Source organism: Marinobacter salarius, assembly GCF_032922745.1.
In the GTDB taxonomy this organism is placed as follows: Bacteria; Pseudomonadota; Gammaproteobacteria; order Pseudomonadales; family Oleiphilaceae; genus Marinobacter.
Window position 1 is genome coordinate 4188094 of sequence record NZ_CP136693.1, and the last position, 57671, is coordinate 4245764.

The following is a 57671-nucleotide window of genomic DNA, read 5'->3' on the forward strand; positions in this document are numbered from 1 at the left end:
TACGATGAACTGTTGTTGCTGGTGCACGGTATCAGCAACCGGCAACGCCAGTTGCCGGATCATTCCCATACCATTAACCGTGAGCTGCCCTCCCAATCAACACGCGTACCCAAGGTGCTGGCGGTGGACGATAACGATGCCAACCTGAAGCTGGTAATGACCCTGCTCAACGACTGCGGCGTTATGGCTGAAGGCGCGACCAGCGGCTTTGAAGCACTGAGCAAGGCCCGCCAACACTCGTTCGACCTGGTATTCATGGATCTTCAGATGCCCGGAATGGACGGAGTGGAAACCACGGAGAGGCTACGAGGCCTGGATGGCACCAACCATCGCACTCCAATCATTGCGCTGACGGCCCATGCCCTCGCAGAAGAGCAAGATCGGCTGATCCAGCAGGGGTTTGATGGTTACCTAGCCAAACCCATCAGCAATAGTCAACTGATCGACATTATTCACGACTACACCGGCTATACCTGTCACCCCGGCTCCGCCGGTGAACACCTGCCGGTACCAGAGGTACGCGATACACGTCGTTCGGTTCGCCCGTCGACCAGGAATAAACAAGCTGACTGTGTCAGCGTGGCCGAAAGCATACAGTTGGCTGCCGGAAAAGCAGATCTGGCCGAGGAGCTGTTCAGCATGCTCGTTGAACAAATCCATGCCGATATCGACCAAGTACCGGAACTCTGGAACAGCGGCAACATGAGCGAGCTTCTGGAATGCGTCCACAAACTGCATGGCGCCACGCGCTACTGCGGCGTGCCGGAGCTGCGCGCTGCCGCGAACCAATTGGAAACCGCCTTGAAGTGCTCAGCGCCGGATATGGAGTATCAGAAAGAGCAGTTGCTTGCGGCCATGGAACGCTTGCAGACGTGGAGTGAACAGACCGACTGGCAGCAGCTGTTCCGGCAGCAGAACCCACAGCAGGCAACCGTGGACTGAACGACAATCAGCGCGTTAGGCTCGCGCGCTTTCGAGGAGAGCCTTCATATCCCTTACGGCCTCTTTGAGCCCGGTATACACCGCCCTGGCAATGATGGCATGGCCAATGTTGAGTTCGTTGATACCGGCAATGGCGGCAACGCGTTCAGTATTGTGGTAGTGCAGCCCGTGGCCGGCATTGACCACTAGCCCTTTCCTGCGGGCGTATGCCACCGCCTCCTGCAAGGTGTTAAAAGCCGCTTCAACAATCTTCGGGTCAGTCGCTTCCGCGTACTCCCCCGTGTGCAGTTCCACCACCGGCGCTCCGCAACGGACCGCCGCATCGATCTGTGTCACATCCGGGTCGATAAACAGGGAGACCTCGGCACCGATTTTTGCCAATCGGTCACAGGCTTTGGCCACGCGCGCCTCCTGGCCGTCCACATCCAGACCGCCTTCAGTTGTCAACTCTTCGCGCTTCTCGGGCACCAGGCACACACATTCGGGGCGCACTTGCTCGGCAAACGCCAGCATGGCGTCAGTGACTGCCATTTCCAGGTTCATCTTGGTGGTGAGGATTTCCTTCAGCAGCAGCACATCGCGATCCTGAATGTGTCTGCGATCCTCGCGGGGATGAATGGTGATACCATCGGCGCCCGCCTCTTCCGCCAGAATCGCCGCCTGTACCGGGTCTGGATATCGGGTCCCTCTGGCCTGACGCAAGGTAGCAACATGGTCAATATTTACACCCAGCAAGACTCTGGGCTTCATTGAGCTAGAGGTCATTACGATCTCCTCGATGATGACTGAACAGGCTTCTGCTATGGAGCACCTTGCCCTGCAACAGGTAGTCTACAAGTACCCGTGTTACTCGTTTGGCGACGCGCCGGCACTCAGCAGATTCGAGGTCGCCATCGGCCAGCGCCAACAGCGTACCGCCCGGCAGATTCTGGAGCCTGACACCTGGCGAGGGCTCGGCCAGAATCCCCTGCTCCGGATCATAGCAATAAAGCCCCCCGGCCTCGACCGGCTGCCCGGTATCGGTCGCCTGGTCCCAGACGAAGTCATACCCGAGCTCCGCAGCCAGGGATTGCTCGAAACGTCGCAGAACCGGTTCCACATCCCCGGCTTCCGATAACTCGGCGATGACATCAATATAGGCGGCAAACAGTCGGTGGTGAGGGTCGGCCATCGGCAGCAAACGCTGCAATAGCTCATTGACGTAAAGGCCGCTGTACAGGGAGAGAGTGCGCTTCAGGGAGGGGCCGCTGCGAACGTCCGCCTGAGTCAGAGTCTTCAGGTCGCTGCGCCCGGTCCAGTTCAGCAGCAGAGGCTGAAAAGGCTGCAACTGAGCTTTGAGCGGGCTCTTTGCGCTGTTGCCTCCACGGGCAATCACAGTTACCCGGCCTGCGTTAAGGGAAAACACATCCACCATCAGACTGGTTTCGCGCCAGGGCCGGCGGTGGAGAACATACGCGGGCTCCTGTTGCATTGGCCCCGTCATAGCTGCCTCAGAAGTCGTTCATACCCAGGCTTTTCAATGCCCGGTCGCTGTCCGCCCAACCCCGCTTGACCTTGACCCAGAGCCTTAGCATGACTTTACTGTCGAACAGACGCTCCATATCCGTTCTGGCCTCCTGGCCGATGCGCCGCAGGCGCTCGCCCTTGTCGCCAATAATGATCTTCTTCTGGCCCTCACGCTCCACCAGTATTAGCGCAGAAATGTGCAGGGTCTTACCATCCTTGCGAAACTCTTCGATCTCGACCGCCACGGAGTACGGCAGCTCTGCCCCCAATTGCCGGGTAATCTTCTCCCGTACCATTTCGGAGGCCATAAAGCGTTCGCTGCGATCCGTGACCTGGTCATCCGGGTAAAAGTGCACACTTTCAGGCAGGAACCGACTGACCGCAGCCTCCAGCGGCTCCAGATTCATCCCCTTCAGCGCCGACAACGGAATGATCTCGGCAAACTCTCGCTTCCGGGATAGCATATCGAGGTGCGGCAACAGGGCCTCGCGATTTTCAATGCGGTCAACCTTGTTCACTGCCAGAATCACCGGGCATTTCAGGCTACTGAGCTTTTCCAGAACCATTTCGTCCGCCGTCGTCCACGCCATCTGGTCGACGACAAACACCGCAACATCGACGTCCTTGAGGGCCGATGTCGCCGCCTTGTTCATATACCGGTTGATAGCGCGGGGTTCTTCCTCGTGCATCCCCGGCGTATCCACGTAAATTGCCTGAACCGGGCCATCGGTCTTGATACCCAGTACCTGATGACGTGTTGTCTGGGGTTTGCGGGACGTAATACTGAGTTTCTGGCCAAGAATGTGGTTCAGCAATGTGGACTTGCCCACATTGGGCCGGCCGACGATCGCCACGAAACCACAACGGCTATCCGGATTTTCCGGACGGGTCACATCATTCATCAGTCATTCTCCACACCCAGTTGCTTAAGGGCATTGCGGGCGGCCTGCTGCTCGGCAATTCGACGGCTATTACCCGTGCCGGTCGTTTTGCGGTCCAGCGATGGCAGGGCACAGGAAACATGGAACGTCTGGGCGTGGGCTTCACCGTCCACGGAAATGACGTCATAGCGAGGCAGCGGAAACTGCCGTGACTGCAGGTACTCCTGAAGCCGGGTTTTGGGATCTTTCTGGGTATCCTGCAGATCCAGCTTCTGAAGACGCACCTCAAACCAGCGCAAAACCTGTTCTCGACAGGTGTGAAAGTCACTGTCCAGGTATATGGCACCGATGATGGACTCAACAGCGTCGGCAAGGATGGATTCTCGACGGAAACCACCACTCTTCATTTCACCGGAACCCAGCCTGAGGTACTTGCCCAACTCGAATTCACGGCCAATTTCCGCCAGGGTCACACCTTTGACCATACGGGCCCGCAGACGGCTCAACTGACCTTCCCGGGCTTTTTCAAAATGCAGGTACAGGTATTCAGCAATGACCATGTTAACGATGGAATCACCCAGGAACTCCAGGCGCTCATTGTTCTGGTTGCCAAAACTCCTATGGGTCAGCGCCAGCAAAAGCCGCTCAGGCGTCTGGAACTGGTAGCCGATGCGTCGCTGTAACTGCTCGAGATCCGGTTGTGAACTCACTTGCCCTTCATCTCATACTCATGTTGAAAGTGGATAACAGTATCCACATTACGGAACAGGTTATTGCGGACTTCGTAATCCACATTGATGATAACCAGATCCCCGTCTTTCTGAACGGTGATATTCTTTTCATCAAATCCGCGAACATTGTTCACGCTAAGGCGCTTGTTTATCAGATTTCTCACCTGCGCAGGGCCCATGGTGGAAAGATCCTCTGTCCCTTCCAGGCTCTCAAGCGCTTCCTGAATGGTAATGTCGTCAAGATACGCTGGCCCCAACTTGATGGCCAACGTCAGCAAGCCGCCGAAAAAAAGCGCCATAATCATGATAACAAGCGCCGATGCACCCGACTGCCTGTGCATGGAGGAAAGACTGTTCTTCTTCATGTTCGATACACCCCTGAATAACAACGCACTTATTCCAAACCGCCCACACGGTCAAAGGATGGCAGACTGGTGAGCGATTGCCAGTGCATCCAGATCGCGAACGCCTTGCCAACGACCATTTCATCCGGAACAAAGCCCCAATAGCGGCTGTCATTACTGTTGTCCCGATTATCACCCATCACGAAATACTCGCCTTCCGGCACTACCCACTCGCCTTCTCCAGAGCGCCCCGTGCGCCCCAGGGTCAGGAAGATGTCGTGCTCAACGTCGCCCAGGTATTCACGTCTGAGTTCCACCGGTGGCAGCCGGGCAACAAAGCGTGTGTCCACTTTATCGCCGTTGATAAACAGCTCACGATCCTGGTATCGGATACGGTCGCCCGGCAGCCCGACCACCCGTTTGATGTAATTGGTGCTGCCGTCGTCCGGATAGCGGAATACCATTACGTCACCGCGCTGGGGATCATCCACCGACAGGATCTTGGTGCCCGCGACCGGCAGGCGAAGCCCGTAGGCGTATTTGTTAACGAGGATGAAGTCTCCAACTTCAAGGGTGGGTAGCATGGAGCCTGACGGAATCTGGAAGGGTTCCACCAGAAACGAACGCAACACCAGCACCACCGCCAGCACCGGAAAAAACGAACGGCTGAGATCGACGAGGTAGGGCTCCTTCGGCTCTTCCTCCGCCGTAACCTCCCCGCTAGCGCCTTCTGCGACCGCGAGCCTGCGCTTACGCAGGAATACAACATCCAACAGCCAGATCAGCCCCGTTGCAAACGTCAGAACAACCAGAACCAGGGGGAAATCAATATCCATTCAGGTGCCTTTTAGTTATCCACTTTCAATACGGCAAGGAATGCTTCCTGAGGCACCTCAACATTGCCCAGTTGCTTCATGCGCTTCTTACCTTCTTTCTGCTTCTGTAGCAGTTTCTTCTTCCGGCTGACGTCGCCACCGTAACACTTGGCGGTGACGTTCTTGCGAAGCGCCTTGACGGTCACCCGCGCTACCACCTGATTCCCGATCGCCGCCTGAATCGCGATATCGAACATCTGGCGTGGGATCAGCTCTTTCATCTTGTCAATCAGGGCGCGCCCTCGGTAGTGGGACTGGTCCTTATGGACAATCAGCGCCAATGCGTCCACGCGCTCGCCATTGATCAGCACGTCCAGGCGTACCAGGTTGGCCGCCTGGAACCGCACAAACTGATAGTCCAGTGATGCGAACCCACGGCTGGCGGACTTGATCCGGTCGAAAAAGTCCAGCACCACCTCGGCCATCGGTAACTCGTAAGTCACCTGAACCTGGGTGGACATAAAGTGCATGTTTTTCTGAATGCCCCGTTTTTCTTCACACAGGGCGATCACGTTGCCCAGATGCTCCTGGGGCACCAGAATGCTGGCCTCCACGATTGGCTCGCGCATTTCCTCGATGGATCCAATATCCGGAAGACTGGACGGGTTGTCCACCGACAGGGTCTCACCCTGTTTGGTAACGACTTCATAGATAACCGTCGGGGCGGTGGTAATCAGGTCGATGTCGTATTCCCGCTCCAGCCGCTCCTGGACAATCTCCATGTGGAGCATACCCAGGAAGCCACAGCGGAAACCGAACCCGAGGGCGTCTGAACTCTCCGGCTCGAAGAACAACGAGGCGTCGTTCAGGGTCAGCTTCTCAAGGGCATCCCGGAAATCGTTGTAATCATCGGAACTGACGGGGAACAGGCCCGCATAGACCTGAGGCTTGACCTTTTTGAATCCGGGTAGCATCGGAATGTCTTCCGAGCCTTTCTGCTGAACAATGGTGTCACCCACCGGGGCACCATGAATGTCCTTGATGCCGGCCACCACGAAGCCAACATCCCCGGATTCCAGAATATCCGTGTCTTTGGGTTTTGGATTGAAAATACCGACCTTGTCAGCATTCCAGGCCTTGCCCGTCGACTTCATAACGATCTTGTCACCCTTCTTGAGGGTGCCTTCGGTCACCCTGACCAACGACACAACCCCCAGGTAGTTGTCGAACCAGGAGTCGATAATCAAGGCCTGCAAGGGCGCGTTTCGGTCACCCTTGGGTGGCGGAATTTTCCTGATCAAGTCCTCCAGGACGTCCTCGACACCCATACCGCTCTTGGCGCTACAGCGCACAGCGTCCGTAGCCTCGATACCAATGATGTCCTCGATCTCCTGGGCCACGCGCTCCGGCTCGGCCTGAGGAAGATCCATCTTGTTAAGCACCGGCACCACTTCCAGCCCCTGTTCGATAGCGGTGTAACAGTTAGCGACGGACTGGGCCTCAACCCCCTGGCCGGCATCCACGACCAACAAAGCACCTTCACAGGCGTACAGAGAACGCGACACCTCGTAGGAAAAATCGACGTGCCCAGGTGTATCGATGAAATTCAGCTTGTATTCAATGCCGTCCCGAGCCTTGTAGTTCAGAGTCACACTCTGGGCCTTAATGGTAATACCACGCTCACGCTCAAGATCCATGGAATCAAGGACCTGCTCAGCCATTTCGCGTTCTGTCAGGCCACCGCAGATCTGGATAAAGCGGTCTGCCAGAGTGGATTTACCATGGTCAATATGGGCGATAATCGAAAAATTTCGGATTCGGCTCAGTTCAGTCACAGACAATGAATACTCGCAAAAGACGAAGGATTGAGCCCGGAAGGGCCGTTGCCGGAGTCCGGCGACGGCGTGATTTTACCGGTTACCGGCCGTTATTGCCATGATCAGGAGATCAGCGGCCGCTCATATTGCCTAATAAGGAAACCGATAAGCGCATCTTCGTCCAACGGGTAACTGAACAGGTTACCCTGGCATTGGGCGCAACCAGCGCTTTTGAGGAAGCTGAGCTGCTGCGGCGTTTCCACGCCCTCGGCAACAACGGTCAGGTGCAATTTTCTGGCCAGAGCAACCACCGCTGAGGCGACATCAGTCGCACTGACGTTGTAAGGGATGTCGCGAATGAAGCGATGATCAATCTTGATGACATCAAGCGGCAACTGCTGGAGCGCCACCAGAGAACAGGAACCAGTGCCAAAGTCATCCAGGATCAGGCAGACCCCCATGTCGTGCAGAGACACCAGGAGTTCCCTGAGCATGCGTGGGTCTTCATTCAGCAGTTCCGCCGGCATTTCAAGCTCAAGCCGCTCTGGCGATACTCCCGTTTCGGTAATGACCTTGCGCATCATATCCAGAAACCCGGAATCCGTCAGTTGGCGAACGGACAGGTTGACCGCCATTTTCAGTGACTCAAATCCGGCCCGCTCAAGAGCCTGAACCTGGATACACGCCTGCCTCAGCGCCAGTTCACCCAGGCGTATAATCAGCCCCGTTTCCTCGGCCAGAGTAATGAATTGCTGCGCGCTGACCAGCCCCTTCTCAGGGTGATGCCAGCGCAGGAAAGCCTCGACGCCAATCACCCGCTCGCTTTCGAGGTCCACCTTGGGCTGGTAATGCAGCACAAACCGATCGCCTTCCAGCGCCGTTGCCAGCTCTTCCTGCTGAAGCAGGCGCCTGGCGGCCTTGATGTTCATGGCCGGGGTAAAGAATTGGTAGGTGTTGCGCCCCAACTCCTTGGCCCGGTACATGGCCAGGTCGGCATACTTCATCAGCGTACCGGGGTCCTCACTGTCATGGGGAATCATGGTAATACCGATGCTGACGGTAACGCCCACTTCGTGATCGTTGAGGCGAACCCGCTGGCACAGCCTCCGCAGAATGGCGTCGGCAACCTTCCCAGCATCATCAGGACCACTGATCCGCGACAACAGCACCACAAACTCATCGCCACCCAATCGGGCTACCGAATCCTCCTCGCGCACGCAACCGGCCAACCATTGGGAAACCTTCTTCAGCAGCTCGTCACCACTATCGTGGCCCAGGGTATCGTTGATACGTTTGAAACCGTCGAGATCCAGGAACATCAGGGCGGCCGGCTCTTCACTGCGACGACTCCTGCGGACCACGTGGTTAAGCCGGTCACGGAATAGCTGGCGATTGGCAAGTCCGGTCAGCGGATCGTAGAACGCCAGGCGATGCAGTTCCGTCTGCGCGGCTTTCAACTGGGTCAGGTCACGGAGGCTCAACACCACCCCATTCACGCCGGGCACCGTCAGCATGGCGGTGAACGTGCCTTCCATATCCCGCCACTGGCCTTGCGAATCGCGTATACGGCCACGGATAACCGCCATCTGCTTCCCAGGCGATTTGACCGCTTCATCAAACCCTGATTTTAACTGCGGCCAATCCTCGGCATGCACCAGGGACTCTAACTCCAGGCCATACACCTTGTCGGGGTCGAAGCCCAAAATGTCGTGACTGGACGGACTGGCGTAACGCGGCGTGCCATCGCGATCCAGCACAAGAGTCACGTTCGCGGCACCTTCGGTAATAGCGCGGTAGCGACCGGCACCAATCTGCGCCATGATGCGGCCACGAATCATGGTCAGCACAAACAGGAACATCAGCAGACTGATCACAACGCCGGAACCAAGAACGATAGGCGGTCGCGGATCAGACGCCAGATAGTCAAACGCCGGAGTGGAACGGGTCTGCAACAGCCAGTCACGCCCACCGTGGGTGATGGTCTGGCTCATTTCAAAGCTGAAATCCTCACCCAGGGAGCCCAGGTTTGACCCATACATCTGGGTATCCCGCGACACCACCCCGCTGTCGTATATCTTCACATCCAGGAACGGCGAAATCAGGCCAACAATGCCATCAAGCAGAGTGTTCATCCGAAAGGCACTGAACACATAGCCAGCAAGCATCATCTGCCGCTCAACTTGGCTTTCAGGCACTTCCCCACCCTGATAAACCGGGTAGTACATCAGGAAGCCGGCCTGATCTTCCGCCACTTCTTCCTGCACCAGCACGACTTTACCCGTCACTTTTGGTTTGGCATGGTCCCGTGCCCGCGCCATGGCGTGCCGGTGCACCGGATCACTGAAGGCATCGTAACCAAGTGCCTTGCGATTCCGCTCGGTTCCGGGCTCCAGATACACCATGGGGTAGTAATCCGGCCCGGTGCCAAGAGGCGTCACGAGGTAATTGAGGACACCGTCCTTCCTGACCGATGCGATATGATCTGCCATCTGGCGGACACCAATCCTCTGCACGTAGCCGATGCCCTGGATCCCCGGGTAATACCGGTTGATATCCACGTTGTCGACATACTCCCCCCAGTCATCCCTATCCACCTCGCCGGCAACAGCAAACAGGCCCGCACTGCCCGCCAATACCTGTTCATAGTTCAGCAGGCGCTCTTCAATGGCGGTTCGCAACTGTAGTGACTGTGTTTTGAAACGGGCTTCGGTACGGTCTTCGACCAGGCGAATGGACACTTGCCATAACAGGGCGGTGACAGCGAGAGAGGCGATCAGTACTAACCAAGCGGCCCACGAATAGCGTAGCTGGAGCAGTTTCCGGAGGGGGAGTTCCTTTCTGTTCATCATTTTTGTGGAGGTCCGATCCGTGGCCAGTAATCTGATTATTTTGGCCAGTATAACAAAAGCCCCACTGGCTGTCGTTTAAACGACCTCCAGCGGGGCTCTCGATTTTGTACCGTTTTGTGTCCGCCGATCCGGCCGGCGGATCAACTGTCAGGGCTTCATCACCAGATAAGTGGCCCGCCCCTGGCGAACAACCCTCACGGATACGGCACTGTCGTCTGGCAAGGATGACACCGCTTCACGGAAATCCTCCACGGATGTGACCTTGCGGCGGTTAAGTTCGGTGATCACGTCCCGTGGACGGATACCCGCATCAAGCGCCGGACCGCGGGCAACGTCTGTTACAAGCACTCCTCCGGATACCCCCAGTGATTCCTGGAGTTCAGCTGGCAAGGGCTCAACCGTCATCCCCAAGGGCGCCGCGGACGGACTGTTGTTGCCGGAAGCCGGAGCAGATGCTTGCTCTGAACCCTCTTCCGGCAGTTTGCCGATTTCAACATCCAGTGTAATTTGCCGGCCTTCCCTCATAACTTCCATGGTGGCCGTCTCACCGACCGGAGTGCGACCGACCATCGGCGGCAAATCTGAAGATAGGGTGACGTCTTCGCCCGAGTATTCGAGCACAATATCACCCGCCTGCAATCCCGCTTTCTCGGCCGGGGAGCCTACCATCACCTCTGCAACAAGGGCACCACGAGGACGCTTCAGACCGAACGACTCCGCCAGGTCACGATTGACTTCCTGTATCAGTACACCCAGCCAACCGCGGGACACCGATCCATTGTCTCTGATCTGCCGGAATACGTTCATGGCATCGTCAATGGGGATAGCGAAGGACACCCCCATGAATCCACCCGAGCGGGTGTAGATCTGGGAGTTAATACCCACAACCTCGCCGTCCAGGTTAAACAGCGGCCCGCCGGAGTTACCCGGGTTGATAGCAACGTCGGTCTGGATAAACGGAACGTAGTTTTCCGATGGCAGTGAGCGGCCCAGTGCACTGACAATGCCAGCTGTTACCGTGTAATCAAAGCCAAAGGGCGAACCGATGGCCAGGACCCACTCACCCACTTTCAGATCTTTGGAGCGCCCGACCCGAACCACCGGCAAGTCGTCGCCACCTTCAATTTTGAGCACCGCCATGTCGGAACGTGGATCGGTGCCAACCAGTTTGGCGGGCAACTCACGACGATCATTCAGACGCACAATGATCTCATCAGCGCCTTCCACCACGTGGTTATTGGTCAACACATAGCCATCGCTGGAAACGATAAACCCGGACCCCATGGACTGACGTGGGGCTGAACCACCTGGGCTTCCGCCAAAGGGTGACTGAGGACCGCGGAAGAAATCCTGGAAAAACTCCGGCAACTGCTCAAGCTGTCGATCATTAAAAGGGAGGTCGTGAGAGCGGCCACTACCCGCCGACTTGGGCTCAGTCGTCGTGCTGATATTGACCACAGCATTCGAGTTTTCTTCGACCAACTCGGTAAAATCAGGGAGATTCTGAGCCGAGGCAGACTGGGCCAGTGACAATGGAACAAGAAGACACAAGAGATACCAGACGAACACGATGGAACCTTGGCGTTGAGGCCGGCACTGCGTGTCTTGATCGTTCTTTACTTCAGGCATTAAAGACCCCCTGTTCAGCGGACGTTGTATACTCAATGTGCGGTCAAAGCCAATAATTTCAACAGAAGCTGTCGGAACATCACTCGGGGGAAGCAACTGACGCCTGCCTGACATCCACCAGCGTCGGCTCCCAGGTTTTCGTTGTACGTGACTGCCCACGACGGGCAGCCAGGAAGCCCAGGGCAAGCCCCGTTGCAGCACCCATCATAGCGACGGCTTCATTGGCCGCATGACCTACCGACAACTGATGCCCCAATACAGCCCCCGCCACCATTGACACCAGTGGCACCGCATAAACCAGCAGGGAAGCACCCAGTAGCGCGGCCTCATCAATGGCCACCGTCACCTCGTCACCCACCCTGGCGCCAAGGCTGTTGGCCACCAGAACCTGATTGGCCCTGCCGCCTGAGACACTGGCCAGTAAGCGCTGACCACAACCATGGCGAGCCGAACAACTTTCGCAGGCACTTGTGCGAATCGTCTGTACCCACACCCTGTCGCCGGCAACACCAACTACCCTGCCAGTTTCAGTAATCACTTCTGCCCTCCGCCAAACGCCAGGGTATCGTCAACCTTCACCGACTCGGCCACCTTACGGGCGGTCGTCGGCGGAATCTCCCCGACGACGGTCACGAAAAAGGCAACGTCATCGACGTTGATCTGTTTCATATACACCGTCGTGGCACCAATTCGCGAAGCGCCTGTGGGCATCGCCATCTTCCGTGCTGGCTCCACAAACACCGAAAAGGCCGCCAGCCCGTCCGAGAACGCCACGGCTTGCCCTTTACCCGACCGCGGTGAAGCCGCGGGAACAAAGCCGTCCGGGCGCCACTCAAGCGTCCAGCCATCCATCCGCGCTGCGGGAGACGACGTCTGTTCAGGGTCTAGTTTCCGCTTGATGGCTTCCCCTTCTGTTCTTACGATAAATTCGCTATCTGGAAGGGAGTCCGTTATTTCAAGGCTGGTAAACTGAAAATGCTCAAGCACCTCACCGCCGACGGAACGCACATGACTTTTCACCAACAGCCCGGTGGATTTTTCCAGCCACAACTGGTGACTGTATCGAAGATCATCCCTCGCCCTGAGTCCGAGCTTGACCACATCGTAACCAGCAATACGATCATCTCCCACCAGCTCCGGCTGATACCATTGACTGACCGGCATCAACTGGTGGGAAAAAGCCTCAGCAAAAGGGCCCGACGGAATGACCTGATCCAACTGAATGCGCCCGTGGTCAGGAAGCACACAGATGACCCGCATCCCCTTTCGAACGATCTCACCACTGGCTCCGTCCTGCAGAACCAACCGCTCTTCCACCATACCATCCCGATACCGGTGCGCAATCTGCATAGAACTGACCTGATCGCCCCGGGCATACACAAAGACGCCGCGATAGGACGTCATATTCAGGGAGGGACCAAGGCGGTCGAGCCAATATTCGGCGCGCTCCTCATTGTTCCCGGCATTCTCCGTAGCATTGGCAGACACCTGCCACATCAGCCCGGCGAAAAAGGCTAACATGACCACCCTATGCCCGATTGCACCGGGGAATCGACTCCGGATTGCCGTTACGATTCTGCCCATTAGCGGTTCAACTCCAGCCAGTATCCCAAGAACATGAAGCGTCAATACTCTGGCCCGGACGCGCTAACAACCCGCGCATAACCAACCGAGCCCCGGCCGGCTCCTACACTGTTATGTTGGGCGTGCTCAAGAAGGTAGCGGCTGAGGTGCTCCCATTGCTCCTCATCAAGGCCTTGCAACGCCACCTCCGGGACCGGCTCGGCAGCCGCCCCCCTCGGATCCTGTTCTTCCGCAACGCCCGCTGTTGCAATCGTTCCACCATCTTCGGCGGACTCCCAACCAGCACCGGCGCCAAAACCAATCACCGCCGCCAGCGTGACCATGGCAAATGCTGGCCAGTGCCAGCTTTTATCCCGGCGGGACATAGATCCAGCGGTCGCCGCATGCGGTAGAGTACCACTGCCGTCCAGAGCGTCCCTGACCCCGGCGCTGACATCCACATCCTCCGGTGCCACACCGCCCTGATGCATCAGATCCCGCACCTGCTGCCAACGTTGCCACTGCGAACGAACCTGATCCTGCTCAGCATGCGACAGCAGTCTGCGAACCGACAATTCATCTGCCTCGTCATCCATCATTGCAGACAGCGTTTCTTTGAGACGATCATCCATAGGATGCAACCTCATTACGTCCGGGAATCATTTAATAAGGGGCCCAGGTGGCGATCGACCGCATCCCGTGCCCTGAATATTCGTGACCTTACCGTGCCGATGGGGCACTCGAGAATACCGGCGATGTCTTCGTAGCTCAGCCCATCATACTCCCTGAGCAAAAACGCAGATCGGAGCTCCTCCGGCAGGTTTGATATCGCCTCTCTGAGCGCGCTTTGCAACTGGTCTCGTTGCAACAGCTTCTCTGGAGACGCATTGTCCCTGAGCCTTGAACCGTCGTCATAGTTCTCAGCTTCACCCGCATCGGCACTGCCCTGCGGACGACGACCCCGGGACTCCAGGAAATTCTTGGCCGTGTTCACGGCGATCCGGTACAACCAGGTGTAGAACGCGCTGTCTCCCCGAAAACGGTCAATCGCCCGGTACGCCTTGACGAAGGTTTCCTGGGTAAGGTCCATCACCTCCTGGCTGTCGTAGACATAACGACTGATAATCGACGCCACCCGGGACTGATATTTGACGACCAGAAGATCAAAGGCAGGCCGGTCACCATGACGGACCTTTCTTACCAGTTGAAGGTCTGTCTGGCTTTCGCTGTTTTCTTCCTTGTGTCTTTCTGTATCCGCATTCATGGACGGGGTGCCGGGGTTGCCATAGCGTTCGACCATCTGGCCCACTTGTCTGCTATTCAATGGAATCATGCTGCTGCCCGGCATCCGATGAGTCTACAATGCCCCCACTTACTTGGGAGCACCCCGTCAGGCCAAATAGACAGCGAGCGCAAAGTTTAGTTCAATACACATCCACATTATGGCCCGTGATTACGACCCGATGCCACAGTCCTACGAATTCGATGTCCTGATTGTCGGCAGCGGTGCTGCCGGCCTCACTGTTGCCCTGAATTTGCCCGAGCACTTGCGGATCGCCGTAATCAGCAAGGCCGATATCAGCAGCGGTGCAACTCTCTGGGCCCAGGGCGGCATCGCAGCCGTGCTGGATGACGACGACTCCCTTGAGAATCACGTTAGCGATACTCTCAACGCAGGGGGCGGTCTCTGCCATGAGGATGCCGTCCGGTTTACCGTCGAGCATGGCCGCGAAAGTATCAACTGGCTGATCGACAGCGGTGTTACCTTTACCCGCGATGACCAGTCCCAGTACCACCTGACACGGGAGGGCGGGCATAGCCACCGTCGCATTATCCACGCGGCCGATGCCACCGGCCACGCCGTTTCCACCACTCTGACGTCCCAGGCCCAGGCGCGACCCAACATTACCCTGATGTCCCGTCGGGTTGCCGTGGACCTGATCACCAATCGCAAGCTGGCGTTGCCCGGAAACGCGTGCGTAGGCGCCTACATACTGAATCTGGAAGACAACCATGTCGAATTGTTCCGGGCCCGCTTCACCATCCTCGCCACCGGCGGCGCCAGCAAGGCGTATCGCTACACCACCAACCCGGACGGAGCTTCGGGCGACGGTATAGCCATGGCCTGGCGCGCCGGCTGCCGGGTCGGCAATATGGAGTTCAACCAGTTCCACCCCACGTGCCTGTACCACCCACATGCCAAGTCGTTCCTGATTACCGAGGCGGTAAGGGGCGAAGGCGGTGTGCTGAAGCTTCCGGACGGCTCCCGCTTTATGGATCGCTTCGATGAGAGGGGCGAACTCGCGCCCCGGGATATCGTTGCCCGCGCCATCGACCACGAAATGAAACGGCTGGGCGCTGATCATCTATACCTGGACATCAGCCATAAACCGGCCGAGTTCATCAGGCAGCATTTTCCAACCATTCGCGAAAAATGCCTGGCGTTCGGGATTGATATCACCAAAGAACCGATCCCGGTGGTACCCGCCGCGCACTACACCTGTGGCGGCATACTCAGTGACGAGCGCGCCCGCACCGACATCAACCAGCTTTATGTTGTCGGCGAGGCAGCCTTTACCGGTCTTCATGGCGCCAATCGCATGGCTAGTAACTCCCTGCTTGAATGCCTGGTCTACGGCCGTGCCGCCGCTGCGGACATAGCGCGACGAGAATCGGATATTCCTGCACCGCCACAAGCACCGGACTGGGACGAAAGCCAGGTAAGGGATTCCGACGAAGACGTGGTAATCTCCCACAACTGGGACGAATTGCGGCATTTCATGTGGGACTATGTCGGCATCGTTCGTACCACCAAACGCCTGCAGAGAGCCAAGCACCGGATCGATCTGCTGGAACGGGAAATTGGCGAGTTCTACAGCAACTACCGGGTCTCGAACGACCTGCTTGAGCTGCGCAACCTGGTGACCGTGGCGGACCTGATTATCTGTTCCGCGTTGCAGCGCCGGGAAAGTCGCGGCCTGCACTACACACTGGATTTCCCCGGACTACTCCATGAGGCAAGGGATACCGTACTGGTTCCCACCACTTACCGGCGGTCGTCTCCCTGAAGGAAATGGCTCGGTCCACTCCAATGCCCACTGGTTAACTGAGAGAATCAATGTCTGACAACACCGAATTCAATCGCCTCTACTGGCACAGCCGCCGCGGCATGCTTGAACTGGACGTTTTGCTGATCCCGTTCCTTGAAAACGCCTATCGAGACCTGCCCGCTGAAGGCCAGGCACGATACCAGAAACTGATCAACTGCGAGGACACCGATATGTTCGAGTGGTTCATGCAGCGTAGCCGCCCAGAAGACCCCGACCTGCAACGCATCGTTGACCTCATACTGAACCGTGTCCAGCCGGATTGAACTGACACTTATTCCATCCCACGCTGTCGGGCTACTGTGCGCCCTGCCCTGGCTGGCGCTGACCCTGTTCCTGGTCGCCGTGGCCAGTGAGTTTGGTTCACTCATTCTGACGCTGGTTGTTCCCTCACTCGTGGGCGCGGCTTTCCAGTACCGGCGAACCGGCTTACTGGCCGGTCCGGCAGCCGTAACCGGACTCAGGGTCGAGAGCGAGCAACTATACGCGCGCCTTCGCTCGGGCCAGGACCGCGCCGTTATGGTTGCGGGCGAAAGTCGTTTGGGTGCCCACTTTGCGATCTTGAAACTGCGGTACTCCGGCACCATATCCTGTACATATCCTGTTGTCCTGGTTGCTGTTACGCCGCGGTTTCGCAACATCCCGCCCGACGCGTTCCGCCGTTTGCGGGTGTGGCTTCGTCTTGGCCCGGCCTCTGGCGGCAAGGCATCGGGCCGCCAGACACAGGAAATCCACTAATTCTGGAGTGCTCCATGTCAGACACCGAAAGTCCGTTGGCCAGCCACCCGCTTCCCCAACCCTGTTGCGTTTCCGTCTCTGACCGGATCATTGTTCGAATATCCGGGCCCGGCACTGACAAGTTCTTGCAGGGTCAATTCAGCCAACAGATTGAAGATGTCACCCAGGTGCATTCGCCAAGAGCGGCAGCCTGTACGCCCAAGGGGCGCACCTATTGCCTGACCCGGTTGGTGAGGGATGGTGATGACATATTGATGGAGCTGCCAGCGGATCTCTCCGACGGCACGGTGACTCATTTGCGCAAGTACCTGATGCTGTTCCGTGGTACGTCAATGGAGGTAGAGTCGGACGCTCGGATCGTCGGGCTTCTGGGCGATGCCGCAGTAGAAAAACTGCTACCAGAAAACACCAGTGCACTTGCAGTCGCAGGCGATTCCGTGAAAATCAGCGGAGGCCACCTGATACGCACGATGGACACCGCCGAAGGCATGGCCCGCTATGAGCTATGGCAAACGGGTGACCTGGACACGTCGCTGCAACAAGCTCTGGAGGAGATTCCTGCAGCCCCCCTCGCCGATTGGCAGGCTTCCGAAATTGCCGCCGGCGTAGCATCGCTCACGGCCGCCACTACGGAGAGCTTCGTGCCGCAAATGCTGAACTGGCAGCATGTTGGAGGCATCCACTTCAAGAAAGGCTGCTACACCGGGCAGGAAGTGATCGCGCGCATGCACTTCCTGGGGCAACTCAAGAAAAGCCTTTTCCGGTACACATGTGAGGGTGCCGGAACCCTGCCTGCCCCCGGTGAGTCGCTGCTGGACGGAGACCGGTCAGTGGGAAATGTCGTGAATTCTGTTGGTTTCTCTGACGGACACTCGGAGATTCTGGCCGTTGTGCGCCACGATGCGGCGGAGAAATCATTGGTACCCGAGAGCGCCTCCGACGCGGCGCTGTCATTGCGCCCTTTGCCGTATTCTGTTCCGGAGCGTGAAAAAACCGACACGCCTGATACATAAGTTGACAGGAAGAATCTCGATAATTTGCTATAAAGTACGTCATATACATGAGCATATTAGCCTTTCCGGACCTTCCTTCCGGCCAGGTGACACTTCACAGGCGGATTCGAACTGACCATGTCCAACATTGTAGAGACCATAATAACCGACCTGACCAACGCCATTGAAAACGACAAACTGGTACTTCCGACGCTTCCGGAAGTTGCGCTTCAGGTACGTGACATTGCAGAGAATGAGGACTCGGCCATTCTTGATCTGGTGAAGGTCATCAGCAACGACACGGCCCTGTCAGCGCGTATTATTCGAGTCTGCAACAGCCCGCTATTTCGCGGCAGCCGGGCGATTGAGAACTTGAATATGGCGGTCAGTCGCCTGGGCATGGCTTATACCAGTAACCTGGCAATGGGTCTTGCCATGGAGCAGATGTTCCAGGCCACCTCGGACATGATCGACAAGCGCCTGCGTGCCACCTGGCAGAAGAGCACTGAAGTGGCGGGGGTGTGCCATGTACTGGCCCAGCATTACACCAACCTCAAAGCAGACCAGGCCACCCTTGCCGGGTTGGTTCACCTTATCGGGGTGTTGCCAATCCTGCGCTATGTTGAGGATCAGGATATCCAGATCAGCAGCATCATGCTGGACAATGTGATTGATGAGATTCATCCGCGTATCGGGGCGATGATTCTGCAGAAGTGGGATTTCCCGAAGGAACTTCAGAATGTGCCTTTGGAATACGCGAACCTGCATCGTGAGGTGCCGGCGGCGGATTATGCGGATCTGGTGATGATTGCCAATCTGCAGTTGATTGCCGGGACGGACCATCCCTGGACGGAGGTGGACTGGAAGACGATTTCGGCGTTTGATCGTCTTGGGTTGGATCCTGAGGTGGATATGAGCGAGGAAGAGGATCTGAACGCGCAGATGGAAGCTGCTATGGCGCTCCTCCAATAATCTTTGGGGGCTGGCCAGAGGTGGGAGTATTTTTCTTCGGGAAAAGAACTCGCTTCGCTCAGACACCTTTTCCTGTCAGAGAAAATACTCCCACCTCCGGCCGATCATAGTTGTTGCGGGTCGCCCTTTGCGCTCCGCGCTATTCCCTCGACTGGCTTTTTCCGTATTGTTCCAGCAGCTCCGATTTGTTTGGCAAAGACCAATCAACGGTCGGCAGGCCCTTCTGCTGTAACCACTCGTTCGCTCGGGAAAAATGCTTGCAGCCGAAGAAGCCGCGGTAGGCGCTTAACGGCGATGGATGTGGCCCGTCCAATACCAAATGCTTGTTTCGGTCAATGTGCTGACCTTTTTTCTTGGCGTAGCTTCCCCAGAGTAGAAACACCACCCCCTCACGTTCCCGGTTGATGGTTTCGATGACACGGTCGGTGAAGGCTTCCCAGCCTTTGCCCTGGTGGGCGCCGGCCTGGCTTTGGACGACGGTGAGGACGCTGTTGAGAAGGAGCACGCCCTGCTCCGCCCAGGGTTGCAGGCAGCCGTGGTCTGGGGGCTGAATGCCGAGGTCGGCGTGAATTTCCTTGAAGATGTTGACCAGCGACGGCGGCGTGGCCACGTGCGGGCGCACGGAGAAGCACAGGCCGTGGGCCTGGCCGGGACCGTGGTAGGGGTCCTGGCCGAGGATAACCACGCGCACCTTATCCAGCGGCGTGCTGTTCAGGGCGTTGAAGCAATGCTGGCTGGCGGGGAACAGGGTTTTCCCGGCCTGTTCCTCCGCCGCCAGGAATTCGGCCAGCTGCTTCATGTAGGGCTGACGGAATTCGTCACCAAGGTGCTCCGTCCAACCTCGACCCGATTTTAGCTGGCTTGCCAGTATCTCCACCGGCTGCATGTTCAGCCCTCGTCTTTCTTCGTTTCAGCCTTGTGCTCCGGGCGCATGGCCGGGAACAGGATGACGTCGCGAATGGACGCGGAATCCGTCAGCAGCATGGCCAGACGGTCGATGCCGATGCCTTCGCCTGCAGTTGGTGGCAGGCCGTATTCCAGCGCCATGACGTAGTCTTCATCGTAGAACATGGCTTCGTCATCGCCGGCGTCTTTCTCGGCCACCTGATCCTGGAAGCGCTCGGCCTGGTCTTCGGCGTCGTTAAGCTCGGAGAATCCGTTGGCGATCTCGCGGCCACCCACGAAGAACTCGAAACGCTCGGTGACGAACGTGTCGTTGTCCTTGCAGCGGGCCAGCGGTGACACTTCTTTCGGGTAATCGGTAATGAACGTCGGCTGCATCAGGCGATGTTCAGCGGTCGCTTCAAAGATTTCAATCTGCACCTTGCCCAGTCCCCAGCCTTCTTTAAGGTGAATGCCCAGATCCTTCGCCAGCTGGCGGGCACTGGTTTCATCGGCCAGTTGTTCGGCTTTGATATCAGGATTGTATCGCAGGATGGCGTCCACCACGGTCAGGCGCTCGAAAGGCTTGCCGAAGTCATACTCAATGGTTTCTTCCTCGCCATCGGACAGGGTACGGGTGTTCACGACTGTGGTGGTACCGAGTACTTTCTGAGCAATGGTGCGCAGCATGTCTTCGGTAAGGTCCATCAGGTCATTGTAATCGGCATAGGCCTGATAGAACTCCACCATGGTGAATTCCGGGTTATGGCGGGTGGAAAGCCCTTCATTTCGGAAGTTGCGGTTGATTTCGAATACCCGCTCGAAACCACCGACCACCAGGCGCTTGAGAAACAGCTCTGGAGCAATACGCAGGTACATGTCGATACCCAGGGCGTTGTGGTGGGTCACAAACGGGCGCGCCGTGGCACCACCAGGAATCACCTGCAGCATTGGGGTTTCGACTTCCATGAAGTCCCGGTCAGTGAAGTACTGACGCATGACGCTGATAATCTTCGAGCGCGCATAGAACACGCGGCGACTGTCTTCGTTCACCATCAGGTCAACATAACGGTGACGATACCGGGCTTCGGTGTCGGTCAGCCCCTTGTGCTTCTCCGGTAATGGGCGCAGCGACTTGGTCAACAACGTGTACTCATCCATGCTCACATAGAGGTCGCCCTTGCCCGACTTGCACAGAATACCGCGCACACCCACGATATCGCCCAGGTCCCAGTGCTTGGTGTCTTTCTGGACGTCCTTTGAGGCATAGATCTGAATGCGGCCCGTCATGTCCTGAACCACTTTGAACGCTTTGCGATCAAGCATCATGCGGCCGGCAACAGCCACCTGAATGCCCATCTCAGCCAGCTCTTCCTTGCTCTTATCGCCATATTTGGCCAAAAGCTCGGCCGCGGTGGCATCGCGACGGAAGTTGTTGGGAAAGGCATTGCCCTGATCACGCATCTCCGCCAGCTTGGCGCGGCGCTCGGCAATCAGCTTGTTGTCCTCTGGCTGTGCATTCGGGGTGTGTTCAGTCATGTTGGCTCGCAAAATCGGGAATTGTCCGGGTTAGCATGGCGAAGGCGCTGTTTACAGCGCCATCTTAAGGCTGGCTTCGATGAACTTGTCGATGTCACCGTCCAGCACCGACTGGGTATTGCTGGTTTCCACCTTGGTGCGCAAGTCCTTGATACGGCTGTCGTCCAGCACGTAGGAGCGAATCTGGCTGCCCCAACCAATATCCGCCTTGGCATCTTCCGCCTTCTGTTTCTCGGCGTTACGCTCCTGCATCTCACGCTCAAACAGCTTGGCCTTCAGCTGTTTCATGGCCTGGTCTTTGTTCTGATGCTGGCTTCGGCCAGCCTGACAGGCCACGACAATCCCGGTGGGATTATGAGTCAGACGCACAGCAGATTCGGTCCGGTTTACGTGCTGACCACCCGCACCCGAGGCACGGTAGACATCGACACGGAGGTCCGCCGGATTGATTTCAATCTCGAAACTGTCGTCCACTTCCGGTGAGACAAATACGGATGAGAACGACGTGTGACGGCGGTTGCCGGAATCAAACGGCGATTTTCGCACCAGACGATGCACACCGGTTTCCGTGCGCAACCAGCCAAACGCATAATCGCCCTGGATGTGAATGGTCGCACTCTTGATGCCGGCCACATCGCCTTCCTGCAATTCGACGATCTCGGCCTTGAAACCACGGCGCTCAGCCCAACGCAGGTACATGCGCAACAGCATATTGCCCCAGTCCTGGGCCTCAGTACCGCCGGAGCCGGCCTGAATGTCCAGATAGGCGTTGTTGGCATCCATCTCGCCGGAGAACATGCGGCGGAATTCGAGCTTCTCGAGCTCTTTGTCAAGCCCGGCCAGATCGGCTTCGATCTCCGCAGCCGTGCCCTCGTCCTCTTCCTCGTCCGCAATTTCGAGCAGACCCTCGGCGTCTTCAAGGCCGGAGGTGAGGTTGTCGATGGTACGAACAATCAATTCAAGATCGGAGCGTTCCTTGCCCAGCGCCTGCGCCCGTTCGGGGTCTTCCCATACGGAAGGCACTTCCAGCTCACGCTCAACTTCAGTCAGTCTTTCACTACGCTGATCGTAGTCAAAGATACCCCCTGAGCGCTTCAGTGCGCTCACGAAGGTCTTTTATCTTCGTAACAATGGGATTGATTTCCATGAAATCCTTACTCTCGCTCGGAAAATGAATGCGATCAAAATCAGACGCGAGATTCTACCGGAAATCTGTTTTTAAATCAGCCGGTGGGTTTTTGACTGGGTGCCTGCATTGGTCGATGAGGCCCTTCCAGGATACGCGGTGAATACGTCCCTGTACGCTCGACAAAAACATCCATGTTTTTGACGATCCTGGAAGGGCCTCACCGACCAATGCCCAAATCACGAGTTATCGCCACAAAGGTATAATTACGGCGCTATCTCCCAGGTTCAATCGGCATAGGGGTGGGTACTCTTTTCTGCCGGGAAAAGGTGTCCGAGCGAAGCGAGTTCTTTTCCCAGAAGAAAAGAGTACCCACCCCTGTGCCAGACTCTTAGACTCTCAGACCAGCGGCTCCAAATAATCCACCAGAAGCTGCAAATTGGTACGCCCACGAAAGGTATTCGCATCAGGCTTATAAACCACCCGCGCACCAGTCCTGGTGTAGTCAGGCACTTCCGGCCCGGTGTTGAAGGCGATGCCATCGATGATGGCGCCGCCCTCTTCTGGTTGGAGTACCAGCTTCAGGTGGTTCTCGCCGACAATGCGCTGGCTGACCACACGGAAGTTGCCGTCAAACAGGGGCTCCGGGAAATGCTGCCCCCAGGGACCGGCACGCTTTAACAGGGTGGCGGTTTCCAGGTGAAGCTCGTCCGGGCTCAGGGGGCCATCGGTGGTGATGGCCGCTTCCAGGTCTTCCGCCCGCAGGGTATCGCGGACCGCCCGGTCGAACGCGTCACTGAACGCATCCAGGTCACCGCGGGACAGGGTCATGCCTGCCGCCATGGCATGACCGCCGAATTTTTTCATCATCCCCGGGTGTCTGGCATCAACCACGGCGAGCACGTCGCGGATATGCAGGCCCGGGATGGAACGGGCGGAACCCTTGATGTCTTCGCCGTTGTCGTCCGGCGCAAACGCAATCGTCGGGCGGTGGGTCTGCTCACGAATACGGGCTGCCAGTATGCCAATCACACCCTGGTGCCAGTCGGTGTCGAACAGGGCCAGGCCCCACGGCAGGCCCTCAATGTCCAGCGACATGGACGCCAACAGGTCCTGGGCCTGGGTTTTCATGTCTTTTTCGATAGTGCGACGTTCGCGGTTGAAGGTATCCAGTTCGCGGGCGAGGCGCTGGGCTTCGTCACGGCTGTCTGCCAGCAGGCAGGCAATGCCCACACTCATATCGTCCAGGCGACCGGCAGCGTTCAGTCTGGGACCAACCACAAAACCAAGGTCCGTGGAGCTGATTTCGCTGTGGTCGCGGCCGGCCACTTCCAGCAGCGCCAGAATACCGGGGCGAGCCTCTCCCTGGCGAATGCGACGCAGGCCCTGCTCCACGAAAATGCGGTTATTGTGGTCCAGAGGAACAACGTCAGCCACCGTACCGAGCGCCACCAGGTCCAGGAGACTACCAAGATTCGGCTGTGGCTCGGGCAGCAAACCCTGCTCCCGGAGATGCTTACGCAGGGCTGTTAGCACATAGAACATCACACCCACGCCCGCCGCGTTCTTGCTCAGGAACGGGCAGCCGGGCTGGTTGGGGTTCACGATGGCATCCGCATCGGGCAGGGTTTCGCCAGCCAGGTGATGGTCGGTCACGACGACTCTAATGCCCAGTTCCCGGGCAGCCCCGACCCCTTCCACAGCGGAAATACCGTTGTCCACGGTCACCAGCAGGTCCGGCAGTGAATCCTCATCTCTCAGTCGGTGGATAATGCCGGGCGTCAAACCGTAACCGTCGGAAAACCGGCTGGGTACACGGAAATCGATATCGTGCAGCCCCAACATACCCAATCCGAGCATGGCAACCGCCGTGCTGGTGGCGCCGTCGGCGTCGAAATCCCCCAGTACCAGTACCCGTTGCTGGCTAGTGATCGCTTCCGTCAGAAGGGCAACGGCTCGGTCAACGCCCCTCAGGTCCATGGGGGACGCCAGGTGTTTCAGTGTGTAGTTGAGTTGGTCATCGGACGTCACACCACGGGCAGCGTAGAGACGGCGAAGCAGTGAGGGCAGATTCTGGCCCCAGTCCGGAGTGGTATCCGAACCAGGGCGACGAAGGATCTTTTTGGGTGTCATACCGCTCAGGTATTTTTCCAGTGCTTGGCGATAAAGTCCTGCACCGCGGGCAGATCATTATCCAGCACGGTGTATTGCTCTTCCCGCTCGAACAGGTCCGACATATGCACCGGCAGGGACGGCTCGGCCTTAACACCTGAGCGCAACACCGCATCCGGGAACTTGGCCGGATGCGCAGTACCCAGGGTAATCATCGGTACCGCCGGGTCACGACGGCAGTTGCGGGCCGCGCGCACGCCGATGGCGGTATGGGGGTCGAGCAGGTACTCGTTCCGATCAAACACTTCACGAATGGTGTCCGTGGTGCCCTCGTCATCCACCGCGTCACTGTCAAACAGTTTCCGGGCATGCTTCCAGCGGTACTCTTCGATGCTGACAGGGCCCTTGGTGGCATTCTCCAGCAGGTCCTTTACCGCAGCGCCGTCGCGACCGTGCAGGTCGAACAACAGGCGCTCGAAATTGCTGGACACCATGATGTCCATGCTTGGCGACAGGGTATGCTCAAGCTGGAGCTGCTCGTAGCGGTTGCCGCTCATAAAGCGATGCAGGATGTCGTTACGGTTGGTGGCAATCACCAACTGGGAAATTGGCAGTCCCATTTTCTTGGCAAGATAGCCCGCGAAAATGTCGCCGAAGTTACCCGTGGGTACCGAGAACGCCATGCTCCGATCCGGCCCGCCGAGCGCCAGGGATGCATGAAAGTAGTATACGATCTGGGCCATGATGCGGGCCCAGTTAATGGAATTCACCGCCGCAAGCTGCGTTTGACCACCGAGGAATGACTGATCACCAAAACTCGCCTTCACCATGCGCTGGCAGTCATCAAAGTTGCCGCGCACTGCGATGTTGTGGATATTGTCGCCCTTCACGGTGGTCATCTGGCGACGCTGCACCTCGGACACCCGTTCATGGGGATGCAGGATGAAAATGTCGACGTGTTCGCACCGACGGCACCCCTCGATAGCAGCGGAACCAGTATCACCGGACGTTGCCCCCATGATCACCACGTGCTGTTTGCGTTTCTCCAGTACATAGTCCAACAGGCGCCCCAACAGTTGCAGGGCAAAATCCTTGAACGCCAGGGTAGGACCGCGGAACAGCTCCATGACCCACTCATTGGTGTCCAATTGAACCAGCGGTGCCACCGCCTTATGAGCAAAGACCTCTCCGTAGGTGTCGTCCAGCATCTGGCGGAAATCCTCCGCTGGAATCGCGTCGTCGACGAAGGGGTGCATCACCTTGAAAGCGAGCTCGCTGTAGGAAAGCCCTCGCCAGTTGCGGATTTCCTCAAGGCTGAAGTGAGGCAGCGATTCCGGGACATACAGGCCACCGTCAGTGGCCAGGCCTGTCAGCAGGACGTCTTCAAAGCCCAGGGCGGGAGCTTCGCCCCGTGTACTGATGTATCTCACCTTGCGTTCCTGTCAGTTAAAGTTTTCGGCGCGGATACGGACGACTTTTCCGTCGATATCGCTCAGGGCTTCCAGCTCTTCAATGGCGCGGTTGATCTGTCGCTCCTGAACCGTATGGGTCAGGATGATCACCGGGATTCGGCCATCTTTCAGCTCCGATTCTTTCTGCATAATGGACTCGATGTTGATGCCGTGCTCACTGAGGATGGAGGCAACTTTCGCCAGCACACCCGGACGGTCCAGTGCCTGTATACGCAGGTAATAGGCCGACTGGACATCTTCCATCGGCAACACTGGCAGATCTTCCATTGCCGCAGGCTCGAAGCCGAGGTAAGGAACCCGCTGGTTGCTCTTGGCGGCCACGGAGCGGGCGGCGTCGATGATATCGGCGATGACCGCCGATGCTGTGGCTTCGTCGCCGGCGCCTGGGCCGTAATACATGGTCTGGCCAACGGCATCGCCATCAACCAGAACCGCATTCAGTACACCATCAACCTGAGCAATCAGGTGGCTGCGTGGAACCAGGGTGGGATGCACCCTCAGCTCTATGCCTTCATCCCGACGGCGCGCAATCCCCAGGTGCTTGATGCGGTAGCCAAGGATCTCCGCATGAGCGATGTCATAGGGGGTTATTTCCGAAATCCCCTCGGTGTAGGCCTTTTCAAATTGCAGCGGCACACCAAAGCCTGCAGAGGCGAGGATCGTCAACTTGTGGGCGGCGTCGATACCTTCCACGTCGAAGGTCGGGTCCGCCTCGGCATACCCCAGGTCCTGGGCTTCTTTTAGCACTTCCGCGAACTCACGACCGGCCCGCATTTCGGTGAGAATATAGTTACCGGTGCCGTTGATGATGCCGGCAATCCAGTCGACCCGGTTAGCCGCCATACCTTCGCGAACAGCTTTGATGACGGGAATGCCACCGGCAACGCCAGCCTCGTAGGAAACGATCACATTCTGCTTGGCCGCCGCCTCAAAGATTTCGTTGCCATGAACGGCAATCAACGCCTTGTTGGCCGTAACCACGTGCTTGCCATTCTTGATAGCAGCCAGCACCAGCTCCCTTGCGGTGTCGTAGCCACCAATCAGTTCGACCACAACATCCACGGACGGGTCGTTCACCACGTCAAAAATGTCGGTACTGAACGGGATATCCCCCAGATCAAACTCATTGCGCGGGGTGCGTGTCGCCACCCGGGCAATACGGAGATTGAAACCCGTCCTGCCCGTGATCAGGCTGGCATTCCGGGTCAGTACGTTGAACGTACCACCACCGACTGTTCCCAGTCCGCAGATTCCGACATTGACGTCTTTCAAGCTTTCACCTCTGTTCCCGATGGGTTGCTGTGGGGCGCGATAGTATAACGGTTAACGGGCGCCCGAATAAGCCCCGCCTGATGAACAGGCAAAGGAGACATTCCGTAGCCTATCAGAGCAGCCCCAGGCCTTCAGCCAGTTTTTCCGACGGCACGTAACCACGCACCATATTACCGTCTTCCAATACAATCGCCGGGGTGCCCGTCACACCAACGCGACTACCCAGCTCGAATTGCTCCCTGACCGGGTTCTCACAACTTTGCTCATCCACGGAACGACCCTGTTTGGCCGCGTTCATGGCAGCCTGCGGATCGTCGGAACACCAGACGGAAATGTACTTGCGAAAAGAGGGCGTATTGGGGCCGGAGCGGGGGAAGCCATAGTAATTGACAGTAATGCCCAGTTCGTTCAGCCGCGGAACCTCATCATGCAGCTTGCGACAATAAGGGCAATCGATATCGGTGAACACTGCAATAGAAGCCTTTTCGGTGCCCTTGGCCGGAAAACTGATTAGCCCCTTATCACCAAACTCATCCATGGTTTGAGCGCGCTGGGACGCCCGGCCCTGTTCAGAGATGTTGGCAATACCATTAGCGGTCACCTTCAGCAGGTCGCCGGTCAGGAGGTACTGGCCATCGGCCGTGGTGAAAATGGCATCGCCGTTATTACTGTATACCTCGTACAAACCCTCAGCCTCCGACTTGCGGACATCGGATATCTTCAGCCCCGGAATCGCTGCGGTGAGTTTGTCGGCAATCGCATCCTCGACCTCGCCCGCATGAGCGGTGTGAGCGCCGGCCGCCAGCGCAGTGAGCACCAGAGGCAGCAGGGGTTTAAACACGTTCTTGATCAGCATATTGGTTTCCAGTTTTCCAGAATCACGAAGGTATATAGCCTGTCAGACGGCGAATCCCGCCGAGTTTGTGCGACACTACTGCCCGTAAAAAGTTCAGTGTACCAAGCGCCATGGCCGCCGACTAACCCGGGACGTTACGACACCCTAACCTCGCGGATGATGAGCCTGATGCAGCGATTGCAATCGCTGACGTGCCACATGGGTGTATATCTGGGTTGTCGACAAGTCCGAATGCCCAAGCAGCATCTGGACCACGCGCAAGTCCGCACCATGATTCAACAGATGCGTGGCAAAGGCATGCCGAAGAGTATGGGGTGACAGATGCTTGTGAACCCCAGCCCGGAGCGCGTAATGCTTTATCCGGTGCCAGAAGGTCTGCCGAGTCATCGCGGCCGGGCGATTACCCGGAAACAGGGCATTACTGGCCCGCCCCCTGAGAAGTTCGCCCCGCCCTTCCCTCATGTAACGCACCAGCCAATCAACCGCTTCCTCGCCAAGCGGAACCAGGCGTTCTTTGTTGCCCTTGCCAACAATCCTGATCACCCCCTGGCGCAGGTTCACCTCATCCACCGTTAAAGCCACAAGCTCCGAAACCCGCAAACCGCAGCCGTACAGGATTTCCATCATCGCCTTGTCGCGAAGCTCGATAGGCACCTCGGGGTCAGGCTCCATCAACAGATTCTCCACATCCTCCTCCGACAGGGAATCTGGCAATCGTCGGGGAAGGCGGGGACTGTCTATTCGTAGCGTGGGGTCTTCTGCAATTACGCCTTCCCGCAAAAGGTAGCGAAAAAAACGACGCAAACCGGAAAGGCGACGCGCAGCCGTGGAGGTTTTGAAACCATCAGACAACCCACGGGATATCCAGCCCAGCAAATCGGTACGGCGCACCTCAGTCAGCAGGGGCTTTTCCGGCTGCTCCTGCAGCCAGGCCGCCAACCGCTCAAGATCACTCCGGTAGGCCTGACGGGTTTTTTCGCCCAACCCATCTTCAAGCCAGATAGCATCGGTGAAGCGCACAATGACCGCTTCATCCTGCGACCGAAGCTCAACTTTGGAGGTGGGTTTCCGGGGCATAGCAGCCTACTCGAAACGAAACGGACACGGGAGATTCCGGTAACCGGACACGAAAAAGGCAGCCTTGGGCTGCCTTTTCCTGACGAACTGTAACCAGCAACCCGTGCTGATCAGCCCAGCTTTTCCTTGATACGAGCAGCCTTACCGGACAGCTCACGCAGGTAGTAAAGCTTGGCCTGGCGAACATCACCACGACGCTTCACGCTGATGCTGTCGATCAGTTTGGAGAAGGTCTGGAAGGTGCGCTCAACACCCACACCGTAAGAAACTTTCCGTACAGTGAAGGAAGAGTTCATGCCACGGTTGCGCTTGCCAATCACGACGCCCTCGAACGCCTGAAGACGCTCGCGGTTGCCCTCGGTAACGCGAACCTGAATAACCACGGTATCACCCGGCGCAAAGGCAGGGATTTCCTTGGTCATCTGCTCTGATTCAATCTGACTGATGATGTTGTTCTTGCCGCTCATCGTATGTGCTCCTGATACCCAATCTTTTAATGCCCTGATGATTCAGAGGCACCCGGTTCGTTCAAAATCTCTTCCAGCAGCTCACGCTCTTCGTCCGTAAATACCCGCTTTTCCAGCAGGTCGGGGCGTCGCTCCCGGGTTCGCCTCAACGACTGTTTCAGCCGCCAACGCCGGATCTGATCATGGTGACCGCCTAACAAAACATCCGGCACAGCCTGACCTTCGTAAACCTCCGGCCGGGTGTAGTGCGGACAATCCAGCAAACCGTCAGCAAAGGAATCCTGCTCTGCCGACTGCGCATGACCCAGCGCTCCGGGGATGAGGCGTGTAACCGCATCAATGACAGCCATGGCCGCCAACTCGCCACCGGACAGTACAAAGTCTCCCAGTGACACCTCCCGATCGACTTCCGCCGATATCAGGCGCTCATCAACACCCTCATACCGCCCAGCAACGAGGATAAGATTCTCTTCCGCTGCCAGCGATTCAACCACGCCCTGATTCATCGGTTCTCCCTGAGGAGACAGATAAACCACGCAAGCGCGTCCGGGAGCAGACTCTCTCGCCGCATGAATGGCATCCCGCAATGGCTGAATTTTCATCAGCATACCGGGGCCGCCACCGTAGGGCCGGTCGTTCTACTGTACGATGACGATCATGAGTGAATTCCCGAGGATTCCAGGCCGTGAACGTCAACAGACCATCACGAACGGCCCTTCCGGTAATCCCGTAATCCGTCACCGCAGCGTACATTTCCGGGAACAGACTGACTGCACCAATCCACACCCGTCAGAACTCCGGATCCCAATCGGCCACCAAACGCGACCCGGCCAGATCCACACTCCGGATTACCTGGTCCGGAAGATAGGGAATCAGCCGCTCGCGCTGGTCAATGGAGGCGTCGGTTGCCCGCACCACCAGGACGTCGTTGGAGCCTGTTTCTATCAGATGATGCACCTTACCCAGGCACTCATCTTCTGTCGTGAAAACGTCGAGGCCTTCCAGTTGATGCCAGTAGTACTCCCCTTCGGGAAGCTGCGGCAATTCCTCGGTAGACACGATAACGTCGGCACCACAGTAACTGTGGGCCACTTCACGATCATCAATACCTTTTAACCTGACGACGATCCCCTGGCCTTGCCGGCGACCTTCCTCAAGCTTGGCCGGGATACGCTTGCCGTTGTGGACCAAGGTCCAGTCGCGGTAGTTCAGTATTCCGTCCTTGGGGTCAGTGTAGGAGTAGACTTTAAGCCACCCCTTGACCCCAAACACCGAGGTAATCTGACCAATCACAGTTTCCTGCGAGTGTTGAGCCATACCCTAACCCCGGTGGTGAAACGTTCTTTCAATTACTCTGCCGCAGCGCCTTTCAGCAGCTGTGCAACGCGCTCGCTGGTCTGGGCGCCTTGACCCAGCCAATGATCGACGCGATCACGATCAATACGCAGACGCTCTTCCTGGCCACGGGCAACCGGGTTGAAGAAACCGACGCGCTCGATAAAACGACCGTCGCGGGATTTGCGGCTGTCTGTCACTGTCAGATGGTAGAACGGGCGCTTCTTGGAGCCGCCACGAGCCAAACGGATTATTACCATTTCGACCAATATCCTGTTCTGTTGTACGAACTTTGTACGATTCACACCCGCCAAACAAAGGCTGGCGCGAAGACCCATACTCGAAAGGGGCGCTATTCTATGCTAAATGAACGCCAAAGAAAACAGGGAATACATCCCGGTTTCTACATACGCCCACGCGGGGGCATACCACCGCCTGCGCCACCCGGCGGCATCATACCGCCAAGACCACGCATCATGTTAGCCATTCCGCCTTTCTTGCCGAATTTCTTCATCATTTTCTGCATTTGCTTGTGCTGCTTAAGCAGACGATTCACATCCTGGATTTGCGTACCGGACCCCGTCGCAATGCGGCGTTTGCGGGAGTTGTTAATCACATCCGGGTAGCGGCGCTCCTTCGCCGTCATTGAGCAGATAATGGCCTCCATCTGCCCCATAGACTTGTCATTGACCTGTTGCTGGGCCATCTGCGCCATCTGACCCATGCCGGGCAGCTTATCCATCAGACCGCCGATGCCGCCCATGCTTTTCATCTGCTGAAGCTGGTCACGGAAGTCTTCAAGATCAAAGCTCTTACCTTTCTTGATCTTCTTTGTCAGTTTCTGGGCTTTCTTCTGATCAATCTTGCGCTCGGCTTCCTCTATAAGGGAGAGCACATCCCCCATACCCAGAATCCGGGACGCCACCCTGTCAGGATGGAACGGCTCCAGGGCATCGGACTTCTCACCCACACCCAGGAACTTGATCGGCTTGCCGGTGATGTGACGCACCGACAACGCGGCGCCGCCACGGGCGTCGCCATCGGTCTTGGTCAGGACAACGCCCGTCAGCGGCAGCGCATCGTTAAAGGCCTTGGCTGTGTTGGCTGCGTCCTGACCTGTCATGGCGTCGACCACAAACAGGGTTTCAACCGGGTTGACGGCTTTATGGAGCCGACCAATCTCGCCCATCATCTGTTCATCAACGTGCAGGCGGCCGGCCGTGTCCAGAATCACAACATCGATATGCTTCTTGCGGGCTGCATCCATGGCGCCATTGGCGATATCAACAGGATCCTGGTCCTCAGAACTGGGAAAGAACTCCACACCCACTTCACCAGCCAGTGTTTCCAGCTGACGAATGGCCGCCGGGCGATACACGTCAGCGCTCACCACCAGAACGGACTTTTTCTGCCTCTCCTTAAGAAAGCGGGAAAGCTTGGCTACGGTCGTGGTCTTGCCGGCGCCCTGTAAGCCGGCCATCATAATCACTGCCGGTGGCTGTACCGCCAGATTGAGGGACTCGTTACCGTCCCCCATCACGCGCTCAAGCTCCTGCTGGACAACTTTCACAAATACCTGGCCCGGACTCAGGCTACGCTGAACTTCCTGCCCGATCGCCCGCTGACGCACACCCTCAATGAATGCCTTGACCACGGGAAGGGCTACGTCCGCCTCCAACAGCGCCATGCGCACTTCACGCAGCGTTTCCTTTATATTGTCGTCGGTCAGCCGCGCCTGCCCAGATATCTTGCGCAGACTGCCGGAAAGTCGGTCCTGGAGGTTTTCAAACATGTTGCTCTTCCGTACCCGGATAAATTGGTTGCATGAAACACCGGAACCCGATCAGGCTCCTTGATTCCTGTTGCATAATCGCGACATTATAACCAGACTATCGCTCTGAAACGACCAGCCCGGTCAAATCGGCGTGGAACCCCGCCGATCTCGAGTTTGAAAGTGGTTATAAAAAGGACGTCATGGGAACGCTGATCCTCGCGGTCACTTCGTTATTGCTTTACAGCGTAGGTACCGCCCTGCAGGCACTCAGCTTCCGCGGACGGGTACACACCAGCATCGCCATCACCACCCTTATTGGCTTGCTGGCCCTGACAGCACATGGTCTGCTGATTGCACAGACCGTTCACCGTGAAGGCGGTTTCGATTTCGGCTTCTTCCAGAGTTCCGTCCTTATTTCCTGGCTGATTGCTTTTTTACTGCTTGCCCTCAACCTTCGAAAACCGGTACAAAGCCTTTTCCTCGGCGTTTACCCGCTGGCGGCACTGACCATCATTATGAGCCTGATCACGCACTCCCCTTCCCGACTGGTGCCGGAAGACAGCTACGGTATGCTCTCCCATATCGCATTGTCGGTGACAGCCTACAGCCTGTTTACGCTGGCCGCCATACAGGCGGTACTGCTCTACCTTCAGAATCGCCAGCTCAAACAGAACTATAACAGCATCCTTATCCGCAACCTGCCACCACTACAGACCATGGAGTCACTGCTGTTCGAGCTAGTGTGGGCAGGCGTGGTCATGCTGATTCTGGCGATTGTGACCGGCGCTCTGTTCATTGACGATCTGTTCGTCCAGGATCTGGCCCACAAAACGCTGTTCTCACTTTTGTCACTCATTGTCTTCATAGCATTGCTGATCGGGCGCTATACAAAGGGTTGGCGCGGCATTACCGCCAGCCGCTGGACACTGGCGGGCTGCGCCCTTTTAATGCTTGCCTTCTACGGAAGCAAGTTTGTGCTGGAACTGATTTTTCACAGAGGCGGCTGACGCCACCACGAATCATTCCCCGGACAGACACCAACTTGACACCCCGACTTTCAACCGCCTATTTTCCCAACTTGTCGGCAACATAAGGACATTGAGTCTTGAACGAGACATCGCTTACCGCGCTGTTCATCATCCTGGCAGGGCTTATCCTGCTTTCCGCCTTTTTCTCCAGTTCTGAAACCGGGATGATGTCACTGAACCGGTACCGACTGAAGCACATGGCCAAGACCGGCCATAGAGGTGCCCGGAGAGCACAATCTCTCCTTAATCGCACCGATCAGCTGATCGGCGTCATCCTGATAGGCAACAACTTCGTCAACATCTTTGCCTCGGCCATCGCCACGGTGATTGCCATCCGTATATGGGGTGATGCCGGGATTGCCATCGCCACCGTCCTGCTGACCATCGTCATCCTGATCTTTGCTGAAGTCACACCCAAAACCCTCGCGGCCCTGTTTCCTGAAAAAATTGCCTTTCCAGCCAGCCACGTACTCGGGCCGCTACTTAAATTACTCTATCCCGTGGTTTGGGCGGTCAATCTGTTTACGGGCGCCATCCTGAAGATCATCGGCGTGTCCGCCGACGATGCCGCCAACGAGCACCTTAGCCGCGAAGAGCTGAGAACGCTCGTAAACGAAGCCGGCGCACTTATCCCAGCCAAACACAAGGACATGCTGGTCAGCATCCTGGACCTTGAAAAAGTAACCGTAAACGACATCATGGTGCCACGTAACGAGGTGGTCGGCATTGATCTGGATGATGATCTGGACACCATCCTGCGCCAACTGCGAAGCAGCCAACACACTCGCTTGCCGGTGTTCAAGGGAGACATCAACAACATTCAGGGCGTACTTCACCTACGCAACGCGTCAAAACTCCTGCTTCACGATGAAATCAACAAGGCTATGCTGATGCAGTTGTGCCGTGAACCCTATTTCATTCCGGAAAGCACGCCCCTCAATACCCAGCTGATCAATTTCCAGAAGGAGAAACGACGCTTCGGCATCGTCGTTGACGAGTACGGAGAGGTGCTTGGCCTGGCGACGCTGGAAGACATCCTTGAGGAAATCGTTGGCGAATTCACCACGGATTACGCCGCCACCAGCCCCGACATCATCCCTCAGGACGATGGCACCTACATAATCGATGGTACGTCCGCTGTTCGAACCATTAACAAGACACTTGGCTGGAAACTGCCCATTGATGGCCCCAAAACACTCAACGGTCTCATCACCGAAACTCTGGAAAACATCCCGGACACCAACGTGTGCCTGAAGGTGGGCGGACATCGTGTTGAGGTCCTCCAGATCAAGGACAACGTGGTCAAGGCTGCGATCGTTCATCCGAAAAAAAAGAAAAAGCGCGCGGCGGGTTAGATCATCTGGCTATAACACCTGACCATTTAGAAAGATCAAAATTTAACCTTTCTCTTGACCGAAATGCGGTTCCACCCAAGACTGGGGTCACGTGAAAAATAGTAAAGACATGCCGGACGAAATATGATCCGCCGTTCCTTGGGGGTGCCCCGAGAACATTAGTGGGTTTTGTTAGCGCTTGGTCATGTTACCGTGTGTTAAAATGCGGTAGATTTAACGTATAAAGAAAAAATACAGCTGTAAGCTCGGTTATGTATCCGGTTGAGGCGCACACAGGAGTCGGCCATGAATAAGCAGTCCGGCATACATTATCTCCGCGAGCACCGGGAGGCAGGGAGTTCAAATCCCGTACCTGCACAGGTGGTCCGCATCCGCGACACTGTCGTTGCTGGGCTGGGAGATTTGTTGCAGGGTGCATTTGACGCAGTTGATGACTCGTTGTTCGAACTGGCAAACAATGCCAGGAGCAACAACGAGCAGAACCGCTATTTTGAAGCTATGCGCGAAATCCGTATCAAGCGGAAGGGTGTAGAGCGCCATTTCCAGAATGCGGTTGCACAACTGTTTGCCAATCCTCCCCAAAGCGGCAGCGTGACGGCCGATGAAAGCCTTGCCAGCCAGGCCAACCCAGACAGCTTATCGCTGGTTGGTGATGATGACCTGGAGGAGCAAGTTGCCCTGAATGCCATGATCACCAAGTCCAAGGTGCACTTTCAGGGCCCTTTGTTACAACTGCAGACACGCTTCAGTGTGGTTTATCCGGGCGCCAGTGATGAAGCGCCGGTTAACCCCATGGCGCCAGAACACCTCTGTAGCGCCTTTGTGGAAGCCATCCAGGCCCTGGAAATCCAGATTCGCGAACGCCTGATCCTGCTCAAGCAATTTGATCGTTACGTTGTTTCCAACCTTGGTATGTTGCTGGACGAAGCTAACCGAATTCTCATCCAGGCTGGCGTGATTCCAAATTTCCGCTACCACGGCAAGGCAGGTAAACAGCAGAGCAAGACAGCATCAGGCACTCACGCTGACGAAGCAGGTGGGAACGCCCGAGCGACGACGGAACCCGCTGCCGCAGAAAGTCAGCAAGGGCACCACGAAGGTGCCATGTTTGAACAGATCCGGCAGATGCTGGCTCTGCAGCGCACCAACGCAGGCATTCCTCCACGGGCCTCCGACCCCAATATCCATGTTGTTGGGGGAGCGGAACTGGCAAGCCTGCTCGGCTCCCTTCCGCAGCACCCCTCCGGTGAACAGATCAGCGGAAACCTGAGTGCCGGCGAGCCGGTAATGGTTGACCTGCACCAGGTTGTCCAACAGTTGCTGGCACAGGCAGGAACGGCCAGCGATGGCAAAAAGCCGGCTCTGGCGGAAATGGACGAGGACCTGATCAACCTCGTGTCCATGCTGTTTGAATTCATTCTCGACGATTACAACCTGTCGGCCCCCGTGCAGGTCCTGATCAGCCGATTGCAGATTCCCATCCTCAAGGTGGTGATCAAGGACAAATCATTCTTCAGTAAAGCAACTCACCCCGCCCGCCGCCTGCTGAACTCACTGGCACGGGCTGGCATTGGCTGGAGCGAGAGTGACGAGAAAACCCGCGACAAGCTGTACGAGCAGATCCACGCCATTGTCGTTCGCATACTGAACGAATTCGATGGTGACGTAACACTCTTTGAAACCCTGGGCGAGGAGTTCGAACAGTTCCTGGCGAGGGAGAACCGCAAGTCCTCCCTGGTGGAGCAGCGCACCCGGGAATCCGAACGCGGCCGCATCAAGTCGCAGAAGGCTCAGGAAACTGTTGATCAGCTGCTGCAGAAGAAACTGGCTCGTTACAAACTCCAGGAACCGGTGCGGAACATCCTGATCAACGGCTGGAGCCGGGTGATGTTCCTGGCCTACCTGAGGGACGACGTGGAACACCGGTGGTTGCAGACGGTCCGCGTCGTTGACGATCTGATCTGGTGCTTGCACCCGCACCAGGAAGATGAAGATCGTGACCAATGGGTTCGCGTGGTTCCCGGCCTGCTGAAGTCACTCCGGGCAGGGCTTGAGGAGGTTTCCTACAACTCATCCAAACTGGATGAGATGATGGCGGACCTCAAGCACGAGTTAACGGAAGCTTTCCGGGCCAACGCGCTGGCCGAAGCCATGGAAGACTCTTCCGAGCCGGAACCCGAAGAAGACATACCCACAGCCCACCAGACCGCCATCGAGCGTCAACAGGAGCTCGAGGACGCCGCCATCGCCGAATACGTGGCACAGATTGATGCCATTGAAATCGGCAATTGGGTGGAATTCAACCTGGTCAACGGGGCCAGCTTCCGCTGCAAACTGTCCGCCATTATTGAGGAAGCGGACTGCTTTGTATTCGTGAACCGCATGGGGCTTAAAGTGATCGAGAAAACCCGCACTGACCTGGCCCACGAAATGCGGCGCGGACGCCTGACCGTCCTTGAACAGGGGGCACTGATTGACCGGGCTTTGGATGCCGTTGTGGGTAGTTTGCGGAGCAAAGCGGGATAGGCACCGGGAGCACCTGAGCGTCAATGCTGGAGTATGGCAGTGTTACCGGCCTTCCGGACAAATACCGGATCACTCTGGCGATATCGATTGCCCTGCTGCTTCATACCCTGGTAATGGCCGCCCTTCCCTTTACGAGTCCAAACCTGGAAAGCCATCGTCAGACCGTGAAGGTGGAGCTGGTCAGCCCTGGCAGTGTTCCCTTGGCGGAATCCGCCGCCAACGCGACATCGCCCAGCAGCAACCAGCACGAGTCCGTTGCTGTGGAATCGCCTCAAATCGACACCAGTCAGCCCCGAAAAAGAGAACAAACCGAAAACTCGGCACCACCACCGCCAACAGCCGTGGTGGAGCCCCTCCCTGCAGCACAGACAACGCCCTCGCCGGACTCAGGCGCTACTACCGCAGGTAACCCGAAGCAGCCGGTGGAAAGCTCGCCGGAAAGGATCACTCGGATTACCTCGTCTCCACGAGATGTGGATCCCTATATAGCAAGCCTGGCCGTACACATTGGCAAGGAACTCGGCAAACGACCCGTTCCATCCAGCCGCAGCGTTACCGAGCCGGTGACCAGTCAAATCGAACTGAAATTACTGCCAAGCGGTGCACTTACCAATGCGAAGGTCACCAGATCAACAGGTTTCAACGAAATAGATCGAGCGATTTACCAGGCAGCCCTGCTAGCCAGCCCCTATCCAGAACCACCGGAAGAATACTCAGGAAGGAAGCAATTCCGGGTCGAACTCATTTTCGCCCCGGAACGACTTTAAACGCGGTTAATTCAGGCTTCTGCCTGTTTCGAAGCAGCCTTGACCTGCTCGGCCAGCTCACCACTTTCCGACATTTCAAGAATGATGTCGCAGCCGCCCACCAGCTCACCGCTGATATAAAGCTGCGGGTAGGTTGGCCAGCTCGAATAGACCTTCAGACCTTCACGCAATTCCTGATTATCAAGAATGTTCACGAAGGCAAACCGCTCGCCACATGCCATCAGCGCCTGGACGGTCTTCGCTGAGAAACCGCACTGCGGCGCCTGTGGAGTGCCTTTCATGTAGAGGATAATGGCGTTTTCCTCAAGCTGGCTCTTGATGGTTTCGTTGATGTCCATGAACTCTCACCTCTCATTGGAAACGGGGTCGCCCGGTTGCGACATGTTTGACACTATTGTACACGTCCCGTGACGCTCACCAAACACCACCTGATGACGACGGAGAACCTGAAGACGCCCTGGCGTTGTCTTCAGCCCCCTGACGGGCTAGACTTGACCCCCTGCCTTTCAGGCAATCAGGCAACCTCCGTTTCCGTATTTCCCGCCAGTGCGGCTCTCACCGCGCGCTGGCGTATTGCCGTTTCAGGACAATAGCCACCGCGGGCCGGTTGTAACCACGAATAGATCCCGGATTTCTTGGACAGGGTTATCGATTAATTAAGGGCCATCCCATGGCAGTAAGGCATTTTCTCACACTCAATGACTTCAGCTCCGGTGAGCTTGAAAGTCTGGTCGACCACGGCACTAAACTCCGCAACGATTGGCGCCAGGGCGCAGTGCGCGAAACCCTGAAGAATCGTGTCCTGGCAATGATCTTCGAGAAGTCGTCAACCCGTACGCGGGTGTCCTTCGAGGCGGGCATGACCCAACTCGGTGGTGCTGCCCTGTTCCTCTCCCCCCGTGACACCCAACTCGGACGAGGAGAGCCTATTGAAGACTCCGCCATTGTGATTTCCAGTATGGTGGACGCCGTCATGATCCGGACGTTTGCCCACGACACGGTCGAGACATTCGCCGCGGCCTCCAGGGTGCCCGTCATCAACGCTCTGACCGATGACTTCCACCCTTGCCAACTGCTGGCCGACATGCAGACGTATCGTGAACATCGTGGCAGCATTCGCGGCGGCACCGTTGCCTGGATTGGAGATGGCAACAACATGTGCCAGTCCTACATCAATGCAGCCACCCAGTTCGGGTTTAACCTGCGCGTTGCCTGCCCAGAGGGCTACGAGCCCGACAGCGAATTGCTGCAAGCCCACCAAGAACAGGTGTCTGTGGTTCATGATCCGGCTGAAGCCGCCAGAAGCGCCGACCTTCTGGTCACGGATGTCTGGGCCTCCATGGGGCAGGAAGACGAACAGAAAGCTCGTCAAAGGGCCTTCCAGAGCTACCAGATCAATCCCTCGCTGATGAAGTTGGCGGACAAGGACGCCCTGTTCATGCACTGCCTGCCCGCGCACCGTGGCGAGGAGATATCCGAAGACATGATGGACCACCCGCGATCGGTGGTCTGGGATGAAGCCGAAAACCGCTTGCACGCCCAGAAGGCGCTGCTGGAATTCCTGATCCTCAATCGGCTGGACTGACCAAATGACTGATCGTCTGGTTCAGACTGCTGACTGGCTGCTGGAAGTCAACAACCTGTCCTGCGGGTATGGCGATGGCTCAGTGGTCAGGAACGTCAACTTTGCTCTTAGCCACGGCGATATCGGCTGCCTGCTTGGGCCCAGCGGTTGCGGAAAAAGCACCATCCTCCGGGCATTGGCTGGGTTTCTTCCCATCAATACTGGTGAAATCTGCCTGCAGTCCAGCTCCATCAGCTTGCCCGGCCTCACTCTCCCTCCCGAAAAACGCCGAATCGGCATGGTGTTTCAGGACTACGCTCTATTCCCACACCTGACGATCGCCGAAAACGTCGGCTTTGGCTTGCGCAGGGAAGATCGCGAGGAAAAACATCAGAAAGTCACCGAGTTGCTCAAGGTGGTTCACCTGCAGGACCTCGCCGACAACTACCCCCATGAACTGTCGGGTGGGCAGCAACAGAGGGTAGCGCTTGCCCGCGCCCTGGCACCGGAACCCACGCTGATATTGCTGGACGAGCCGTTCTCAAATCTCGACGCAGATCTGCGCCGCCGACTCAGCCTGGATGTGCGGGAAATCCTCAAGACACTGGGCATCAGTGCCATCCTGGTCACTCACGATCAACAGGAAGCTTTCGCCATGTGTGACCAGGTAGCGGTTCTGAAAGACGGCGGAATACAGCAATGGGACGTGCCCTACAACCTTTACCACGAACCGGCCAACCGCTTTGTTGCAGGTTTCGTGGGCCAGGGAGGTTTCGTTCCGGGAAAAGCGCTGGGACCGGACACGATCGAGTCCGAGCTGGGGGTCATCCGCGGCAACCGCGCCTACACCTGGCAGCCCGGCACGCTGGTCGACGTGCTGATCCGGCCAGACGACATCGTCTACGATGCCAGCTCTGACCTGAAGCCAAAGGTGGTGGAAAAGACCTTTGCCGGCACCTCCACGCTCTATCGCTTTCGCTGCTCGGAAGACACCGAATTCGAGGCCCTGTTCCGGAGCCATCTGGACTTTCACCTAGGCGAACACGTGCCAGTCCGGGTGGAGGCAGACCATCTGATCGCCTTCGAGAGAACCTGAGAGCCAGAACCTCAGTTATTACAAACCCGCTCCACGGAATCCAGCCAGCCGGCGTACAGGGTCTCCCGCAGTGCCGGCTTCATAGCCGGCTCGAAGCGATGTTCCCGCTCCCAGAGTTGTGCTATCTCGTCCAGCCCCTGGTATACACCGGTCTGCAGCCCGGCCAGATAGGCCGCCCCCAGAGCCGTGGTCTCCGTCACGCGGGGGCGGTCCACCGGCACATTGAGGATATCCGCCAGAAACTGCATCACCCAGTCGTTGACCACCATGCCACCATCCACCCGCAGTGCCTGCAGGGACGCACCATCGTTCTGGATGGCGCGGATCAGGTCCTTGGTCTGATAGCACACGGATTGCAGGCCGGCGGTGACGATCTCGCCGATTCCAGTGTCCCGGGTAAGGCCGAGAATCGCCCCGCGGGCATGGGGATCCCAATGTGGCGCACCCAGTCCGGTAAAGGCCGGCACCAGGTACACCGGGTTTTCCGCCCCCACCTCCGAGGCGTAATCAGAGGATTCACGGGCGTGACTGATAAGCTTCAACCCATCCCTGAGCCATTGCATGGCGGCGCCGGCAACAAAGATGCTGCCTTCCATGGCATAGCACGGTTTGCCATTCAAACGATAAGCCATGGTTGTCAGCAACCGGTTTTCGGAGCGTAGCGCCTTTTCGCCGGTATTCAGCATCAGGAAACAACCGGTGCCATAGGTGCTTTTCGCCATGCCGGGCTCGAAACAGGCCTGCCCAATCAATGCTGCGTGCTGGTCGCCCGCGATGCCAGCGACCTGCACCGACGCTCCCAGCCACTGCCTGTCGGTGGTGCCGAAATCCGCTGCGGAATCGAGCACCTCCGGCAACAGCGCCCGGGGAACCCGGAAGAGGGTCAACAACTCGTCGTCCCATTGCTGACTATGGATATTGAACAACGCCGTGCGCGAGGCGTTGGTGGCATCGGTCTTGTGGGAGCGCCCGCCAGTCAGATTCCAGAGCAGCCAGCAGTCCACAGTACCGAAGGCAAGCTCGCCGGCTTCCGCTCTCTGGCGGGCACCGTCGACATGGTCGAGTATCCAGGCAATCTTGGTGGCGGAGAAATACGGGTCGATCAAGAGACCGGTGCGTTCAACCACCGTGCCTTCATGGCCATCGGATTTGAGTTTGGTGCAAACAGACGCCGTGCGCCGATCCTGCCAGACAATCGCGCGGTGAATAGGTTCTCCGGTTTTCCGGTCCCAGATCACCGTGGTTTCCCGCTGATTGGTAATGCCGATACCCGCCAGGGTCGAAGCATCCAGCCCTGACGATTCGAGAACCTCCCGGCACACTGCCAATGTACTTTGCCAGATTTCGCCGGCCTCGTGTTCCACCTGGCCATCTTTCGGAAAGTACTGGTGAAATTCCTGTTGCGCTGTGGCGATGGCTTGGCCGGAGGCATTGAAAATGATCGCGCGGGAACTGGTGGTCCCCTGATCGATGGCGAGCAGGTGCTGGGTCATGAGGCGTCCTTTCAGGTGCTTCAGCATTGTTCTGGTCAATGCTGCAATCTTCTCAAAGGATTGATAAGAACGCTATGGCAAAAGTCGGGCATAAAAAAAGGGCCGGAAAACCGGCCCTCAAATGACGAATGAAACAAGGAAAGTTCGTAAGAACTACAACCTCAAAAGTCATCCCTTACACACTTAGTATCGGCTCGGATTGCCCAACCTTCAGTTGAGGTTGTGTTGCGCCTTTGTTACATCAGGTTAGGGGCTGAGAGACGCATCACAAAACGGCTTAGAGAGTGTGCTCTACCGGCTTCTTGCGAGGCCAGACCAGACTGAAGCGGGCTCCGCCCAACTCGTCGCTGCGACTGACAAACGCCTGCCCGCCATGCCAGTAGAGGATCCTCCTGACAATGGAGAGGCCAAGGCCATAACCGCCCGAGGTTCGGGTACGGCTGTCATCGAGGCGTGCAAACGCAGTAAACACTTTTTCCCAATCCTCTTCGGGGATACCGGGGCCGTCGTCCTCCACGTCGATGCGGCAATTATCCTCATCAAACTGGCAGTGGACTTTCACGCGGCCGGCCGCGTAGCGGGCAGCATTTCCTACCAGATTCTGAACCGCCCGGTGCAGATACCGCGGCTCCACGTCGGACAGCGACCAGCGCTCGGATTCATCGTCAATGTCTGCCTCGATGGTGTGGTCCGGGCGGATCATCTGCTGCTCGCTCACCACCTGGCGAACGATATCACTCACCGACTTCTCCTGAAGCGCAAATACAGGGCCACCCTGCTCCAACCGGGCGTAGGTCAGGATTTCATCGATCAGCTCATCAAGCTCCTGGATGTCGCCGTCAATGCCGTCAAGCTGCTTCTGGAGCGCCTCTGGAGAGTTGGCGCTTTCGATCATCTGGACACCGAATCGAATACGGGCAACCGGTGTTCTCAGTTCATGAGAAACCGCGTGGATCATTTCCCGCTGAACCCCGACGAGCCGCTGGATATGCTCCGCCATACTATTGAAGGCAGCGGCCAGCCGGGACACAAGGCGACTGTCGCCGGCATCCACCCGCGCCCCCATCTCTCCCCGGGCTATACGGATTGCCACCGACTCCACGGCCCGGAGATTGCTGTCCACATCCCGTAACGCCAGATAGAGGGCCAGTGCGAGAACACTTCCCGCCACTGCAAGCAATAGCAGCATTACCGGCCACGCCCAGGGACTGAAGGGCGCAGGCATGGCCATGTCCACGAGAGTGCCGTCTTCCAGACGGATCAACACCTGGGCCCGATCCCGGGAGGGGTGATGGTACAGCGAAATGCCCCGTTCGGAGACTCGCTCCAGAACCTCGGAATCCGGGAGTTCAGCCTGATCCCGAACCGGCAGCAACTCTATCCCGAGCGTATCGGATAGCTGCGACATGGCACCTTCCCGACCGTCCGAAGACATGTCATCAAGGTGGAGGCGCGCGATGAGAGCGGTGGCCTCGGCAATGTCGCTATAGATGTCCCGGAATCGCAGGTCGATGATCCCATCGCTATCGTTACGGACCATGACCTGCTGGCCAATACTGGTGTCCGTCGCCACCACCTGACCGTAGGAAAGGCGCTCCATGATGACATCGGATACCGCCAGGTTACCGGGCGGCGTCACCCGGAAATCGTAGAAGGACTCAAGCCAGGGGTACTGCTGCTGGGGGTATGGTGTCGCAACAAGCCAGCGCAACAGCGGTTCGGAAAAACGCTCCTGCCAGTACTGCTCCCTGACGGAATTCACACCCAGGAACAATGCGGCGCAAAACAGGAGAATCAGAAAGGTAAGACCAATCAGCCGGGCGTAAAGCTTGAGAAAAAACTTGAAGGGCATTGCGATAACCCTGGCAATGAACGCCGGCCCCGCCGGGCCAGCGCCAGAGATTGCACAGTCAGGCTTCCTTTACGAACAGGTAGCCTTTGCTGCGTACGGTTTTAATGCGCCTCGGGTGGATAGGATCGTCGCCAATTTTGGGGCGTATCCTTGAAACCCGGACATCAATCGAACGATCCTGGCCGTCGTATTCGATTCCTCTCAGGGCGGTGAAAATTTCCTCCCGACTGAGCACTCGGCCGGCATTGCTTGCCAATAGCCAGAGCAGGTCGAATTCAGCGCTGGTGAGATCAATGCTGTCATCGCTCAACCACGCCTCACGCATCGACCTGTCTACCACCAGGTTGTTGAACTGCAGTCTGACCGGTTCTTCACCGCTACCCTCTTCCGCAGCCACCGTACCATTCTCGGTAACCCGCCTCAGCAAGGCGCGGATTCTCGCCAGCAACACCCTCGGCTGAACCGGCTTGCCGATGTAATCGTCGGCACCCATTTCCAGGCCGAGCACCTGGTCCAGATCGTCCGTGCGGGCAGTGAGCATGATAATCGGGCCTGGATAGAAAGGCCGCGCACGCCTGCATATGGATAGCCCATCCTCACCCGGCAACATCAGGTCAAGCACGACCAGATCCGGCTGTTCCTTGCGGATGCGCTCCACCGCGTTCCCACCGTGAGTTTCGAGGGCGACAGTCAACCCGTTACTCTCCAGATACTCCCTGGTAAGCTCTGCCAGCCTCTCATCATCTTCGACTATAAGAATCCGCCAACTTTCGTTCGTCTGTTCCACGCCATCCATCTCTGATTTTGTTTTTCCGGTTTCTGAAACGTCCGGCCAACGTCACCCCACATGGCCGGACCAGAGCTGCCTGTCAGAAGATCAGCTACCCAACTGACAATACAGGCTACCTCCTGTAACAGCAATTATACATGCTATTCAGAAATATACATGGAACCGCCTGTTCGTTACAGCCCGTGACAAAGGTCACAGCGCCACACCGGTAACGGGACTTGTCACAAAGTCGTCATCCCCCGTTCATTCCGATGTCACACCGGATTCATAGCCTTGTCGAAAAGTGGAAACAAAGAGGCATTGCCATGAACGCCCAGACTGCCCGCCTGTCACGCTCGGCCCGACAGCTTAAAACCGTCATCACCCAACAGCCGGATCTCGTTGAATCCGCCCAAAAACTGCGCTATCGGGTTTTTTCGGAAGAGTATGGTTCTGACCTGGGAGCTACCGTCCCTGGCATTGACGCGGACGAGTTTGACCGATTCTGCGATCACCTGATCGTCACCGACGAGAATACTGGTGAATTGGTGGCCACAACACGAGTGCTTCACCACAGTCAGGCCGTGGAAGCCGGTGGTTTCTATTCAGAAGGTGAGTTTGAACTCTCATCCCTTTACCAACTCCCCGGGACCGTCGCCGAGCTTGGGAGAACCTGTGTGCACCCAGACTATCGTAACGGCGCGACCATCAGCCTGTTGTGGGCGTCCGTTGCGGAATACCTCGTATCGCGAAACGTGGACTACCTGATTGGCTGTGCCAGTATCGGTATGTCGGATGGCGGCTTGAAAGCCTGGCGCATAGCCCGCTACCTGCAGCGCGAATTCCTGGCTGGCGAGGAATACCGGGTAACCCCGTTGCGGGCGCTGCCGCACCTGACCCACACTGTCAGCGAGGATCGCCCGGTGGACGTTCCCGCGCTGATCAAGGCCTACATGCGCCTCGGAGCCCGCGTCTGCGGCGAACCCTGCTGGGACCCGGACTTCCGTTGCGCGGACCTGTTGGTGGTACTGGATGTCAACAACCTGGCCAGTCGCTACAGCCGACATTTCATGCGCAAACAGGTCCGGTAAACGACTGGGACCATTCTGGAACCCGAGGATTGGCTATGGAACGGATACGCCTGACCACAAGACTGGCACTCTTTACCGGCTTTATGGGCCTGACGGCAACACTAGCCGGCACCCTGTTACTGATTGAGGCCCTGTTCCGCTGCCGGATCGACCGAGCGCCCTTCGCCCGCATTTGCTTCAATGGGGCAAGCCGCTGCCTTGGGTTTCGCATGTCCACGCAGGGTACCTTCAGCAACAAGCCCGTGCTCTACGTCAGCAACCACATCTCCTGGTCGGACATCCCTGTACTTGGCGGACAGGTGCCCCTGCGCTTTCTGTCCAAAGCGGAAGTCGGCCGCTGGCCGGTGATCGGTTGGCTGGCCACGCAGGCGGGCACACTGTTCATTCAACGCGGCAGTGGCAAAGCCGGTCAGGCTCGCCGCGAAATTACCAACACCTTATTGAGTGGGCAGTCGGTGCTGGTGTTTCCGGAAGGCACCACCACAGCAGGCGTGACGGTCCTGCCCTTTCATAGCCGCCTGCTGCACGCCGCGGCGGATGCGGGCGTGGACATACAGCCTCTCAGCATCGGTTACCTGAGAAACGGCCGCCCCGACCATTTGGCGCCATTTATTGGCGACGACGAGTTCCAGCATCATTTAATTCGCATGCTTCGCCAGCCAGCAGTCGAGGTCGGCGTTATCGCCCACCCGGTGGTGACTATCGATAACAGCACGGACCTGGCAGATGTAACGCGGGATTTGCGACAGACAGTACACGAAGGGTTGCGGCAGATTCAGGAGGGACGCCTTTCAGATCAGGCATCAGACGGGCCGACAGCGATTGCCGGCCCGGAGCTGTAAATCAGCTCAGCGGATGGCCAGCGTTGATTTCCTCTTCCGTGGCTTCACGCTTACCGATGATCTCCAGATCAAAGTACAGGGTAAAACCCGCCAGCGGATGATTGGCATCCACGCGCACCAGATTGCCATCAATACTCACCACCTGCACCACCTGGGCCGTGTCGCCGGTATTGGTCTGGAACTTCATCCCCACGTGCAGATTCTCCACCCCCTCGAACATGGAGCGGGGCACTTTGCGGATCAGTTCCGGATTATGCTCTCCGTACGCCATGGCCGGCGGCACGGTCACTTCCAGGCAATCGCCGACATTACGGTCTTTCACCGCTTTCTGGATGCCTTCGATGATTTCCGGGCTGCCCTCCAGGAAATGAAGTGGCTCACTGCCCTCGGAGGTGTCAACGAGCTCACCGAGCTTGTTCTTGAGGACATAATGGACGGTTAATACAGCAGGTTTTTGCATCAGGCGTTTGTGTTTCCTGTATTCGGGGGTGTATCAGTCAGATTCAGGCCATGGATAACCAGGCGCCGGTCCAGTCTCGCCTTCAGGCTCCGGGGTTTATCCAGGCTCATGCGCTCCAGCAACGGCTGGTAGCGATTGTCGTCGTCGTTTGCCTTAACGGCGCGCCACAAAGTCAACAGTTTACCACGACGAGTCGCCGTTGCGGCCTTCAGAGTTTGTAAAGCCTTGCCCAGCCGGAGTTCTTCATCGGTAAAGTCCCGCCCGAACGGGAATGCTGGAAACATATCCGTGTCTCCGGCGATCTTTACAGCCTCTCCAACCGCCTCCGGCGTGTTATTGCACCAGTGCTCAGGCAGACGAAACGAAGCATCCACTTTTCCCGCTTTCTGGGCCTGCTTGAGCAAATCGGCCTGGAAACGGGAATCTGCAATGCGGATCAGTTGCAGGTATACCTGCTCGTCGGACTGACCCCTCAGATCCGCAATACCGTACTCGGTGATGACTATGTCGCGAAGATGACGGGGAATGGTGCAGTGCCCGTAACTGAAGACAATGTTGGACAGTGTTTCCCCACCGGACTTACGGGTGCTGCGCAGGGTCAGGATAGACCGCGCGCCCGGCAGCTCGTGGGCCATGGCGACAAAATTGTACTGGCCGCCAACACCGCTGACCACACGGCCGTCGTCCAGCCCATCGGACACGGCCGCACCGCTTAGCGTATGCATCATCGCCGAGTTGATAAACCGGCCATGCACCCTCTGTGCAGCTTTCAGACGCTGGTTGCCGAACGCGTGGTCATATAAGTGGTTGATGTAGTTGACGCTGGTCATGCAGATGCGTTGGCGGTCGCGCGGCGCCAGGTCCCGCAACCGCTGATAGAAGGCTTCGGGGCCGACGAAGAAGCCACCATGCACCACAATCCCTCCGGTCAGTGACTTTCCCAGGGCCAACGACTCAATGGCGCTTCTCGCCTCCTCACTGTCGAGATCCGGATCCAGGGATTGCTCGCCAACACGCAACCGCCCGCCTTTGAACTCGACCTCCGGATTCAGGATGCCGTAACGACACAGCCACTGCACGTCCCTGGCCCGTAACGGCGAGTCGATCAACTGTTCCCGCCGCAGGACATCAAGGGTGTCGAGAGAAACACTGTGAGTAAGTTCGCCCCGGTTTATCAATGTTTGCAGTCCGGCATGATCAAACACCTCGCGGGTCAGGACACCCGCCTCCATGAGGTAAATAAAACCATCCACCATCATTTCACTGCAGCCGTAGAGTCCCTCCTCGAAGACATCCGTGCCACCGTACTCGGAAACCACCGGGAAGCGGTCTGCCACCTTCAGGTGATCAAACACCTGCTTCCAATGCTCGTTGTGACGATGCCGCAGAATCGCGCTGTGAACCAACGCCGCGCCCAGCGAGCCAATCCCCACCTGCAGGGTCCCTCCATCCCGGAGCAACGCACTGGCGTAGAACCCGATAAGGTGATCCTCCGGGCTGACCGACATTTGCGGTGCCGAAAACAGGGGGTAGTCGGAGGCGGCATGCTCCAGGACGATATCAAACTGGCCCGTCTCGACGGCGGCGTCATTGCCGAGAAAGGGCAAATAGCTGTTGGTCTCTGCCACCAACGCCACGGGGGTTCCGGCCGCTTCCCGCGCCCGTAATAGGGGCAGCAAGTCCAGGCTCAGGTCCGGGTTGCAGCTCAGGCTAACGTAGCCTTTCTGATCCGGCTCAGTCGCCGGAGCCACCATCTGGCCCACGACGTTGACGCCCAGCGCCATAAGGTCGCGCACTGCGTGGGTGTAATTGGTGCAGACATAATTGCGCTGTTGGTCCTTGTTATTCAGGAAGGACCCGGCCTTGAAGAAAAACTCGGATACCCGCACGTTCTCGGGCAAGCGCTGACCAATCACGTCCCGTGCGTAATCAAGTTCCGGAATCCGCCCGTACAAGCGCTCGGCGAACGGGCCCATGAAACGCTTTTCCAGCGATGAACTGCCACCGGGCGCGGTCAGGGATAGCGCCGTGACAATGTGAAGCTCTATGGACGGATCGTCCTTGGCACGCTGGTAGAGAGCATTGGCAAAACGTATGGGTTTACCAAGCCCCAGTGGCAGGCCGAGTGTGATGCGCTTACCCACCCGGCGAATCAGCTCGTCTACACAGGCGCTGCTGTCTGCGAGCGTTACCGGTTGTTCCTCCACCATCGCGGCCATAGTGTTACTCCCTTAGTTGCCGTCAGAATGCTTACCGATATGGATAATCACATGTGCCATTACGACAGGCAATGCACTGAGACAGATAAGCGGTGGCGAGGATTCGTAAGAGGTCAGTCAGGGTTCAGAAGGAGAAAACGTCGGCGGGAGTTCAAAAATTCCAGCGAAGGTTGAGGCAGGCGCCCTCTTCAAGCAATGCGATACCGTGGTCTGGCTTGGCACGATCAGACGCGTAGGACTTCTTTCCCGAATCTGAGTCGCTGAGACTGAGGCTCAGCAGGCGAGAACCAATGGTCGCATACATGTCGGATTCTTCACGCTCGAAGTCACCCGACATCTCTTCCTGAAGCTGATACACATTCTCGGCCGGAACTTCGTCTGCAAACACACGTTCGCTCGCTTCGGCGCGAACGACGAAGGCGATCATGTTGAGTGCAAGTAGTGCGACGAAGATACGGATAATCATAATAATTCTGGCGACCTGTAATCGAAGCGGAATTCTACTGTCATGTAATGCTTAAGTCTAATGATTAAAGGTCAGAAAGATGTGATTTTGCACACAAAAGCGCCGCTTTTTTGTCACAGGATCACCGCATTTTTGTCAAGAAAACAGCAATTTTTGTTGCAAACTGTAAGCACCCCACTCTGCCGCCTGTAACGGTCAGAGTGGCTGCTTCACGATGGGAGTTGTTAAAAAACCGTAACGCTTGCAGGATTAAGGGCAGGGGTAGGTGTACACCTGGTTAAGGTTCTCTATCTCCCCAAGCACCTCTTCGCTCAGGGACACCGACGCTGACCCCAGGTTTTCACGAAGCTGCTCAAGCGTCGTGGCCCCAATAATGTTGCTGGTAACGAAATCACGGCTGGTCACGTACGCCAGCGCCATCTGTACCGGTGACAGCCCGTGGCTGGCCGCCAGGTCTACGTAGGCTCGGGTCGCCTCGGCACCACGACCGCTGGTGTAACGGGTGAAGCGCTCAAACAAGGTCATCCTGGCGCCTTCCGGGCGCTTGCCATCAAGATACTTGCCAGAGAGCATGCCGAAGGCCAGCGGGGAGTACGCGAGCAGACCAACCTGTTCACGGCAGGCAATTTCCGCCATTCCCACCTCAAACGTGCGGTTGAGCAGGTTATAGGGGTTCTGGACGCTGACCACCCTGGGCCAGTCATGCTCCCGGGCCAGCCTGAGGTATTCGTTCGTTCCCCATGGGGTTTCGTTGGAGATTCCTACGTGGCGGACTTTGCCTTCCTTGACCAGCTCCGCCAGTGTGCCCAGTGTCTCTTCAATGGGGGTAGCCTGTTCGTCCACACTGTGCCGGTACCCCAGCTTGCCAAAGAAATTGGCGTTACGATCCGGCCAGTGCACCTGATAGAGGTCGATATAATCGGTCTTGAGCCGGCGCAGGCTGTCTTCACAGGCCTGACGAATATGGTCCCGGGTCAGGCGCGGGCCATCCCGGAGGTAACCCAGTCCATTACCCGGCCCCGCCACTTTGGAAGCAATCACCAGATCGTCGCGACGGCCCCGCTTCGCCAGCCAGTTGCCCAGATACCTTTCCGTGAGGCCCTGGGTTTCAGCCCGCGGGGGCACCGGGTACATCTCCGCGGCATCGATGAAATTAATGCCCTCGGAGGTGGCCAGGTCCAGCTGCTCAAACGCTTGCTGTTCGGTATTTTGCTCGCCCCAGGTCATGGTGCCCAGGCAAATCTCGCTTACATCAATGTCGGTCCTGCCGAGCTTGCGGGTTTTCATGCTTACTCCCGAATCTGGTTGCTGAAAAAGGTAAAGGGATTGTCACGGGATTGTCCCGGAACTGTCATGCCAGGTTTCCATAGTGGAGGCATGAAAGAGGAAACCACAGGTAACACCGCGATGAGAGTCACCCAGGCTTCAGGGCGCAAGCACCACATTACCATTGTTTCGGAGACCTTTCCTCCGGAAATCAATGGTGTGGCGAACACACTCAGGCACCTATGCCTGGGCCTGATGCAACGCGGCCACAAGGTAACGGTCATCCGTCCACGCCAACGCCATGAATCAAAAGGACGATTCGAAGGTGCCGGGGAATGCCTGTTTTCCGACGAGCACGTGGTGACCGGCCTGCCGCTGCCGGGCTACAGTGACTTGAGGTTTGGAATGACCCGGCCGGGTTTCCTGGCCTCACTCTGGACGCATCAACGCCCGGATGCCGTTTACGTTGCCACCCAGGGGCCCCTCGGCGTAGCGGCTGTTGCGGCCGCCAGACGGGCCGGCATCCCGGTCAGTTCCGGCTTCCACACCAACTTCCATGCCTACAGCCGCTACTACGGCGCTGGATTCCTGGAAAAACTGTTGTGCAGCTATGGCCGTTGGTTTCACAACAGAACGGCCATAACTCTGGTGCCAACCCGGAAAATCGCACAGACCACCCATGACATGGGCATTCACCCAACATCGGTCTGGAGTCGCGGCGTTGACTGCACCCGTTTTTCGCCCCACAAACGGGACGCGGCGCTCCGGCAGCAATGGGGACTGCAAGCTAACGACCGGGCGGTACTCTACGTTGGTCGCCTCGCTCCGGAAAAAAACCTTCAGATGGCGGTGTCATGCTTCGAACGTATCCGAGGACTGCACCCCTGCGCGAAGTTCGTACTGGTCGGAGATGGGCCGATGCGCAAGCGCCTTGCCGAACGCCATCCCGATTACGTTTTTGCCGGAACCCGCCGTGGCGAAGATCTGGCCCGGCACTATGCCTCCGGTGACATTTTCCTGTTCCCCAGCAAAACCGACACCTTCGGCAACGTGGTTACTGAAGCCATGGCCAGTGGCCTGGCGGTGGTTGCTTTTGACGATGCCGCCGCCAGCGAACATATCCGCCATGAAGACAACGGTATGAAGGCTCAACTCAGCAACGACGAAGGCTTTGTCGACCATGCCCTGCGCCTGGCTGACCAGCCAACCCTGATGAACAGGATACGGGCACAGGCACGCCTGGACGCACTGGACCTGAATTGGGCCGCACAAGTTGAGCAGTTCGAACACCTGATACTGAACCAGCCACTGAGGAACAGCTACAATGCCCTCCACAAGCAAAGCATCTCGCTTCTTTAACGTGGTGGATCAGAGGGAGTTTGCCCTCTGCCAGTCCATCAACCGGTCTCTGCGGTTTCGCCCGGTTCAGGGGTACTTCAAGGTTGTCAGCCGGCTGGGTGATGGCTGGCTATGGTATCTGGTCATCCTGTCGATGCCAGTGCTTATGCCTCAGACCGGGCTCGCCATCGCGCTGCTGATGGTGGCCACCGGTCTGACCTGCACCATTACCTACAAGCTGCTGAAGCGTTGGCTGATCCGTGAGCGCCCGTTTATATCGTTTCCGTCGATCAACTGCGGCACACCGCCCCTGGACCGTTACAGCTTTCCGTCCGGTCACACCTTACATGCCGTCTGCTTCAATACGGTGCTCGCCATGACGGCGCCTGAGATGGCCTGGCTGTTGTTGCCATTCACACTGAGTGTTGCCGCCTCCCGGGTCGTGCTCGGCCTTCACTATCCCAGCGATGTGGCGGCAGGCGCCTTGATCGGCGGCTGCCTGGGCCTGGCTTCGGTTAACGGCCTGCACGACCTGTTTATTCAAATAGCCGCAGTTGCATAACCGGCGACTCATCACTGCGAAAGCGCACGCCCAGACCCAACAGACGCACCGGGCGCCCTGTATCGGTCACCAGCTCATTCAGCAGCGGCTGATAGTCTTCCAGCTCGGGCTCCTGAATCCGGTCGCGCACGCGCTCCAGGGTATGGGTGGAAAAGTCGCTGTAACGAATCTTGATAAACAGCTTGTGAATGGGCTTTCGGCCGGCCTTGCGGCTAAGCCGGAGGTTCAGGTCAGCCACCAGCGAGGCCATCACCGACTCGCAGGCGCGCTTGTCCGGCAGGTCCTGGGAAAAGGTCCGTTCCACGCTGACGGACTTGGCAATACGCGACACCACCACATCCCGGTCATCACGGCCGAACGCCATTTCCCGCAGCCGGTACCCCTGCTTACCAAACTTCTCCGGCAGAGATTCAGCGGGTAGCGCCTGAATGTCGCCACAGGTGGCAACGCCCATCGCGTGAAGTTTGCCAGCGGTCACTTGCCCCACGCCAAAAAGCTTTTCGACCTTCAGGTCCTGAACGAAACCCTTGACGTCCTCCGGGCGGATCACGAACAGGCCGTCAGGCTTTTTCCAGTCACTGGCAATCTTCGCCAGGAACTTGTTGGGGGCCACGCCGGCGGAAATGGTGATACCCACCTCGCCTTTCACTCGCTTGCGCAGGTACTGCGCCATCAGCGTGGCACTGCCCTTATGCTCGGTTACCTCGCTGACATCCAGGAAGGCCTCGTCCAGCGACAGCGGCTCCACCAGATCGGTCAACTCCCTCAGGATGGCCATCACCTGTTTCGACACCGCCCGGTAACGGGCCATATCCGGCGGCACGGTCACCAGGCCGGGGCACAGACGCCGGGCTTCGCCGCCGGGCATGGCGGACCGCACACCAAAAGCCCTCGCTTTATAGTTGCAGGTGGAAACCACTCCGCGGCCACCTTCGCCACCCACTGCCAACGGAACCTCTCTTAATGAGGGATCGTCCCGCATTTCCACGGCGGCGTAGAAGCAGTCGCAATCTACATGGATAATCTTGCGCTGGGCCATGACTCTTCAGTTCAGTAAATGATCTGTACATATGTACAGCCTTGTATCTTACGGTAACATGCTGAGAATGTCAGGAGCTCCGAATAGCAACTCCCAACGACGAAGAGACAGGTGTGAGCAATCATGACAACCCCGATCCCAGAACAATCGCAGACGGAAATCGAAGCCGCCGCGTTTCGAAAGCTGGTTAAACATCTGCGCGAGCACACTGAGGTACAGAATCTTGACCTGATGAACCTGGCAGGGTTTTGTCGCAATTGCCTCTCCAAATGGTATCGCGCCGAAGCCGCCGAGAGAGGCTTCGAGCTGTCTGACCCGGACGCCCGGGAGATCATCTATGGCATGCCTTATGAAGAGTGGAAAACCCGCTATCAGCAAGGACCCAAACAGGATCATAAGGCATGATCGTCAATGACGCGGTTCGTATCCACCTGGCATCGGTTGAGGCCGGCCATGGCGACTTTGATGACACCCTGGCTCTGATTGACCGATTTTTCGACTATCAGCCCACCGGGTTCCACAACGGACCGCTGTACAATGGCACCGGCGAGAACGCCGGTTCATGCCGGGTATTTTCCCTGGCCCAATACTGCAACCTGACCGAGTCCGACACGTTGCGTCTGTTTGCCCAACACTACCAGCAGGTGCTGGATGAACCGGCAGGTGAAAGCCATAGCAATATCCGCCAGTTCATGGGCACCGGCTGGTCCGGTATCCGCTTCGACGGCCCGGCGCTTCGCAAGCGCCCGGGCACCACTCAGGACGACACCACGGAAGAGACCCATCCATGAGCGAAACTGCCGTATCCGGGGTAAAGCAGTGTTTCCAACTGAAAAGTGCGAACGTTTCCATGACCGCACTGGAGCTGTACTTTTTTGACGATGACGACTTCGAAAGCACGCTCAGGGACAAAGTCAGCCAGGCACCCGGATTCTTCAAGGACATCCCCCTGATCATCAGCCTGGAAAAGTACGAGGGGCTAAGCAGCGAACTGGATTTTTTCAAGATCATCGGCGCCTGCCGCCGCCACAATATCCATGTCATCGGCGTACGCGGTGGCAACGATGATCAGCGTCGCCTGGCACGCGGTGCGTCACTGGCGCTACTTCCCGGTGGCAACCAGCGCGACCGCGAAATCGATACTGCACCGGCCACGGAATCCGCCGCCGCTGAACCGACCGAAAATCCGACTCCCGCCAGAGTCGAGAATCCAGGTGAGCCAGCGCCCGCGAAAATCATCAACCAGCCGGTCCGTTCCGGCCAGCAGGTTTACGCGCCCGAGGGCGACCTGATCATCCTTGCGCCGGTTCAGGCCGGTGCCGAAGTGCTTGCGGCCGGCAACGTTCATGTGTATGGACCATTGCGCGGTCGCGCCCTCGCGGGCATTCACGGTGCGGAACATGCACGGGTATTCTGCCAGTCTCTTGAAGCAGAGCTTGTGTCCATCGCCGGACACTATAAAATCTCCGAAGATCTTCAGGACAACGGCTGGAAAAACGCCGTACAGATCCAGCTCAGGGACGACCTGCTGGTGGTAACGCCACTGGAGAAGGCCTGAAACGAACGTAACTACCCGCATGGGCGGGGAAAACGACGAATCCACCGCAAAACAGGAATGCAACCTTGGCTAGAATCATTGTCGTTACCTCAGGAAAAGGTGGCGTAGGTAAAACCACAACCAGCGCCTCTATCAGCACCGGCCTGGCGAAGCGGGGCCACAAAACCGTGGTGATCGACTTCGACGTGGGCCTGCGTAACCTGGATCTCATCATGAACTGCGAACGCAGGGTGGTGTACGACTTCGTAAATGTGATCCAGGGCGAAGCCACTCTCAACCAGGCACTGATCCGGGACAAACGGGTCGACACCCTGTATATCCTGCCGGCCTCCCAGACCCGGGAAAAGGAAGCCCTGACCAAGGATGGCGTTGAAAAAGTGATCAACGAACTGTCCGAGCGGTTTGACTATATTGTCTGCGACTCTCCCGCCGGCATTGAGCATGGCGCCCTGATGGCACTCTACTACGCCGACGAGGCGGTGGTTGTTACCAATCCCGAAGTGTCCTCGGTTCGGGATTCAGACCGTATTCTCGGCATCCTGCAGAGCAAGTCGCGGAGAGCCGAGATGGGGCAGGACCCCGTAAAGGAACACCTGCTGCTATCCCGCTACAACCCCGACCGGGTGGACAAGGGCGAAATGCTTTCCGTCGCCGACGTTGAAGAAATCCTCGCCATCCCACTGCTGGGCGTGATTCCGGAATCCCAGGTGGTGCTGAATGCTTCCAACCAGGGGCTTCCTGTCATCCTTGAGGAAGACAGCGATGCCGGGCAGGCCTATGATGATGCCGTGGCCCGCCTGATGGGTGAGGAGCGGGAGCATCGCTTTATGACGTCCCAGAAAAAGGGTTTCTTCTCACGGATGTTCAAGGGGGGCTGACGGATGAGTTTCCTGGATTATTTCAAGAGCAAGAAAAACAACCGGTCCGCCAGCGTTGCCAAGGAACGCCTACAGATCATTGTTGCCCACGAACGGGGTCAGCGCGACCAACCTGACTACCTGCCAGAATTGCAGAAAGAGCTGCTTGCGGTCATCCGCAAGTACGTTCAGATCAGCGATGACCAGGTCCAGGTGGAAGTTGACCGCAACGACAGCTGTTCGGTACTGGAATTGAACGTTACCCTACCGGAACACTGACCGCGCCACTACCAGCGTGCGAAGTGATCCTCCATCAATCCCCGTAGCCCGTCTACGGGGATTGAGTTGCCCGCCTCGTCGCGCACCGAGCCGGAGAAGGTACCGATATACTGGCGAAAATTGGACGCAATCAGCCATGCATTGAGTCGCTCCCGCCGAACCCCCGATGGCTCAAACCTGAGATCGATCCTGCCATCGTCCGTGGTGACCTGCCAGGGTGCGGTTTCATCGTAGCGATCAAACACGAAACGAGCCTGCCCGAGTTTGATACAGCGGCCCTCCAACCAGAGCGCATTTTCCGTCATGCCGGTTTCATTCACGCCCGCCGCCAGATTGAGACCAACGGCACGGCCATCTGCCAGCACCCCTGCCAGACTCGCCCAGTTCCAGGCAGTTTCGCGCCTCATAAAGCCGCAACTCCAATCAACGGCTGCGCGTGAGCGAGG

At 57.5% G+C, this 57671-nt stretch carries 56 protein-coding genes and 1 pseudogene (2 of these 57 only partly in view); 21 read left to right on the forward strand and 36 right to left on the reverse strand.

What is annotated here, in order from left to right; translation table 11 throughout:
* A protein-coding gene (locus R1T46_RS19485) for an ATP-binding protein (RefSeq protein ID WP_317308340.1) crosses the window boundary here: on the forward strand, positions 1-942 show its end. 1947 nt of this gene lie to the left of the window's left edge; 942 of the gene's 2889 nt are visible here — the last part of the coding sequence; its start codon lies beyond the left edge, outside the window; its stop codon occupies positions 940-942.
* A 15-nt stretch (positions 943-957) separates the two neighbouring features.
* Here the strand turns inward: R1T46_RS19485 and pdxJ are convergent, their stop codons facing one another.
* The 13 genes from pdxJ to rpoE all read right to left on the reverse strand — a co-directional run bounded on the left by pdxJ (position 958) and on the right by rpoE (position 14341).
* The gene (pdxJ, locus tag R1T46_RS19490) at positions 958-1692 is read right to left on the reverse strand and encodes a pyridoxine 5'-phosphate synthase (RefSeq protein WP_317308341.1); all 735 of its coding nucleotides are present in this window, start codon (positions 1690-1692) and stop codon (positions 958-960) included.
* Between the two features lie 4 nt (positions 1693-1696).
* Positions 1697-2425 (reverse strand): DNA repair protein RecO, encoded by a 729-nt coding sequence (recO, locus tag R1T46_RS19495; protein ID WP_317306693.1) that lies wholly within the window; start codon positions 2423-2425, stop codon positions 1697-1699.
* A gap of 7 nt (positions 2426-2432) precedes the next feature.
* Positions 2433-3350 (reverse strand): GTPase Era, encoded by a 918-nt coding sequence (gene era, locus R1T46_RS19500; protein WP_317306695.1) that lies wholly within the window; start codon positions 3348-3350, stop codon positions 2433-2435.
* Positions 3350-4039: a ribonuclease III gene (gene rnc, locus R1T46_RS19505; protein WP_317306696.1), complete on the reverse strand. Its 690-nt coding sequence runs from the start codon at positions 4037-4039 to the stop codon at positions 3350-3352. The genes era and rnc overlap by 1 nt, the downstream gene beginning before the upstream one ends.
* Positions 4036-4425 carry a DUF4845 domain-containing protein gene (locus R1T46_RS19510; protein WP_317306698.1) on the reverse strand — a complete coding sequence of 130 codons (390 nt, stop codon included), beginning with the start codon at positions 4423-4425 and terminating at the stop codon, positions 4036-4038. The genes rnc and R1T46_RS19510 overlap by 4 nt, the downstream gene beginning before the upstream one ends.
* Positions 4426-4454: 29 nt before the next feature.
* Entirely contained in the window at positions 4455-5240 is a 786-nt protein-coding gene (gene lepB / locus R1T46_RS19515) for a signal peptidase I (RefSeq protein ID WP_317306700.1), read from the reverse strand.
* An 11-nt stretch (positions 5241-5251) separates the two neighbouring features.
* A complete protein-coding gene (lepA, locus tag R1T46_RS19520; protein ID WP_317306701.1) occupies positions 5252-7054 on the reverse strand; it encodes a translation elongation factor 4 in 1803 nt (600 codons plus the stop codon).
* 104 nt (positions 7055-7158) lie between these two features.
* The gene (locus tag R1T46_RS19525; protein WP_317306702.1) at positions 7159-9885 is read right to left on the reverse strand and encodes an EAL domain-containing protein; all 2727 of its coding nucleotides are present in this window, start codon (positions 9883-9885) and stop codon (positions 7159-7161) included.
* A 147-nt stretch (positions 9886-10032) separates the two neighbouring features.
* Positions 10033-11514, reverse strand: coding sequence for a DegQ family serine endoprotease (locus R1T46_RS19530; protein WP_317306703.1), 1482 nt, complete (start codon positions 11512-11514; stop codon positions 10033-10035).
* Positions 11515-11593: 79 nt separating this feature from the next.
* Positions 11594-12052, reverse strand: coding sequence for a SoxR reducing system RseC family protein (locus tag R1T46_RS19535; protein WP_317306704.1), 459 nt, complete (start codon positions 12050-12052; stop codon positions 11594-11596).
* Complete coding sequence (locus R1T46_RS19540) at positions 12049-13035, reverse strand: MucB/RseB C-terminal domain-containing protein (RefSeq protein WP_317306705.1); 987 nt, start codon at positions 13033-13035, stop codon at positions 12049-12051. Before R1T46_RS19540 ends, R1T46_RS19535 begins: the two co-directional genes overlap by 4 nt.
* Positions 13036-13139: 104 nt before the next feature.
* Positions 13140-13709: a sigma-E factor negative regulatory protein gene (locus R1T46_RS19545; protein WP_317306706.1), complete on the reverse strand. Its 570-nt coding sequence runs from the start codon at positions 13707-13709 to the stop codon at positions 13140-13142.
* 14 nt (positions 13710-13723) lie between these two features.
* Positions 13724-14341 carry an RNA polymerase sigma factor RpoE gene (rpoE, locus tag R1T46_RS19550; RefSeq protein ID WP_317308342.1) on the reverse strand — a complete coding sequence of 206 codons (618 nt, stop codon included), beginning with the start codon at positions 14339-14341 and terminating at the stop codon, positions 13724-13726.
* A 199-nt stretch (positions 14342-14540) separates the two neighbouring features.
* Between rpoE and nadB the strand changes: the two genes are divergently transcribed.
* The 5 genes from nadB to R1T46_RS19575 all read left to right on the forward strand — a co-directional run bounded on the left by nadB (position 14541) and on the right by R1T46_RS19575 (position 18886).
* A complete protein-coding gene (gene nadB, locus R1T46_RS19555) occupies positions 14541-16145 on the forward strand; it encodes an L-aspartate oxidase (protein WP_317306707.1) in 1605 nt (534 codons plus the stop codon).
* Positions 16146-16195: 50 nt separating this feature from the next.
* Positions 16196-16450, forward strand: coding sequence for a succinate dehydrogenase assembly factor 2 (locus R1T46_RS19560; RefSeq protein ID WP_317306708.1), 255 nt, complete (start codon positions 16196-16198; stop codon positions 16448-16450).
* Complete coding sequence (locus tag R1T46_RS19565; RefSeq protein ID WP_317306709.1) at positions 16434-16922, forward strand: hypothetical protein; 489 nt, start codon at positions 16434-16436, stop codon at positions 16920-16922. Before R1T46_RS19560 ends, R1T46_RS19565 begins: the two co-directional genes overlap by 17 nt.
* A 14-nt stretch (positions 16923-16936) precedes the next feature.
* Positions 16937-17935: a folate-binding protein gene (locus tag R1T46_RS19570; protein WP_317306710.1), complete on the forward strand. Its 999-nt coding sequence runs from the start codon at positions 16937-16939 to the stop codon at positions 17933-17935.
* Between the two features lie 117 nt (positions 17936-18052).
* Entirely contained in the window at positions 18053-18886 is an 834-nt protein-coding gene (locus tag R1T46_RS19575; RefSeq protein WP_317306711.1) for an HDOD domain-containing protein, read from the forward strand.
* A gap of 139 nt (positions 18887-19025) precedes the next feature.
* On the opposite strand, the gene ung is transcribed toward R1T46_RS19575, so the two are convergent.
* From ung to ffh, 13 genes and pseudogenes are all read right to left on the reverse strand, one after another.
* Positions 19026-19772 carry a uracil-DNA glycosylase gene (gene ung, locus R1T46_RS19580; protein ID WP_317306712.1) on the reverse strand — a complete coding sequence of 249 codons (747 nt, stop codon included), beginning with the start codon at positions 19770-19772 and terminating at the stop codon, positions 19026-19028.
* Positions 19773-19774: 2 nt separating this feature from the next.
* A complete protein-coding gene (gene lysS, locus R1T46_RS19585) occupies positions 19775-21307 on the reverse strand; it encodes a lysine--tRNA ligase (protein WP_305937026.1) in 1533 nt (510 codons plus the stop codon).
* Positions 21308-21358: 51 nt separating this feature from the next.
* Positions 21359-22454, reverse strand: a protein-coding gene (gene prfB, locus R1T46_RS19590; protein WP_126810486.1) for a peptide chain release factor 2 whose coding sequence is annotated in 2 segments (ribosomal slippage) — positions 21359-22381 and positions 22383-22454 — 1095 coding nt in all. Because the reading frame shifts where the segments join, the coding sequence is not laid out codon by codon here.
* A 378-nt stretch (positions 22455-22832) separates the two neighbouring features.
* Positions 22833-24566 carry a single-stranded-DNA-specific exonuclease RecJ gene (gene recJ, locus R1T46_RS19595; protein ID WP_317306715.1) on the reverse strand — a complete coding sequence of 578 codons (1734 nt, stop codon included), beginning with the start codon at positions 24564-24566 and terminating at the stop codon, positions 22833-22835.
* Positions 24567-24571: 5 nt separating this feature from the next.
* Entirely contained in the window at positions 24572-25975 is a 1404-nt protein-coding gene (thrC, locus tag R1T46_RS19600; RefSeq protein ID WP_317306716.1) for a threonine synthase, read from the reverse strand.
* Positions 25976-25987: 12 nt separating this feature from the next.
* Positions 25988-27289 carry a homoserine dehydrogenase gene (locus R1T46_RS19605; RefSeq protein WP_317306717.1) on the reverse strand — a complete coding sequence of 434 codons (1302 nt, stop codon included), beginning with the start codon at positions 27287-27289 and terminating at the stop codon, positions 25988-25990.
* A gap of 112 nt (positions 27290-27401) precedes the next feature.
* A complete protein-coding gene (locus R1T46_RS19610; RefSeq protein ID WP_317306718.1) occupies positions 27402-28145 on the reverse strand; it encodes a DsbC family protein in 744 nt (247 codons plus the stop codon).
* A 144-nt stretch (positions 28146-28289) separates the two neighbouring features.
* Positions 28290-29222, reverse strand: coding sequence for a site-specific tyrosine recombinase XerD (gene xerD / locus R1T46_RS19615; RefSeq protein ID WP_317306719.1), 933 nt, complete (start codon positions 29220-29222; stop codon positions 28290-28292).
* A 110-nt stretch (positions 29223-29332) separates the two neighbouring features.
* Positions 29333-29689, reverse strand: coding sequence for a 50S ribosomal protein L19 (rplS, locus tag R1T46_RS19620; RefSeq protein ID WP_292047987.1), 357 nt, complete (start codon positions 29687-29689; stop codon positions 29333-29335).
* 26 nt (positions 29690-29715) lie between these two features.
* A pseudogene (gene trmD / locus R1T46_RS19625) lies at positions 29716-30475 on the reverse strand (tRNA (guanosine(37)-N1)-methyltransferase TrmD).
* A 3-nt stretch (positions 30476-30478) separates the two neighbouring features.
* Positions 30479-31006: a ribosome maturation factor RimM gene (gene rimM, locus R1T46_RS19630; protein WP_317306720.1), complete on the reverse strand. Its 528-nt coding sequence runs from the start codon at positions 31004-31006 to the stop codon at positions 30479-30481.
* Between the two features lie 32 nt (positions 31007-31038).
* Positions 31039-31284, reverse strand: a complete 246-nt coding sequence (gene rpsP, locus R1T46_RS19635) for a 30S ribosomal protein S16 (protein ID WP_286847983.1) — start codon at positions 31282-31284, stop codon at positions 31039-31041.
* A gap of 143 nt (positions 31285-31427) precedes the next feature.
* Complete coding sequence (gene ffh / locus R1T46_RS19640; protein WP_317306722.1) at positions 31428-32816, reverse strand: signal recognition particle protein; 1389 nt, start codon at positions 32814-32816, stop codon at positions 31428-31430.
* Positions 32817-32998: 182 nt separating this feature from the next.
* Between ffh and R1T46_RS19645 the strand changes: the two genes are divergently transcribed.
* The 4 genes from R1T46_RS19645 (at position 32999) to R1T46_RS19660 (ending at position 38474) form a co-directional block, all read left to right on the forward strand.
* Positions 32999-33805: an inner membrane protein YpjD gene (locus tag R1T46_RS19645; protein WP_286810970.1), complete on the forward strand. Its 807-nt coding sequence runs from the start codon at positions 32999-33001 to the stop codon at positions 33803-33805.
* A gap of 98 nt (positions 33806-33903) precedes the next feature.
* Complete coding sequence (locus R1T46_RS19650; protein ID WP_292047981.1) at positions 33904-35181, forward strand: HlyC/CorC family transporter; 1278 nt, start codon at positions 33904-33906, stop codon at positions 35179-35181.
* Between the two features lie 285 nt (positions 35182-35466).
* Positions 35467-37707, forward strand: a complete 2241-nt coding sequence (locus R1T46_RS19655) for a DUF1631 domain-containing protein (RefSeq protein ID WP_317306723.1) — start codon at positions 35467-35469, stop codon at positions 37705-37707.
* A gap of 23 nt (positions 37708-37730) precedes the next feature.
* Complete coding sequence (locus tag R1T46_RS19660) at positions 37731-38474, forward strand: TonB family protein (RefSeq protein WP_317306724.1); 744 nt, start codon at positions 37731-37733, stop codon at positions 38472-38474.
* 11 nt (positions 38475-38485) lie between these two features.
* Here the strand turns inward: R1T46_RS19660 and grxD are convergent, their stop codons facing one another.
* Positions 38486-38812: a Grx4 family monothiol glutaredoxin gene (grxD, locus tag R1T46_RS19665; RefSeq protein ID WP_317306725.1), complete on the reverse strand. Its 327-nt coding sequence runs from the start codon at positions 38810-38812 to the stop codon at positions 38486-38488.
* Positions 38813-39144: 332 nt separating this feature from the next.
* Between grxD and argF the strand changes: the two genes are divergently transcribed.
* A complete protein-coding gene (gene argF, locus R1T46_RS19670) occupies positions 39145-40059 on the forward strand; it encodes an ornithine carbamoyltransferase (protein WP_317306726.1) in 915 nt (304 codons plus the stop codon).
* A gap of 4 nt (positions 40060-40063) precedes the next feature.
* Complete coding sequence (locus R1T46_RS19675) at positions 40064-41134, forward strand: ABC transporter ATP-binding protein (RefSeq protein ID WP_317306727.1); 1071 nt, start codon at positions 40064-40066, stop codon at positions 41132-41134.
* Positions 41135-41145: 11 nt separating this feature from the next.
* Here R1T46_RS19675 and glpK read toward each other — a convergent pair whose 3' ends face one another.
* The 3 genes from glpK to R1T46_RS19690 form a co-directional block, all read right to left on the reverse strand.
* The gene (gene glpK / locus R1T46_RS19680) at positions 41146-42627 is read right to left on the reverse strand and encodes a glycerol kinase GlpK (RefSeq protein ID WP_317306728.1); all 1482 of its coding nucleotides are present in this window, start codon (positions 42625-42627) and stop codon (positions 41146-41148) included.
* 277 nt (positions 42628-42904) lie between these two features.
* Positions 42905-44479 (reverse strand): ATP-binding protein, encoded by a 1575-nt coding sequence (locus tag R1T46_RS19685; RefSeq protein ID WP_317306729.1) that lies wholly within the window; start codon positions 44477-44479, stop codon positions 42905-42907.
* Between the two features lie 58 nt (positions 44480-44537).
* Complete coding sequence (locus R1T46_RS19690; protein WP_126810494.1) at positions 44538-45275, reverse strand: response regulator; 738 nt, start codon at positions 45273-45275, stop codon at positions 44538-44540.
* Between the two features lie 299 nt (positions 45276-45574).
* On the opposite strand from R1T46_RS19690, the gene R1T46_RS19695 reads away from it, so the two are divergent.
* The gene (locus tag R1T46_RS19695) at positions 45575-46339 is read left to right on the forward strand and encodes a GNAT family N-acetyltransferase (RefSeq protein WP_317306730.1); all 765 of its coding nucleotides are present in this window, start codon (positions 45575-45577) and stop codon (positions 46337-46339) included.
* A 35-nt stretch (positions 46340-46374) separates the two neighbouring features.
* Positions 46375-47181 (forward strand): lysophospholipid acyltransferase family protein, encoded by an 807-nt coding sequence (locus R1T46_RS19700; RefSeq protein ID WP_126810496.1) that lies wholly within the window; start codon positions 46375-46377, stop codon positions 47179-47181.
* A 1-nt stretch (position 47182) separates the two neighbouring features.
* On the opposite strand, the gene R1T46_RS19705 is transcribed toward R1T46_RS19700, so the two are convergent.
* The 4 genes from R1T46_RS19705 to R1T46_RS19720 form a co-directional block, all read right to left on the reverse strand.
* Positions 47183-47641 carry a peptidylprolyl isomerase gene (locus R1T46_RS19705; protein ID WP_126810497.1) on the reverse strand — a complete coding sequence of 153 codons (459 nt, stop codon included), beginning with the start codon at positions 47639-47641 and terminating at the stop codon, positions 47183-47185.
* Complete coding sequence (locus tag R1T46_RS19710) at positions 47641-49851, reverse strand: acetyl-CoA hydrolase/transferase C-terminal domain-containing protein (protein ID WP_407070147.1); 2211 nt, start codon at positions 49849-49851, stop codon at positions 47641-47643. Before R1T46_RS19710 ends, R1T46_RS19705 begins: the two co-directional genes overlap by 1 nt.
* 160 nt (positions 49852-50011) lie before the next feature.
* On the reverse strand, positions 50012-50326 hold the full coding sequence (locus R1T46_RS19715; RefSeq protein WP_007154407.1) for a hypothetical protein: 315 nt from the start codon (positions 50324-50326) through the stop codon (positions 50012-50014).
* A 249-nt stretch (positions 50327-50575) separates the two neighbouring features.
* The gene (locus tag R1T46_RS19720) at positions 50576-51613 is read right to left on the reverse strand and encodes an NADP(H)-dependent aldo-keto reductase (RefSeq protein ID WP_317306734.1); all 1038 of its coding nucleotides are present in this window, start codon (positions 51611-51613) and stop codon (positions 50576-50578) included.
* A gap of 90 nt (positions 51614-51703) precedes the next feature.
* Here R1T46_RS19720 and R1T46_RS19725 point away from each other — a divergent pair, with 90 nt between their 5' ends.
* A complete protein-coding gene (locus R1T46_RS19725) occupies positions 51704-52951 on the forward strand; it encodes a glycosyltransferase family 4 protein (protein ID WP_288353499.1) in 1248 nt (415 codons plus the stop codon).
* A complete protein-coding gene (locus R1T46_RS19730; protein ID WP_288353479.1) occupies positions 52917-53492 on the forward strand; it encodes a phosphatase PAP2 family protein in 576 nt (191 codons plus the stop codon). Before R1T46_RS19725 ends, R1T46_RS19730 begins: the two co-directional genes overlap by 35 nt.
* Here R1T46_RS19730 and dinB read toward each other — a convergent pair.
* Positions 53467-54531 carry a DNA polymerase IV gene (gene dinB, locus R1T46_RS19735; protein ID WP_317306735.1) on the reverse strand — a complete coding sequence of 355 codons (1065 nt, stop codon included), beginning with the start codon at positions 54529-54531 and terminating at the stop codon, positions 53467-53469. The two genes, R1T46_RS19730 and dinB, sit on opposite strands and share 26 nt — an antisense overlap.
* A gap of 123 nt (positions 54532-54654) precedes the next feature.
* Here dinB and R1T46_RS19740 point away from each other — a divergent pair, with 123 nt between their 5' ends.
* From R1T46_RS19740 to minE, 5 genes are all read left to right on the forward strand, one after another.
* On the forward strand, positions 54655-54936 hold the full coding sequence (locus tag R1T46_RS19740; RefSeq protein ID WP_126810502.1) for a DUF1244 domain-containing protein: 282 nt from the start codon (positions 54655-54657) through the stop codon (positions 54934-54936).
* Entirely contained in the window at positions 54933-55322 is a 390-nt protein-coding gene (locus R1T46_RS19745; protein WP_288353482.1) for a HopJ type III effector protein, read from the forward strand. Before R1T46_RS19740 ends, R1T46_RS19745 begins: the two co-directional genes overlap by 4 nt.
* Positions 55319-56089 carry a septum site-determining protein MinC gene (minC, locus tag R1T46_RS19750; RefSeq protein WP_288353484.1) on the forward strand — a complete coding sequence of 257 codons (771 nt, stop codon included), beginning with the start codon at positions 55319-55321 and terminating at the stop codon, positions 56087-56089. The genes R1T46_RS19745 and minC overlap by 4 nt, the downstream gene beginning before the upstream one ends.
* Positions 56090-56154: 65 nt before the next feature.
* Positions 56155-56967 carry a septum site-determining protein MinD gene (minD, locus tag R1T46_RS19755; protein ID WP_126810505.1) on the forward strand — a complete coding sequence of 271 codons (813 nt, stop codon included), beginning with the start codon at positions 56155-56157 and terminating at the stop codon, positions 56965-56967.
* Between the two features lie 3 nt (positions 56968-56970).
* Positions 56971-57225 carry a cell division topological specificity factor MinE gene (minE, locus tag R1T46_RS19760; RefSeq protein WP_007154416.1) on the forward strand — a complete coding sequence of 85 codons (255 nt, stop codon included), beginning with the start codon at positions 56971-56973 and terminating at the stop codon, positions 57223-57225.
* An 8-nt stretch (positions 57226-57233) separates the two neighbouring features.
* Here the strand turns inward: minE and R1T46_RS19765 are convergent, their stop codons facing one another.
* Positions 57234-57671, reverse strand: the 3' end of a protein-coding gene (locus R1T46_RS19765; RefSeq protein ID WP_288353486.1) for a DUF2804 domain-containing protein. 576 nt of this gene lie beyond the right edge of the window; the window shows 438 of its 1014 coding nt (coding positions 577-1014); the start codon falls outside the window, past its right edge — the gene reads right to left on this strand; the stop codon is at positions 57234-57236.

Coding starts and splice junctions, on each gene's coding strand:
- pdxJ (WP_317308341.1), bottom strand. CDS start 1,692: ATGAAGCCCAGAGTCTTGCTGGGTGTAAATATTGACCATGTTGCTACC.
- recO (WP_317306693.1), bottom strand. CDS start 2,425: ATGACGGGGCCAATGCAACAGGAGCCCGCGTATGTTCTCCACCGCCGG.
- era (WP_317306695.1), bottom strand. CDS start 3,350: ATGAATGATGTGACCCGTCCGGAAAATCCGGATAGCCGTTGTGGTTTC.
- R1T46_RS19510 (WP_317306698.1), bottom strand. CDS start 4,425: ATGAAGAAGAACAGTCTTTCCTCCATGCACAGGCAGTCGGGTGCATCG.
- lepB (WP_317306700.1), bottom strand. CDS start 5,240: ATGGATATTGATTTCCCCCTGGTTCTGGTTGTTCTGACGTTTGCAACG.
- R1T46_RS19525 (WP_317306702.1), bottom strand. CDS start 9,885: ATGATGAACAGAAAGGAACTCCCCCTCCGGAAACTGCTCCAGCTACGC.
- R1T46_RS19530 (WP_317306703.1), bottom strand. CDS start 11,514: ATGCCTGAAGTAAAGAACGATCAAGACACGCAGTGCCGGCCTCAACGC.
- R1T46_RS19540 (WP_317306705.1), bottom strand. CDS start 13,035: ATGTTAGCCTTTTTCGCCGGGCTGATGTGGCAGGTGTCTGCCAATGCT.
- R1T46_RS19545 (WP_317306706.1), bottom strand. CDS start 13,709: ATGGATGATCGTCTCAAAGAAACGCTGTCTGCAATGATGGATGACGAG.
- rpoE (WP_317308342.1), bottom strand. CDS start 14,341: ATGAATGCGGATACAGAAAGACACAAGGAAGAAAACAGCGAAAGCCAG.
- nadB (WP_317306707.1), top strand. CDS start 14,541: ATGCCACAGTCCTACGAATTCGATGTCCTGATTGTCGGCAGCGGTGCT.
- R1T46_RS19560 (WP_317306708.1), top strand. CDS start 16,196: ATGTCTGACAACACCGAATTCAATCGCCTCTACTGGCACAGCCGCCGC.
- R1T46_RS19570 (WP_317306710.1), top strand. CDS start 16,937: ATGTCAGACACCGAAAGTCCGTTGGCCAGCCACCCGCTTCCCCAACCC.
- R1T46_RS19575 (WP_317306711.1), top strand. CDS start 18,053: ATGTCCAACATTGTAGAGACCATAATAACCGACCTGACCAACGCCATT.
- ung (WP_317306712.1), bottom strand. CDS start 19,772: ATGCAGCCGGTGGAGATACTGGCAAGCCAGCTAAAATCGGGTCGAGGT.
- lysS (WP_305937026.1), bottom strand. CDS start 21,307: ATGACTGAACACACCCCGAATGCACAGCCAGAGGACAACAAGCTGATT.
- recJ (WP_317306715.1), bottom strand. CDS start 24,566: ATGACACCCAAAAAGATCCTTCGTCGCCCTGGTTCGGATACCACTCCG.
- R1T46_RS19610 (WP_317306718.1), bottom strand. CDS start 28,145: ATGCTGATCAAGAACGTGTTTAAACCCCTGCTGCCTCTGGTGCTCACT.
- xerD (WP_317306719.1), bottom strand. CDS start 29,222: ATGCCCCGGAAACCCACCTCCAAAGTTGAGCTTCGGTCGCAGGATGAA.
- rplS (WP_292047987.1), bottom strand. CDS start 29,689: ATGAGCGGCAAGAACAACATCATCAGTCAGATTGAATCAGAGCAGATG.
- rimM (WP_317306720.1), bottom strand. CDS start 31,006: ATGGCTCAACACTCGCAGGAAACTGTGATTGGTCAGATTACCTCGGTG.
- rpsP (WP_286847983.1), bottom strand. CDS start 31,284: ATGGTAATAATCCGTTTGGCTCGTGGCGGCTCCAAGAAGCGCCCGTTC.
- ffh (WP_317306722.1), bottom strand. CDS start 32,816: ATGTTTGAAAACCTCCAGGACCGACTTTCCGGCAGTCTGCGCAAGATA.
- R1T46_RS19645 (WP_286810970.1), top strand. CDS start 32,999: ATGGGAACGCTGATCCTCGCGGTCACTTCGTTATTGCTTTACAGCGTA.
- R1T46_RS19655 (WP_317306723.1), top strand. CDS start 35,467: ATGAATAAGCAGTCCGGCATACATTATCTCCGCGAGCACCGGGAGGCA.
- R1T46_RS19660 (WP_317306724.1), top strand. CDS start 37,731: ATGCTGGAGTATGGCAGTGTTACCGGCCTTCCGGACAAATACCGGATC.
- grxD (WP_317306725.1), bottom strand. CDS start 38,812: ATGGACATCAACGAAACCATCAAGAGCCAGCTTGAGGAAAACGCCATT.
- argF (WP_317306726.1), top strand. CDS start 39,145: ATGGCAGTAAGGCATTTTCTCACACTCAATGACTTCAGCTCCGGTGAG.
- R1T46_RS19675 (WP_317306727.1), top strand. CDS start 40,064: ATGACTGATCGTCTGGTTCAGACTGCTGACTGGCTGCTGGAAGTCAAC.
- glpK (WP_317306728.1), bottom strand. CDS start 42,627: ATGACCCAGCACCTGCTCGCCATCGATCAGGGGACCACCAGTTCCCGC.
- R1T46_RS19685 (WP_317306729.1), bottom strand. CDS start 44,479: ATGCCCTTCAAGTTTTTTCTCAAGCTTTACGCCCGGCTGATTGGTCTT.
- R1T46_RS19690 (WP_126810494.1), bottom strand. CDS start 45,275: ATGGATGGCGTGGAACAGACGAACGAAAGTTGGCGGATTCTTATAGTC.
- R1T46_RS19695 (WP_317306730.1), top strand. CDS start 45,575: ATGAACGCCCAGACTGCCCGCCTGTCACGCTCGGCCCGACAGCTTAAA.
- R1T46_RS19700 (WP_126810496.1), top strand. CDS start 46,375: ATGGAACGGATACGCCTGACCACAAGACTGGCACTCTTTACCGGCTTT.
- R1T46_RS19705 (WP_126810497.1), bottom strand. CDS start 47,641: ATGCAAAAACCTGCTGTATTAACCGTCCATTATGTCCTCAAGAACAAG.
- R1T46_RS19710 (WP_407070147.1), bottom strand. CDS start 49,851: ATGGTGGAGGAACAACCGGTAACGCTCGCAGACAGCAGCGCCTGTGTA.
- R1T46_RS19715 (WP_007154407.1), bottom strand. CDS start 50,326: ATGATTATCCGTATCTTCGTCGCACTACTTGCACTCAACATGATCGCC.
- R1T46_RS19720 (WP_317306734.1), bottom strand. CDS start 51,613: ATGAAAACCCGCAAGCTCGGCAGGACCGACATTGATGTAAGCGAGATT.
- R1T46_RS19725 (WP_288353499.1), top strand. CDS start 51,704: ATGAAAGAGGAAACCACAGGTAACACCGCGATGAGAGTCACCCAGGCT.
- R1T46_RS19730 (WP_288353479.1), top strand. CDS start 52,917: ATGCCCTCCACAAGCAAAGCATCTCGCTTCTTTAACGTGGTGGATCAG.
- dinB (WP_317306735.1), bottom strand. CDS start 54,531: ATGGCCCAGCGCAAGATTATCCATGTAGATTGCGACTGCTTCTACGCC.
- R1T46_RS19740 (WP_126810502.1), top strand. CDS start 54,655: ATGACAACCCCGATCCCAGAACAATCGCAGACGGAAATCGAAGCCGCC.
- R1T46_RS19745 (WP_288353482.1), top strand. CDS start 54,933: ATGATCGTCAATGACGCGGTTCGTATCCACCTGGCATCGGTTGAGGCC.
- minC (WP_288353484.1), top strand. CDS start 55,319: ATGAGCGAAACTGCCGTATCCGGGGTAAAGCAGTGTTTCCAACTGAAA.
- minE (WP_007154416.1), top strand. CDS start 56,971: ATGAGTTTCCTGGATTATTTCAAGAGCAAGAAAAACAACCGGTCCGCC.